Origin of the sequence: Tychonema sp. LEGE 07196, from assembly GCF_963890365.1 — a bacterium.
Lineage (GTDB): Bacteria > Cyanobacteriota > Cyanobacteriia > Cyanobacteriales > Microcoleaceae > Microcoleus.
Map to the genome: position 1 here is coordinate 1 of NZ_CAWPRX010000200.1, position 40,847 is coordinate 40,847.

General features: G+C 46.1%; 38 protein-coding genes and 2 pseudogenes. 20 read left to right on the forward strand and 20 right to left on the reverse strand.

Features of this window, described 5'->3' with window-relative positions:
• From ntrB to AACV78_RS23995, 4 genes and pseudogenes are all read right to left on the reverse strand, one after another.
• Window positions 1–859: nitrate ABC transporter permease (gene ntrB, locus AACV78_RS23980; protein WP_194074343.1), on the reverse strand; the 859-nt coding region annotated here is incomplete at its 3' end.
• A 141-nt stretch (window positions 860–1,000) separates the two neighbouring features.
• The gene (locus AACV78_RS23985) at window positions 1,001–2,323 is read right to left on the reverse strand and encodes a CmpA/NrtA family ABC transporter substrate-binding protein (protein ID WP_194011693.1); all 1,323 of its coding nucleotides are present in this window, start codon (window positions 2,321–2,323) and stop codon (window positions 1,001–1,003) included.
• Between the two features lie 59 nt (window positions 2,324–2,382).
• Window positions 2,383–2,694, reverse strand: coding sequence for a 2Fe-2S iron-sulfur cluster-binding protein (locus tag AACV78_RS23990; protein ID WP_339383791.1), 312 nt, complete (start codon window positions 2,692–2,694; stop codon window positions 2,383–2,385).
• Between the two features lie 33 nt (window positions 2,695–2,727).
• A pseudogene (locus AACV78_RS23995) lies at window positions 2,728–4,254 on the reverse strand (ferredoxin--nitrite reductase); the annotation flags it as partial.
• A gap of 611 nt (window positions 4,255–4,865) precedes the next feature.
• Between AACV78_RS23995 and AACV78_RS24000 the strand changes: the two are divergent.
• From AACV78_RS24000 to AACV78_RS24010, 3 genes are all read left to right on the forward strand, one after another.
• Window positions 4,866–5,081 (forward strand): hypothetical protein, encoded by a 216-nt coding sequence (locus AACV78_RS24000; protein WP_194011692.1) that lies wholly within the window; start codon window positions 4,866–4,868, stop codon window positions 5,079–5,081.
• A gap of 14 nt (window positions 5,082–5,095) precedes the next feature.
• On the forward strand, window positions 5,096–5,245 hold the full coding sequence (locus AACV78_RS24005; protein WP_194011691.1) for a hypothetical protein: 150 nt from the start codon (window positions 5,096–5,098) through the stop codon (window positions 5,243–5,245).
• A gap of 445 nt (window positions 5,246–5,690) precedes the next feature.
• Window positions 5,691–6,128, forward strand: a complete 438-nt coding sequence (locus AACV78_RS24010) for a secondary thiamine-phosphate synthase enzyme YjbQ (protein ID WP_194011690.1) — start codon at window positions 5,691–5,693, stop codon at window positions 6,126–6,128.
• Between the two features lie 399 nt (window positions 6,129–6,527).
• On the opposite strand, the gene AACV78_RS24015 is transcribed toward AACV78_RS24010, so the two are convergent.
• Window positions 6,528–6,656, reverse strand: coding sequence for a hypothetical protein (locus tag AACV78_RS24015; RefSeq protein ID WP_255513011.1), 129 nt, complete (start codon window positions 6,654–6,656; stop codon window positions 6,528–6,530).
• A 15-nt stretch (window positions 6,657–6,671) separates the two neighbouring features.
• Here AACV78_RS24015 and AACV78_RS24020 point away from each other — a divergent pair, with 15 nt between their 5' ends.
• Window positions 6,672–7,574, forward strand: a complete 903-nt coding sequence (locus AACV78_RS24020; protein ID WP_194011689.1) for a PEP-CTERM sorting domain-containing protein — start codon at window positions 6,672–6,674, stop codon at window positions 7,572–7,574.
• A gap of 94 nt (window positions 7,575–7,668) precedes the next feature.
• On the opposite strand, the gene AACV78_RS24025 is transcribed toward AACV78_RS24020, so the two are convergent.
• Window positions 7,669–10,323 carry a C39 family peptidase gene (locus tag AACV78_RS24025; protein ID WP_194011688.1) on the reverse strand — a complete coding sequence of 885 codons (2,655 nt, stop codon included), beginning with the start codon at window positions 10,321–10,323 and terminating at the stop codon, window positions 7,669–7,671.
• Window positions 10,324–10,618: 295 nt separating this feature from the next.
• The gene (locus AACV78_RS24030) at window positions 10,619–11,059 is read right to left on the reverse strand and encodes a peroxiredoxin (RefSeq protein ID WP_194011687.1); all 441 of its coding nucleotides are present in this window, start codon (window positions 11,057–11,059) and stop codon (window positions 10,619–10,621) included.
• 298 nt (window positions 11,060–11,357) lie between these two features.
• Here AACV78_RS24030 and AACV78_RS24035 point away from each other — a divergent pair, with 298 nt between their 5' ends.
• From AACV78_RS24035 to AACV78_RS24045, 3 genes are all read left to right on the forward strand, one after another.
• Complete coding sequence (locus tag AACV78_RS24035; RefSeq protein ID WP_194011686.1) at window positions 11,358–11,675, forward strand: DUF433 domain-containing protein; 318 nt, start codon at window positions 11,358–11,360, stop codon at window positions 11,673–11,675.
• A complete protein-coding gene (locus tag AACV78_RS24040) occupies window positions 11,668–12,000 on the forward strand; it encodes a DUF5615 family PIN-like protein (protein ID WP_194011685.1) in 333 nt (110 codons plus the stop codon). Before AACV78_RS24035 ends, AACV78_RS24040 begins: the two co-directional genes overlap by 8 nt.
• Window positions 12,001–12,081: 81 nt before the next feature.
• Window positions 12,082–12,492, forward strand: a complete 411-nt coding sequence (locus AACV78_RS24045; RefSeq protein WP_194011684.1) for an Npun_F0494 family protein — start codon at window positions 12,082–12,084, stop codon at window positions 12,490–12,492.
• Here AACV78_RS24045 and AACV78_RS24050 read toward each other — a convergent pair.
• Window positions 12,464–12,598 (reverse strand): hypothetical protein, encoded by a 135-nt coding sequence (locus tag AACV78_RS24050; protein WP_255513010.1) that lies wholly within the window; start codon window positions 12,596–12,598, stop codon window positions 12,464–12,466. The two genes, AACV78_RS24045 and AACV78_RS24050, sit on opposite strands and share 29 nt — an antisense overlap.
• 17 nt (window positions 12,599–12,615) lie before the next feature.
• Between AACV78_RS24050 and AACV78_RS24055 the strand changes: the two genes are divergently transcribed.
• The 3 genes from AACV78_RS24055 to AACV78_RS24065 all read left to right on the forward strand — a co-directional run bounded on the left by AACV78_RS24055 (window position 12,616) and on the right by AACV78_RS24065 (window position 18,143).
• Window positions 12,616–12,792 carry a hypothetical protein gene (locus AACV78_RS24055; protein WP_194011683.1) on the forward strand — a complete coding sequence of 59 codons (177 nt, stop codon included), beginning with the start codon at window positions 12,616–12,618 and terminating at the stop codon, window positions 12,790–12,792.
• Between the two features lie 70 nt (window positions 12,793–12,862).
• Window positions 12,863–16,435 carry an isoleucine--tRNA ligase gene (ileS, locus tag AACV78_RS24060; RefSeq protein WP_194011682.1) on the forward strand — a complete coding sequence of 1,191 codons (3,573 nt, stop codon included), beginning with the start codon at window positions 12,863–12,865 and terminating at the stop codon, window positions 16,433–16,435.
• A gap of 646 nt (window positions 16,436–17,081) precedes the next feature.
• Complete coding sequence (locus AACV78_RS24065; RefSeq protein WP_194011681.1) at window positions 17,082–18,143, forward strand: NAD-dependent epimerase; 1,062 nt, start codon at window positions 17,082–17,084, stop codon at window positions 18,141–18,143.
• A gap of 142 nt (window positions 18,144–18,285) precedes the next feature.
• Here the strand turns inward: AACV78_RS24065 and AACV78_RS24070 are convergent, their stop codons facing one another.
• Both AACV78_RS24070 and AACV78_RS24075 read right to left on the reverse strand, forming a co-directional pair.
• Entirely contained in the window at window positions 18,286–18,582 is a 297-nt protein-coding gene (locus tag AACV78_RS24070; protein ID WP_194011680.1) for a hypothetical protein, read from the reverse strand.
• Window positions 18,583–18,605: 23 nt separating this feature from the next.
• Window positions 18,606–19,115: a dihydrofolate reductase family protein gene (locus AACV78_RS24075; RefSeq protein ID WP_194011679.1), complete on the reverse strand. Its 510-nt coding sequence runs from the start codon at window positions 19,113–19,115 to the stop codon at window positions 18,606–18,608.
• A gap of 626 nt (window positions 19,116–19,741) precedes the next feature.
• Between AACV78_RS24075 and AACV78_RS24080 the strand changes: the two genes are divergently transcribed.
• A complete protein-coding gene (locus AACV78_RS24080) occupies window positions 19,742–20,623 on the forward strand; it encodes an aspartoacylase (RefSeq protein WP_194011678.1) in 882 nt (293 codons plus the stop codon).
• Between the two features lie 241 nt (window positions 20,624–20,864).
• Entirely contained in the window at window positions 20,865–20,987 is a 123-nt protein-coding gene (locus tag AACV78_RS24085; RefSeq protein WP_255513031.1) for a hypothetical protein, read from the forward strand.
• Between the two features lie 2 nt (window positions 20,988–20,989).
• On the opposite strand, the gene AACV78_RS24090 is transcribed toward AACV78_RS24085, so the two are convergent.
• Entirely contained in the window at window positions 20,990–21,691 is a 702-nt protein-coding gene (locus AACV78_RS24090; protein WP_194012287.1) for a phosphatase PAP2 family protein, read from the reverse strand.
• Between the two features lie 256 nt (window positions 21,692–21,947).
• Here AACV78_RS24090 and AACV78_RS24095 point away from each other — a divergent pair, with 256 nt between their 5' ends.
• Entirely contained in the window at window positions 21,948–23,027 is a 1,080-nt protein-coding gene (locus AACV78_RS24095; protein ID WP_194012288.1) for a M23 family metallopeptidase, read from the forward strand.
• A 270-nt stretch (window positions 23,028–23,297) separates the two neighbouring features.
• On the opposite strand, the gene AACV78_RS24100 is transcribed toward AACV78_RS24095, so the two are convergent.
• On the reverse strand, window positions 23,298–23,531 hold the full coding sequence (locus AACV78_RS24100; protein ID WP_194012289.1) for a hypothetical protein: 234 nt from the start codon (window positions 23,529–23,531) through the stop codon (window positions 23,298–23,300).
• A gap of 193 nt (window positions 23,532–23,724) precedes the next feature.
• On the opposite strand from AACV78_RS24100, the gene AACV78_RS24105 reads away from it, so the two are divergent.
• Entirely contained in the window at window positions 23,725–25,932 is a 2,208-nt protein-coding gene (locus AACV78_RS24105) for an NAD(P)/FAD-dependent oxidoreductase (protein ID WP_194012290.1), read from the forward strand.
• Window positions 25,933–26,478: 546 nt separating this feature from the next.
• On the opposite strand, the gene AACV78_RS24110 is transcribed toward AACV78_RS24105, so the two are convergent.
• The 3 genes from AACV78_RS24110 to AACV78_RS24120 form a co-directional block, all read right to left on the reverse strand.
• On the reverse strand, window positions 26,479–27,807 hold the full coding sequence (locus AACV78_RS24110; protein WP_194012291.1) for a hypothetical protein: 1,329 nt from the start codon (window positions 27,805–27,807) through the stop codon (window positions 26,479–26,481).
• 330 nt (window positions 27,808–28,137) lie between these two features.
• A complete protein-coding gene (locus AACV78_RS24115) occupies window positions 28,138–28,800 on the reverse strand; it encodes a (2Fe-2S) ferredoxin domain-containing protein (protein WP_194012292.1) in 663 nt (220 codons plus the stop codon).
• Window positions 28,801–28,941: 141 nt separating this feature from the next.
• Window positions 28,942–29,187 carry an Asr1405/Asl0597 family protein gene (locus AACV78_RS24120; RefSeq protein WP_194012293.1) on the reverse strand — a complete coding sequence of 82 codons (246 nt, stop codon included), beginning with the start codon at window positions 29,185–29,187 and terminating at the stop codon, window positions 28,942–28,944.
• A 246-nt stretch (window positions 29,188–29,433) separates the two neighbouring features.
• Here AACV78_RS24120 and AACV78_RS24125 point away from each other — a divergent pair, with 246 nt between their 5' ends.
• Entirely contained in the window at window positions 29,434–29,976 is a 543-nt protein-coding gene (locus AACV78_RS24125) for a DNA starvation/stress protection protein DpsA (protein WP_194012294.1), read from the forward strand.
• A 119-nt stretch (window positions 29,977–30,095) separates the two neighbouring features.
• Here AACV78_RS24125 and chlP read toward each other — a convergent pair whose 3' ends face one another.
• The gene (gene chlP, locus AACV78_RS24130; protein ID WP_194012295.1) at window positions 30,096–31,316 is read right to left on the reverse strand and encodes a geranylgeranyl reductase; all 1,221 of its coding nucleotides are present in this window, start codon (window positions 31,314–31,316) and stop codon (window positions 30,096–30,098) included.
• Between the two features lie 225 nt (window positions 31,317–31,541).
• Between chlP and yidD the strand changes: the two genes are divergently transcribed.
• From yidD to AACV78_RS24145, 3 genes are all read left to right on the forward strand, one after another.
• Window positions 31,542–32,027: a membrane protein insertion efficiency factor YidD gene (gene yidD, locus AACV78_RS24135; protein ID WP_194012296.1), complete on the forward strand. Its 486-nt coding sequence runs from the start codon at window positions 31,542–31,544 to the stop codon at window positions 32,025–32,027.
• Window positions 32,028–32,180: 153 nt separating this feature from the next.
• Complete coding sequence (locus tag AACV78_RS24140; protein ID WP_194012297.1) at window positions 32,181–32,570, forward strand: hypothetical protein; 390 nt, start codon at window positions 32,181–32,183, stop codon at window positions 32,568–32,570.
• 7 nt (window positions 32,571–32,577) lie between these two features.
• Window positions 32,578–33,000: a DUF6575 domain-containing protein gene (locus AACV78_RS24145; protein WP_194012298.1), complete on the forward strand. Its 423-nt coding sequence runs from the start codon at window positions 32,578–32,580 to the stop codon at window positions 32,998–33,000.
• 292 nt (window positions 33,001–33,292) lie between these two features.
• Here AACV78_RS24145 and AACV78_RS24150 read toward each other — a convergent pair whose 3' ends face one another.
• Window positions 33,293–35,035, reverse strand: coding sequence for a tetratricopeptide repeat protein (locus tag AACV78_RS24150; RefSeq protein ID WP_194012299.1), 1,743 nt, complete (start codon window positions 35,033–35,035; stop codon window positions 33,293–33,295).
• Between the two features lie 838 nt (window positions 35,036–35,873).
• Here AACV78_RS24150 and AACV78_RS24155 point away from each other — a divergent pair.
• Window positions 35,874–36,949 (forward strand): annotated as a pseudogene (locus AACV78_RS24155) (ISKra4 family transposase).
• A 40-nt stretch (window positions 36,950–36,989) separates the two neighbouring features.
• Here the strand turns inward: AACV78_RS24155 and AACV78_RS24160 are convergent.
• From AACV78_RS24160 to AACV78_RS24170, 3 genes are all read right to left on the reverse strand, one after another.
• The gene (locus AACV78_RS24160; protein WP_194009869.1) at window positions 36,990–37,415 is read right to left on the reverse strand and encodes a universal stress protein; all 426 of its coding nucleotides are present in this window, start codon (window positions 37,413–37,415) and stop codon (window positions 36,990–36,992) included.
• 211 nt (window positions 37,416–37,626) lie between these two features.
• Window positions 37,627–38,940, reverse strand: a complete 1,314-nt coding sequence (gene hisD / locus AACV78_RS24165; protein WP_194009847.1) for a histidinol dehydrogenase — start codon at window positions 38,938–38,940, stop codon at window positions 37,627–37,629.
• 532 nt (window positions 38,941–39,472) lie between these two features.
• Window positions 39,473–39,745 carry a hypothetical protein gene (locus AACV78_RS24170; protein ID WP_194009848.1) on the reverse strand — a complete coding sequence of 91 codons (273 nt, stop codon included), beginning with the start codon at window positions 39,743–39,745 and terminating at the stop codon, window positions 39,473–39,475.
• Between the two features lie 602 nt (window positions 39,746–40,347).
• Here AACV78_RS24170 and rpsT point away from each other — a divergent pair.
• The gene (rpsT, locus tag AACV78_RS24175) at window positions 40,348–40,644 is read left to right on the forward strand and encodes a 30S ribosomal protein S20 (protein WP_194009849.1); all 297 of its coding nucleotides are present in this window, start codon (window positions 40,348–40,350) and stop codon (window positions 40,642–40,644) included.
• Window positions 40,645–40,847 lie beyond the last annotated feature (203 nt).

Here is a 40,847-nt window from a genome sequence, read left to right on the forward strand (position 1 = left end):
CTTCGGGAACCACTTTAGAACCGATAAAACCAACTATTCTGTCTAATAGCAAGCCGACAATTCCTACATAAAGCACTGCTAGAATCACGGAGCTTAGTCTAGAACTGTTGTAAGCGTCCCAGATGAAGAAACCGATGCCAACACCGCCGACTAACATTTCCGCCGCTACGATCGCCAGCCAAGACAAACCGATGCCAATTCTCAAGCCTGTGAAAATGTAAGGAACTGAAGATGGAATCAGGATTTTCCAGAAGTATTTTCTGTTGGGGAGGCGCAAGACGCGGGCGACGTTTCTGTAGTCTTGGGGTATTTGTTGAACGCCTACTGTGGTATTGATGATAATCGGCCAAATTGCTGTAGCCAAGATTACAAAAAGTGCTGCTACTTCGTTGGTTTTTAGCCCCATACCTTCAAAGGGATTGAACTGTTGAAATACTGCCAGGGCGATCGGCAACCAAGCTAGAGGCGGGATAGTTCTAAATACTTGAAACAGCGGGTCTAAAGCATCGTACATTAAAGGATTTGTGCCGATCAATATCCCTAAACTTATGCCGAGAATTGCTGATAAAGTAAAGCCGATCGCCACTCGCTGCAAACTCGCTAAAATTTGCCAAAATAAACCTTTGTCGATACCGCCGTTGTCGAAGAAGGGATCGATAATCAAAGTCCAAGTTTCTTGGACAACTTTAACCGGGCCCGGCAAGGAGGAACCATCACCGTGGCAAAGGATTTGCCAGATTGTGAGCAAAACTGCGATCGCAACTAAAGGTCGAAGGATTTTCCGGCGATTTTTTTGCACCAAATCCACTACGAAATTTACCGGATTTTTACTTTTAGAAACAGAGAGATTTGTTGCCATATTTTTGAGTGCAGTATTGTGAATAATTGATTATTTGTAGATACTTTGAAGTATTCCCCGTGTCTGGGTGGGTTGAGTCAATAGAACCAACTCCACTCAATTTTAAAATCGGTCAACAGTCAACAGTCAACAGTCAACTAATTATGCTTTCTTGATTGCCAGACTCTTCAGATATTCTTCAGGTTTTTCGGGGTCAAACTTGATGCCGTCAAAGAAGGTTTCGACACCGCGAGAAGTCGTAGCCGGAATTTGGGCGGCAGGAACACCAATTGCTGTGGCGGCGGCTTTCCAAATATCCTCGCGGTTAACTTTATCGACGGTTCCTTTGATATCGGTATTAGCCGGCATATAACCCCAGCGAATATTTTCAGTGATGAACCAAGCATCGTGGCTCTTGTAGGGATACGAAGCATTATCAGCCCAGAATTTCATCGCCACTGGACTAGCAGCTTCAACGCGACCTGTACCGTAGTCAATTTGACCTTTAGAGCGAGCGACAATATCGGCTGCAGGAACTTTTAACCATCTATCTTTACCGATGATTTGACACATCTCTTCTTTGTTTTCTGGCTTTTCGCACCACTGCTGGGATTCGAGAACAGCCATTGTCAGTGCTTTAGCAGCTTTGGGATTTTTGGCTACCCAATCTGCTCTTAAAGTTAAAGCTTTTTCTGGGTGATCTTTCCAAAGTTCTCCAGTGATTAAGGCGCTGTATCCTACTTTTTGAGCAATTAGCTGAGCGTTCCAAGGTTCGCCTACACAAAAGGCTTCCATGCTGCCGGATTTCATGTTAGCTACCATCTGGGGCGGCGGTACGGGAATCACGGAAACATCTGTATCTGGATTGATACCGCCTGCTGCTAGCCAATACCGTATCCACAAATCGTGGGTGCCTCCGGGAAATGTCATAGCAATCGGAACTTTCTGATTGGCGAGGGCTGCTTTAAAAGGTTTGCTATCGGTACCGATTTTTAAATCTAGGTATTTTTTGCCGAGGGAAATACCTTGACCGTTAGTATTTAACCGCGCCAGAATGTTCATCGGCACTGGCTGATTGCCTTTGGTAATTGTGCCTAATGTCATCTGGTGAGCCATCGGGGATAGGAGGTGCGCGCCGTCAATGCCGCCTTTGTCGGAACCGAGTTCTAGGTTATCGCGCGTCACCGGCCAAGATGCTTGTTTGGTGATTTTTACGTCTTTCATGCCGTATTTGGTAAAGTAGCCTTTTTCTAGGGCAATAATTATGGGTGCGGCATCGGTGAGGGCGATGAATCCCAAAGTGGCTCCGGTAACTTCGGGGGCGTCGGCGGGGTTGATGTTGACTGCTGGGGCGGCGTTGGGAGTTGCGCCGCTGGGAGTTGCGCTAGATGTGGTGGAACCGGAACTGCAACCGTGGGCTAGCAGGGTGCCGGCGGCTGTGACTCCGGCGGTGATGATGAATTTTCTGCGGGAAAGGTTGCTCATTTGTCTTGAATTCTTGTTGTACTTTGAGATCGTTGGAATGTGAGATGGCAGATGTGAGATCAGGCGTCGATCGACACTTTGCCGATCGCCCGCGCGCTGCAAGCTAAAATGAACCCTGGTTCTAAATCGGCAGCCGCGTCGGGTTGGCTGTCGTAAACTGTCTTCCCTTCTAGAAGTTTCTGCTTGCAAGTGCCGCAGGTTCCCGAACGACAACTGCTGTCGAGTTCGACTCCTGCCCGTTCGGCAACGTCGAGAATAAATTCATCTTCGGTGCAAGCAACTGTTTTGCCCGATCGGGCGAAAATAACAGTAGATGTCTGAGGTTTAGTCGCCGCGAGTGTCGTTTCGTCTCTCTCAACCGTCAGTTGCAGTTGTCGGTTGAGGGAAGCTACATCTCCTTGATGGGGAACAGCACCGAAGTTATCGACTAAAAGTTGATGCAGCACCGGTTTAAGGTCTTCGCAAGGGATGCTTTTTTGGACGCAAGTACCCAAATGAGCGTCTTTGCCAACCGTCCCTCCCATGTAAATATCTACACCTTCAAGGGTTTTGCCGTTCTTGCGAACCTTTGTCCCCATCAAACCGATGTCTGCTACTTGGGGTTGGCCGCAGGAATTGGGGCAACCAGTCCAGTGAATTCTGACCGGTTTGGGAATGGAGAGTTCGGTTTCGAGTTCCCCAATCATGGCGACGGCGCGCGCTTTGGTTTCAATGAGGGCGAAGTTGCAAAACTTGGAGCCGGTGCAGGAAAGTAAGGCTCGCGTCAGGGGTGCCGGGTCGATCGAAAAACGCTGTAACAGCGGTTCTTTCAGCAGCGACTCAATCCGCGATTCGGGAACGTTGGGCACAATCACGTTTTCTTCGACAGTCAGCCTGAGCTCGCCACTGCCGTAGACTTCGGCGATTCTGGCTAAATCGAACAAATCCGATGCAGTTAGCCGTCCGACGGGAACGTGCAGCCCTACATACTTGAGTCCTGCTTGTTTTTGGTCGTAGATGCCGATGTGGTCGCGTTTGTCCCAGATGATTTCATCTTTGAGGGCGGCCCGAAGCAATGTGCGGCCTAATTCTTGTTCCACGGCGGCGCGGAATTGTTCGATGCCGAGTTCGTCAATCAGCCACATCAAGCGCGATTTTTGGCGGTTTGCTCTCGGGCCTCGATCGCGAAATACAGTTAAAATTGCTTTGCACAAATCTACAACGTCGCTGGGACTTGCCCAAGCGTTGAGGGGAATTGCAGCTTCGCAGCGTTTGGCGGAGAAGAATCCGCCGACTAAAACATTAAACCCGATGTTGCCGTCCAAGTAAGCGGGTACGAAGGCGATGTCGTTGATTTCGGCGTGGACTGAGTTGTCGCGGCAGCCTGCGATCGCAATATTAAACTTTCTCGGCAAATTGGAAAACGCGGGGTTGCCTTCGCCGCTGTTGGTAATCATGTCTTGAACTTGGTTCGCCAGTTCCCGCGTATCTATCAGTTCGTCGGCATCCAAGCCTGCGACTGGAGAACCGGTGATGTTGCGAACGTTGTCCATACCGGACTGAACGCTGGTCATCCCCGCTGCTTTGAGGCGGCTGAAGATGTCGGGCACATCTTCTATGCGAATTCCGCGCAGTTGCAGGTTTTGTCTGGTGGTGATGTCGGCGCTGCCGTCGTCGCCGTAGCGCTGTACAATTTCTGCGATGGTTCTAGTTTGATTGCTGGTAATGATGCCGTTGGGCAACCGCATCCGCATCATGAATTTCCCAGGAGTTACTGGCCGAAAGAAGATGCCGAACCATTTGAGGCGGTAGTCGCGATCGATTTCGTCCATTGCTTCCCAGCCGATTTGGGCGAAGCGTTCGAGTTCGGCTTTGACTGCTAAGCCATCTTTTTCGGATTTGAGTTTTTCAAATTTGTTCTGGCTGGTTTTTGGTTCTACTGTTTGGGTCATTGGTTTACCCTCGCGGCTGGCTTGTTCGGGAAAAGTATTGACTTGGAGCATAAAGTGTGTTTCCTGCTAACCTTAGTGACTGTATGAATTTAAAACTGTATATTTAGTTACTCGATAGAATTTCTTTTAAGCATGGTTGGTCTTTTGTATACTTGAGCTTTTTTGGACGCTGCCTCGAATGCCGCCAACCTATTTATGGTTGTTATGGTTGCTACCGATTGTTCGATCGCTGGGTTTCGATGCGCCTTTGTTACGAACAAATGTAAAACCCACCACCGTAAAGATTCGTAGCTATTTTTACAAAATATTGAGTTTTATGAAGATTTTGCATACTGACAATGCGTTTTATACATGAGTAGTCGGTAAAGACACCCACAGAGCCTAAAAATCTTTGTAAATCTTTAGATTTGGGGGGGGAGAGAGGGAAATTGGCAAATAATAAAATAATGTTGTGACGCCGATCGCATACTTAAAACGCCGCTAGTCACACAATTAGATGCGTCGCGATCGCACAATTAGCATTTAAAAATCACATTCTCTACTCTGTCAGCGTCACTGTTGATTTTGGGAGCATGATAGATGATATAACTATCGAATTCAGAGAAGGTCTTATGCTTTTTATTCAACTTATCCCCGGCGCTATTTCTGAAATACTGGCCTCTGTTACCGATACAGGCTGTTTGACATTGGCCGATCGCTACGGTTTGATGGCTGCTGTTTTGGATGACTCTCTCGACGAGCAAGATATATATTCGCTCAACCGACTGCTACGCTACGTGCTTAAGGGAAGAGTCAAGATAGTTAATGAATTGTCGGCGATCGGTTAACAGCATTCAGAAATTTGATTGATGCAGCGCTTCAAGTGCAGAAACTACCGCCAGAGTCTCCAGGAACCCGCGATGCTCGCTACGGATATGTTGCAGGCAGTTTCTTGGCTTTTCTCAAAACGATCGCTCCTCGCCGTCAGTCGATTTTAGATTTTAGATTTTAGATTTTTAGATTTACTTGCATTATTAGTAGGGTGCGTCGAGGATCGATGAATCCCTAATATCATCTCCGGTAGATTGCCATAACACAAAAAAGGTTCGTGCGTGCAGTTAATCGAGCGGGCGCGATATAAGATCGTTTCCGGCTGCATCGTCAGGTGATAAATCAGAGAGCAATTCATGAATGATTTTTACAAGTCACCACGGATATCGGTGTAATTTTCCGTTGTTCGATTCACAGTCAACAGTCAACAGTTAACAGTCAACAGTCAACAGTCAACAGTCAGTAGGGGCGGTGGAGGGTGCGTGCGGGCCCTCTTAACTTGAGGAAACAATTTTTTGTAAATGGTATAATTTTGGGCGATCGGTCTTTGAGGAATTTGAAGACTCAAGTCCTCACTACCAACCTAATTATAATTATTGAACTGGGCTAGAGATAATAGGCAACCTATGAAAATCATCAATCAAACAATCGAAATACTCACAGAATCAGGCATTAATATTTATAATATCACTCCTCAAATTGTCCAGATTCTTGATAGCAGTTCCGTAAAAAATGGACAAGTCATAGTATTTTCGAGACACACCACTACAGCTTTAGCAATTAATGAAGATGAAGAAAGATTGCTAGCAGATATTAAAGCATACTTGCAAAAATTAGCGCCTCCCGGTGACAAATACCTGCACAACGACCTGCATTTAAGAATAGTTCCAGCCGACGAACCGATCAACGCTCACTCTCACCTGATGGCCATGACGCTCAGTACCAGCGAAGTAATTCCAGTTGCAGAAGGTAAATTAGCACTGGGGACTTGGCAATCTGTTTTGTTTTTTGACTTAGACGGGCCGCGAAACAGAAGTGTAAGTATTCAAATTATGGGCGAATAAGTTGTGGTGTATTTAAATGGCATCTAGCGGTTTTCAAGTGAATGAAATATTGACAAATTAATCCCTCAATCCATCAATTTTATTGACTAACTCTGCGTGGGTGATGCGTTTGGGTAGCAATGTGCGGGTAGTGGCGGGAGTTTGCTGTTTAATTACGGGTATTAGCTGTTTTTTTTGAATGCAGTTGATATTAGGCGATAGCCCACAAAATCGGGAGTAGATCAGTTTTGGAAAAAGCATTTTTTTTATTAAGCGTGCGAGCGTCCCCGATCGCGTATTGTACTCGCGAGCAGGGACGCTCGAACTATAAATGCAAAACCGATCTGCTCTCACAAAATCTTTACCAAAACTTTAATAAAATTTGCCGGAATCTATGATTTACTAAAAATTAAAGAGTCCCTACGAGGCGGTAGCATCTCCGGCTTTGTAAAAATATTTTTTTGTTCGAGTGCGATCGAGAAAATCTCCCACGCATTCAAGCAAAACACAGATGCTACCGAGCGATCGACTGGATTTTTTATCACTCATTCCCCGGAGAATTTTATGAATTCTACTAATAAAAACAGTATTTACAGCACTTGCTCAGTGGCTGTTTTCTGTGCAATTATCGCGATACAGCCACAAAAAGCTACAGCAGCAACGCTATCTAACGGTTGGAATTATGCGATCGACTCCTTCAGCGACGGCGTGACAGGGCCGCAAATCGGCGGCGGCGAATTTGAATTTTACGGTATCGCTGTCAAAGAAACATCAGATACAGCTTTCATCGCCATTAACTCCAATCTAAGTTTAGCGGGATATGCAGACAGCGCCGCTCAAAGAGGCAACATTAACTACGGCGATTTATTCTTCAATTTTTCCGGTCAAAACTTCAACACAGCTAATGCAAATAACAGCTTGTTTGCAGTTCGCTTTGCCGAAGGAAATGACTCAGGCGTGGCAACAACAGGCGTTTACAGCAATGTTACTGCTAAAAATGTCACTAAAACCAACTCCGGCTTTAGCAATTTAAATCAATTCAACACCGTAGTTGCATCTCAAGGCGGTACCCCATCAATGGGCGATTTAGCTGCTACAGACCCCTATTTTGAACAAACAGGAAACTGGACAGTTCTCAACTCAATTGCTACAGGTACAAAAGTAGGAGAAATCAATTCTTTAACTCCCGCCACTTTGACCGCACTCGGTCTTAATTTCGGTCAATTTAATGCCGTAGGTTCTCAAACAATCGGATTCAGTTTCAACAAATCCTCAATGCCTTCGGGAAGCTATATTGCTAATTTTTTGGCCGAGTGCGCTAATGATGCGATCGCCATTAAAAGCTCCTTTGAAGCAAGCTCTCCTGAAGCCGTACCCGAACCATCTACTTGGTTCGCTACTTTACTAGGATTGAGCTTTTTAGGTATGGGTGCGGCGAAACGCAAAATTAAGGGCAATATTGCCTAAGTTATGGGTGCGCTGCGGCGCACCTTACGCATCACTAGCGCGACTTCCAAATAGATGTAGGGTGCGCGGCGGCACACCTTACAAACGGCTGTAATTATCGAGAGATAAAATGCGCCCAAACATTCCCATCAGGCCCCGCAACTTGATTGACGTAACTGTAGGGATACATCAACTTTCTTCCCTCAGTATTGCTGTAGCCCGTGAGTGCATCTCCCCAAGGATCTTGTACGATATAACCCTGGGAATTGTAGCCAATTAAAGTGATAATGTGACCGGCCGCCGTAAAATCTCCCGCTAAAACTACCGGCCGCCGATTCAACAATTGGGATCGCACATCCGCCCATGTACGAGTCGTACTAAAACTCGTCTGGAACCCGTAAGCCTGAATCAGCGCCGTCAGCACGTTGTGATCCGTTTGAGAACCCTGGCCGGCATAGTCGAAACACCACTGCAACAACTCATCCTCCAACTGTCCGCCCCACTTAGAGCGAACGCCGTAGTAATAAAATACCATTGCGATCGCAGTTACATTGCAAGTAGACCAGTCAAAGCGCGGATTGTCCCGCTGCGAAAAATACGGCACGTTCAATTCCACATTGTTCGGAACTGGATCGAAAATTTTATCTCCCCGTTTGAACTGAACAAAGCTCGGAAAAACATAACCTGTATTGCCAAAATTCGGCAGTTCTTCAGTTAGGGAAACTTTTAGGTGATTTTCTTCCAAACCGTAGCTTTCCACGCCGTAAACTCTACCTAAAGGTAGTGTAGTTCTTTCAGTAGCAGTTAGTTTGTTAGCCTCTAACGGGCGTTTTTTCAATACCGTTGGTTGCAGCATTGTCATTGTCAAAGCATCGGGGTCAAAGGGAACTTCTTTGCCGTTTTTCTTGATTTTAACGGACTGCCAATAAATAAATCCGACATTCCCGAAACCGGGAATAGATTCGGCGAGAGTTACTCGGAAATGACCCAAAACGCACGCATAACCAGTGATGGTGTAGGTGCTACCTAAAATTAAAGCTGCAACTCCATTGGCAGGCAGTTTTGATGAATCTACTGGTTGGCTTTTAATCACAGTTGTTTGAGTTACCAACAGTTCAGCGCCTCCGCTGTTGTTGGGTACGTCGGCGAGGTCAAACTTCAAGGTTTTTGTACCTTTGGCCAACTGAACGTCTGGTTCGTAAAAATAGCCAAAACTGCCGATCGGCGAAATTGCCGAATCCAGCACCACCTTGAGATGCCCGTCAACAAATCCGTACTTGCTCAACGTGAAAATCTGACCTGCTTTGACAAGAACTTTTTGCTGATTTTCTAGTCGCGAAGAATCAACCGGAGCTACTTTAAAGAAAGTAGCAGAAACTATCTTTAAGGTCAAACCTTTTCCGACAGTCAGCGGATCGGAACTAACTGTAATGTAAATTACTTGGCTGGCGGTAACATTGCGTTTGCTGTCAGTTGCGCGCAACCTCAGCCAACGAGCTCCTGCTACGCTAAATCCTTTAGGCATATTCACTTGCCAAGTGCCGGCTTGTTGGTTTAGCGTAACGGTTAGCGGAAATTTATCTTCAGCTATTACATCAACTTTTACCGCTTCCTGCTTGTCAAAAGTACCCTGCAGGACGATCGCCTGATTTACCAAAACTTCTGTTGGCCCTTGATAAGTTAAATTAGGGGCAGGATTGAAAGATTTACCACCGCGACTGAATTGCACGAAATCGGGAAAAATAAAACCCGTATTGCCAAAGGAAGGCAAATTTTCAGTCAGCGAGACTTTGACATCACCTTGTTCTATAGAGAATCCTGCAACTCCGTAAATCATGCCCGCCGCCAAATTAATTTTTTCTGGCGATTGCAGGCTTGCTGGATTGACCGGCCGCTTTTTAAGCACAGCAGTTTTGATAACAGTCATCGTCACAGCATTTCTATCACACTGAATTCCTATCCCGTTTTGCAAAATTTGGACGTGTTGCGAGTACAAAAAACCTGACTGGACAAAGTTGGGGATCTGGTTATTTAGGGTGACACGAAAATGATTGTCTACGCAAGCGTAGCCGAGAATATTGAAAGTTTCTCCCTGGTAAAATCGGACTTTCTGATTTTCTGCTAAAGTAGCAGAATCTGCGGGATTGCGCTTTAACCAGGTTTTTTTGTTTACCCACAGCAACATCATTCCAAGCGGCGGGGTGGGTAATTGGGCGCGATCGAATATCATGATTTTTGCGCCGCTTGTGATGACTGCGTGCTTTTCGTAAAAAAAGCCGGAATTCCCCACCGGATAAATTGGATTATTTAATTTAACATTCAGGTGTCCGTCTTCTAACTCGTAGTCGGTAATTTGATAAGTTGTTCCGGCTGGTACGTCCGCTTTTTGCAGTTCGTTGAGACTGGTACTAGGCAATGTTCCGGCTTTGAATCTGGTAAATTGGAGAATAATTAACGTAAAAGAGCGATCGGGCGTGTTAGAAGCAGGATTAACTTTGATGCTAATTGTTTGTTCGCCGATAACTTTGCCAGTCTTATCAGTTGCCTTCACCTGCACCGTGCGAGATCCAGGGCGATCGAATCCTTTCTCTAAACTGATGTTCCAAATGCCTGTAGATAAATTCATCTCAGCATTTAGGGGATTTGAGCCTTCTGCTGCTGAAATCGCCACCACTTGATTTTTGTCAAAACTGCCAACTAAGACAGCGGCTCGATTCGCCTCAACTTCTTGGGGGCCTAAGTAACTGAAAATACTGTTGTTGTTTGTCATTCTCTATCTGCCTACCTACTTAATTATTCAGCTACAGCAAGGATAACTTCTGATTTTATCAAACACAATGTCAATCGCTGACAAAACCGCCCCTCGACTGAATCTAGGGGCGGTGAAAGCCTTTTAAAGCATGAATTTTGAATGGTTGACAGGATTTGCACGCAAAATCTAACTGTAGGCTGTGCACCGCGCACCTGACGACAATCTAGGCTGCTCGATCGCATTTGTCGTGCAAGTTGTGGGGGAACAAATATAGTTAGAGTAGGTTGTTAACCCCCGTACCCGTGACCCCTCACTAAACTATGGTGACAAGAATATCTTGAGCGTGAGAGTCAACTTTCAGATTGTCTCCTTCATAAACCTGAATAATTTTGCCGGTGCCGTCGATGACGAAGGTGACGCGCTTGGCATAATCGCCTTTTTCGACATCGTAAGCTTTGGTAATTGCGCCATCAACATCTGCTAATAGTTGAAAAGGCAAACCGTACTTTTCTGTGAATTTTTGGTGCGATTCTTCGTTGTCGCGGCTGACACCGAGAACTACTATATCTTTGCCCTTGTATTCTTCATGGGCTGCTTTGAAGCTTTGGGCTTGTCTGGTGCAGCCGGGGGTGTCATCTTTGGGGTAGAAATACAAGATTACGGTTTTACCGTTGAAGTCGGAGAGGGAGACTGTTTTGCCGTTTGTGTCTTTGGCGCTGAATTGAGGAGCCGCGCACCCTACTGGTAATGTCATAGTTGTGTTTCTGTTGGGATTTATAAATGTATTTTAATTCATTTTGGGCGGGCTAGGAGCCCACCCCACAATAAAATGCACTTTTTGTGGAACAGGCCGGAAAGCCTGTTCATAATATTTAATTAAACTTCAGCCGCTTGTTTTTCCGATTCTAGCCTATGCTCCCTGGTTGGTTGTTTAAACATTTGGAGTAGTGGTCTTTGCCACTCAGAAAAGCGATCGCCTAAAATGGCTTTTACAGCCAAACTCGTCTAGCCTGTTCTAAAATGTAAGACACATCCTATATTAATTCCCTACCATGTCGATCGCCGTCATTAAAGAACATATCGAAATTACTCCCGGAATCTGTGGGGGAAAACCCCGTATCGCCGGACATCGCATCCGAGTTCAGGATATAGTTGTTTGGCACGAACAAATGGGAATGTCACCAGACGAAATTCTGTATCACTATCCGAGTATTACTTTATCTGATATCTATGCAGCTTTAGCCTATTATCACGATCGTCGAGATGAAATTCGCTCTGCAATCGAAGCAGATGCAGAATTTGCTCGCCAGTTGAAAGCTCAAACTCCATCGCTATTGCAACAAAAATTAAAAAATCGTCAACATGGCTAAGATAAAATTTCATCTTGACGAAAATATAACTCTTGCCATAGGAAATGGATTGCGAAGACGTGGAATTGATGTCACCACAACTCCAGAACAAGGAACGATCGGGCAATCCGACGAACAACAATTAGCATTTTCCCTGTCTCAAGAGCGAGTGATTTTTACCCAAGATACGGATTTTTTAAGACTGCATCATGCAGGTTTGTCTCACGCACGTATTGTTTACTGTCTGCAAACCAGTAAATCGATTGGGGAAATTTTGCAAGGATTAGTATTAATTTGGGAGGTAGTGAATGCTGAAGAAATGAACAATCATTTGGAGTATTTGTAGAAATAGGCGATCCGGATAAATCCACTTTGACTCTAAATCTGTAACAATTAAAAATATAGTACCTCTTCAAAATTTCTCCCAATGACTTTTATCCCATCCGAAGCGTTTAAATCTATTAGTTATCCCAGCCGCACTGTCAAAAGAGCAGATCGCGCGATCCGGTGCAGCCCTTTTCAATTACACTTCTTCCAGACCATCCGCGATAACAGCGTTTTCCTAAGCGCGATCGCCTCAAATTCCGGTGTCGAAAGCGGCTACACCCGATCGCCCGTATCCGAACTTGCAGCCGAAAACTCCCTGCTGTGGCTGATTCAAGTCGGCGTACTGCGGCGGGAAGTAGACGGACAAGGGATTACCGACAGTTTTCGCCTCACGCCCCTAGGCCGCCAACTCGTGGAAAAATGGGAACAGGAAACAGATAAAGTGCCGGATGCTTCATTGTGCGATCGTATGGGAAATGCCGTTAGCCGCGGGTGGGGACTGTTTGTATGAACTTTTCTCGCTGGCTGCGGCCTGACACAGAGTCCAACAGTCCGACCACGATCGCACCGTAGCATTTTTTGAAGAACTGGGCGCGATCGTCCCCTGGCTGAGTCATTCGCGCCACCTCGATTTATGAATGATTTTTTACCGCAGAGGCCGCAGAGGGCGCAGAGAGAAGAGAGGGTTCTCTACGGATTTGGTTCGATCGAATGTGCGGTCGATCGCCTATACTGGAATATCTGGTTGTCAGCCATTCAAGGACGAGAGACGACTAAAGTTATCACTACAAACTTCATTATGATTATTTAACCGGACTTGATATCATCTCTCAAATAACCGCTAACTACTAACAACTAACTACATAAAACGTTTCTCCAAAATGGAAGCTAAATCTTACAAAGACACGGTAAATCTGCCCAAAACCAAGTTTGATATGCGGGCTAACGCCGCCCGTCGCGAACCGGAACTGCAACAATTTTGGGCAGATCGAGAAATCTACGATCGCCTTTCGGAAAATAACCCAGGCGATTTGTTCGTCCTCCACGACGGCCCGCCCTACGCTAACGGACAACTTCACATCGGCCACGCCCTCAACAAAATCCTTAAAGATTTTATCAACCGCTACCAAATGCTGCGCGGCAAAAAAGTTCGCTACGTGCCCGGTTGGGATTGTCACGGATTGCCGATCGAACTTAAAGTCTTGCAGAACATGAAATCGGACGAAAGGCTCAATCTTACCCCGATCGAACTCCGCACCAAAGCCGCCGCCTTCGCCGAAAAAACAATGGAACAGCAGCGCGATTCCTTCCAGCGCTACGGCATTTGGGGCGACTGGAAACACCCCTACTTAACCATGAAACCCGAATACGAAGCCGCCCAAATCGGCGTTTTCGGTCAAATGGTGCTCAAAGGCTACATCTATCGCGGCTTTAAACCGGTTCATTGGAGTCCGAGCTCGAAAACAGCCCTCGCCGAAGCAGAATTGGAATATCCCGAAGGCCACGTCTCGCGCAGCATCTACGTCGGCTTTCATGTCAGAAACTTGTCAAAATCTTTGCAAACGAAGCTCAAGCGCTATATGCCGAGCCTCTGGGCCGCGATTTGGACGACTACCCCTTGGACAATTCCGGCAAACTTGGCGATCGCAGTCAATCCCGAACTGATGTATGCAGTGGTGGAACCGCCGGCAAATTCCCACATCGCACAACAATTTATGTTAGTCGCTGTCGATGCGGTCGATCGACTTTCGGCAACTTTCAACACAAAATTAAAAATACTTGCTACTTTCCCCGGTAAAGAATTAGAAGGCTGCATCTACAAACATCCGCTGTTCGATCGCGAAAGCCCGATCGTTGCCGGCGGCGACTACATTACCGCTGACTCAGGAACCGGATTGGTGCACACCGCACCAGGCCACGGACAAGAAGACTTTATCGTCGGAAAACGCTGCGGTTTACCAATTTTAACTCCCGTAGATGAAAACGGAAATTTCACCGCCGAAGCCGGAGAGTTTGCAGGTTTAAATGTCCTCGGAAACGGCAATAGCGCGGTGATTGAGGCATTGGAAAAGGCAAATTGTTTGATTAAAGAGGAAGCTTATCCTCACTCCTATCCTTACGATTGGCGCACGAAAAAGCCGACGATTTTTCGGGCTACAGAACAGTGGTTTGCGTCGGTGGAAGGGTTCCGAGATGAAGCATTAAAAGCCATTTCTAATGTGAATTGGATTCCCGCCCAAGGTGAAAATAGAATCACTGCAATGGTCGGCGATCGAGCGGATTGGTGCATCTCTCGCCAGCGGACTTGGGGCGTTCCCATTCCGGTATTCTACGACGAAGAAACCAACGAACCGCTGTTAAATGAAGAAACGATCGCCCGCGTCCAAGCCATCTTTGCCGAGAAGGGTTCGGATGCTTGGTGGGAATTGCCGATCGCCGAATTGCTGCCAGAATCTTACCGCAACAATGGCCGCACTTACCGCAAGGGAACTGACACGATGGATGTGTGGTTTGACTCGGGTTCTTCTTGGGCTGCAGTTGTCAAAGGGCGATCGGAATTAAACTATCCTGCTGATATTTATTTGGAAGGTTCAGACCAACACCGCGGCTGGTTTCAATCCAGCTTGCTAACCAGTGTAGCAACCAACGGCATCGCTCCTTACAAAACAGTTTTGACTCACGGTTTTGTGCTGGATGAAAAAGGCCGCAAGATGAGCAAATCTGAAGGCAATGTCGTCGATCCGGCCGTCGTAATTAAGGAATACGGGGCAGATGTTTTGCGGTTGTGGGTGTCTTCGGTAGACTATTCTGCAGACGTGCCGTTGGGCAAAAACATCCTCAAACAGCAATCGGATGTTTACCGGAAAATTCGCAATACAGCTAAGTTTTTGCTGGGAAATTTGCACGACTTCGATCCGGCAAAAGATGCTGTAGCTTACGAGGATTTGCCGGAACTCGATCGCTATATGCTGCACAGAATGGGCGAAGTTTTTGCGGAAGTTCAAGATGCTTTTGAAAACTTCCAATTTTCCCGATTCTTCCAAACAGTGCAGAATTTCTGCACGGTGGATTTGTCTAATTTCTATCTGGATATTGCCAAGGATCGACTTTATATCAGCGCGACAGATGCCCAGCGCCGCCGCAGTTGTCAGACGGTAATTGCGATCGCTGTGGAGAATTTGGCAAGGGCGATCGCACCTGTGTTGTGTCACATGGCTGAGGATATTTGGCAGTACCTTCCCTATCCAACTCCCTACAAGTCAGTATTTGAAGCTGGTTGGGTGCAACTTGACGCTTCGTGGCACAATCCAGAATTGGCTGCGCGCTGGCAATATTTGCGACAAGTACGCGGCGAAGTTAACAAGGTTTTGGAAAAAGCCAGGACTGAAAAGGCGATCGGTTCTTCTTTGGAAGCTAAGGTTTTATTGTACGTTCCCAATGTCGAAAAAAGACAGCAACTGCAAGCTTTGAATCCTAGCAGCGAAGAATTGGTGGATTATGTGCGATCGCAAAATGCAGCGATCGAACTAGCCGCAGAGGAGAAAGCAAAAGCAGTACAAGATCGACAGGAAGCAAAAGCTGCAAGTGTTGCAAAAACCTTGACAATAAAGACTGTTAGTGTTGAGCAACAAACAGTCGCTAAGCGCGATGCAGGTTCTGAGATTGTAGAGTATTCTACCCCAGAAGAATCGGCTTTAGATTTGCAGCAAGTGTTAGATCGCAGCGCCCAGTTTATTGCTGATTTGCCTGAATACGCGGGCAACTTTATCACAGAATACCAAAAAATTCTGGTAACGCTCGGCTTGTTAGCTTCTGTATTGGTAACGGGTAGAGTAACCCTGGCAGTTTTGGATACGATGAATCAAATTCCTCTCTTGGAAGTCTTCTTTAAAGTCATCGGTATCTTATTTACAATCTGGTTTGCTTTCCGTCACTTGCTGTTTGCAGAAAACCGTCAAGAAATTGGACAAACAATTGATTCCCTGACAGCCGATGTGCTGGGACAAACAACTGCGCTTGTGCTTGTAGAAACACAGGCGATCGTACTAGCGCCCGCAGTAGAGACAGCGCTTGTACCAACACAGCCGCAAACATCCGCAGCCCAACAAAGTTTTGCAGAAATACCTGCAATCCCGAAAGCAGAATTAAGTGTGGCACCCAAAGCAGAAACTCCTGCTGAAGTAGCTGTACACCATCATTCTGCAAGTGGTAGCAACGGTGTAGACGAATTGCGCTATTTGTTCATCACATCAGAAGTTGAACTGATCGAATCGAATGCAATCCTGCAAGAATTGCCGTACAGCTACCAGTCTCCAGAGTTGGCGATTGGTGTAGTCAAAGCAGACGGCCAAAAGTGCGATCGCTGCTGGAACTACTCAACCCACGTCGGAGAGTCGATCGAACATCCGGCAATTTGCGAACGCTGCGTCTCTGCAGTAGACGGCAAATTTTAACGCAGGATGTGTAATAAATAGTTTGTCACTGCCAGTGAAACGAAGCAATCGCTTAATTTCCGCCATTGCTTCGCTTCATCTCTCTCTTATCTTCTCTTCCTCTGCGTGCTCTGCGTTCTAGTAAGGTTAAATCATTCCAATTATTCAAATTAAAAAAGCAATGGTTTACGCAGAATGTTTTTAGGCTGAGGTGTAAATCCCCATCTCATACCAATTTCAAAAAATAATGCAACAGTATTCTTGTCCCCCCCCGAACTCGCGGGGGGGCTAGGGGGGGTCAAAGAGTATTGCATGATTTTAGAGAAATGGTATCAAAAACGTCACGCGACCTATGTCAACTGTTTAAGGTATGTGTATGGTGCGGATAAGTGAGATTTCCCAGCTTTCTGGACAGATTGTCGGTGATATCGTTTCCGGTTGAATCGGAATGATTTAACCTTACTAGAACACAGAGAACACAGAGAGAAATGAATACAGGACGATGAAGAGAGGAATTGATATGAATCCGCACCCTACGGGGATTTTCTAGCTTTCCCAGCAGATGTTGAATAGTGACATACTTGCGATATGTTGTATGGTAAGTCGCACGAGTCATTTCCCTCTCAGTACGCTTTGTGACCGATTTTCCTACTTACCGAATGTTTTTATGAAAATTTTAGTAACTGGTGCAGCAGGTTTTATCGGCTATCATTTAGCCCAAAGATTATTATCCCAAGGGCAACAAGTTTACGGCATTGATAACTTAAATGACTATTACGATGTCAACCTCAAAAAAGCGCGTTTAGCTCAACTCCAGACGCATTCGCAATTTACTTTTGAATATTTAGATTTGAGCGATCGCCCTAGCATATCCCAACTTTTCCAAGACCAAAAATTTGACCGCGTCGTTCACCTCGCCGGTCAACCGGGCGTTCGCTACTCGCTGGAAAATCCTCACGCCTACGCAGACAGCAACCTGACAGGATTTATCAACATTTTAGAAGGCTGTCGCCACAGCAAAATTGAGCATTTAGTTTTTGCTTCTTCCAGTTCTGTTTATGGTGCTAATACTAAAGTTCCCTTTGCAGTTACCGATAACGTCGATCATCCGATTTCCCTTTACGCCGCCACCAAAAAAGCTAACGAACTGATGGCTCATTCCTACAGCCATTTGTACGGTTTGCCGATTACGGGATTGCGCTTTTTTACAGTATACGGCCCTTGGGGAAGACCGGATATGGCTTATTTTAAATTCGTCAAGGCGATCGCCGAAAACAAACCCATCGACGTTTACAACTTCGGCAAAATGCAGCGCGATTTCACTTACATTGACGATGTAATTGAAGGAGTTGTGCGAGTTATGGCAAAACCGCCTCAATCGATCGCCCAAAATTCTGCCACCACCGCTCCCTACAAGATTTATAATATTGGCAATCATTCCCCTGTGGAATTGTTGACTTTTATCGAAGTTATTGAAAAAGCAACGGGGAAAACAGCCGTTAAGAATTTTTTGCCAATGCAGCCCGGTGACGTACTTTCTACCTATGCAGATGTAAGCGATTTGATGCAGGATGTAGGATTTAAGCCCAGTACGCCGATCGCCCAAGGCATCCATAAGTTTGTAGAATGGTATCGAGACTATTACGGCGCTGCGGGCGAGAACTCTTACAGTCAAGAGGCTGCAGAGATAGAACATCTTCCCAATGGCGATCGTCTGGCCAAAGTTTAAGCGCCAAAAATATTCACTAATGTGCTTAAAAACGCATTAGTTTTACCGATATTGGTTCGTAGTGCAGACTGAATTTCGCACGACGAACCAATATTATAGATACTCCCGATTAGAGGAAAACGAGATCGATCGATGAGCAAAACTATTTTCGGTCAAAAAAACTGCAGACAATTTCACCAGGGTTGTTTTGTCCAAATGCCAAAACAGTGCCATCTTTCTTAACCGTAGTGCGATCGCGACAATTGTAAACTTCCAGAGGCTGTTTAACTCGATCCACACTCAGAATTACCCTGTACTCCCAATAATTTTTTGCACTGCGTTTGATATCGACAATGCAAATCTCGCGCCCTTGATAATTTCGGCAAACAGATGCCTCAGCCGGCAGCGCCATCCAGAAAACAGATATTAATAGCAGCCAGCAGCAAAAATATTTTATCATCAGCTTAACAACAAAGCGCGCCCTCAAGCCGCCACATCATAGGATAGCTGAACCATACCAGAACTGTAAGTCTGACATCCAGTTAGCTGCAAAGCTGTAGTATTGGGATTAGCAAATAAAGGAATTCCTTCGCCCAAAATCAGCGGGTGCACTGAGAGAATCAGCTCGTTGACAAGATTTTTGTTCAGGAAATCGCGAATCAGCAAAGAGCCTCCCACCAACCAAATATTTTTGCCCTCTATCAAGCGCAAATCATTGACAAAACTCTCTAATTGTGCTACTACTTCCACATCAGAAGTTGCTGTGAAATCTAGATTTTTAGTAAAAACATAACTTTTTTTTTCTTGGTAGGGATACTCGCCAAAAGTTAGAACTTGTTCGTAGGTTTTGCGACCCATGAGGACTGTATCGATGCTATCTAAGAATTTAGTATAGCCGTAATTTTGGTCTGTATACAGCCAGTCAATCTCGCCATTCGATCGCGCGATATAACCGTCTAAACTAGATGCAATGAAGAGTACAATTTTACGCATGGCAATACCGGGATTTTGGCTGTAGGGGCGATCGCCCGAATCACCTTAATTTTAGATCGTATCATGTCTACCCATCGAGGCCAAGAAACCGGGTATTCTCCGAGTCTTTGGTTGGGTGACGAGAAATACAGAAAGAAACCCGGTTTCTGAGATTTTCGCAGGGGCCAAGAAACCGAGGTTTACGCATCGATGCCAAGAAACCGGGTTTCTTCGAGTCTTTGGTTGGGTGACGAGAAATACAGAAAGAAACCCGGTTTCTGAGATTTTCGCAGGGGCCAAGAAACCGAGATTTTCGCAGGGGGCAAAGAAACCGGGTTTCTTCGAGTCTTTGGTTGGGTGACGAAAAATGTAGAAAGAAACCCGGTTTCTGAGATTTTCGCAGGGGGCAAAGAAACCGAGATTTTCGCAGGGGGCAAAGAAACCGGGTTTCTTCGAGTCTTTGGTTGGGTGACGAGAAATGTAGAAAGAAACCCGGTTTCTGAGATTTTCGCATCGGGCCAAGAAACCGGGTTTCTACGAATCTTTGGTTGAGTGACGAGAAATATACCAAGAACCCTGGTTTCTGAGGTCTTTGTTACCAAATGATAACAAATCATGGTAGGCTTGGGATAGGGAGTTTTTTGTTTATGAATCCAATAAAACGTGTTGCCATAGTGGGAGGAACCCACGGAAACGAACTCACAGGCATTTACCTGGTGAAGAAGTTCGATCGCGCGCCACAGTCAATTGGGCGATCGACTTTTGAAACAATCGCCCTGCTAGCCAATCCCAAAGCTTCCGAAATCGGCAGACGCTACGTCGATATCGACCTCAACCGCTGCTTTCGACAGCAAGATTTACAAAATCCCCACCTCTCCACCTACGAAGCGCAGCGGGCCAAAGAAATCTACCACATTTTTAGCTCAAAAACCACTCCGCAGCAAAGCTTAATTATCGATTTGCACAGCACCACATCCAACATGGGGCTAACATTTATTCTCGCCAGCCAGCATCCTTTTAACCTGCAACTAGCAGCTTATTTAACCTCTGTCTATCCCCACCTCAAGCTGCTGGTTTCGGCAACTAACAATTATGATAGTCCTTTGCTGCGATCGATTTCCCAATTAGGCGGTACGCTGGAGGTTGGTGCAGTGCCACAAGGCGTATTAGATGCCTCTTTATTTCAGCAAACCGAGCAAGTTGTCGGCACAATTTTAGACTGCGTAGAAAGCTACAATCAAGGCACAATGCCTGCTGCAACAAATCCCCTGACTGTTTATCATACCATCGGGGCGATCGACTATCCCAGAAGCGAAAAGGGAGAGATTCAGGCAATGATTCATCCTCAGCTACAATCCAGAGATTATCAAGCCCTCAATCCCGGCGATCCGATGTTTTTGACCTTTGAGGGCGAGTCGGTCTTCTATGAAGGTAAATCGACGGTATATCCAATTTTTATTAACGAGGCGGCTTACTACGAAAAAGGGATTGCGATGTGTTTTACCCAAAAGCAAATAGTTAGTTGTTAGTTGTTAGTTGTTATTGGTTATTGGTTATTGGTTATTGGTTGTTGGTTGTTGGTTATTTGTTATTGATTATTGTTATTTGTTGTTTTTTAGGTGTTGGTTGTTAGTTGTTATAGCAATTATAAATCATTTGTAAATTTCTTACTCCCTCCCCTTAGTAAGGGGAGGGTTGGGGTGGGGTAAAAAGATTTACGACTCCTGCAAGGATTGCTATAGTTGTTAGGTGTTAATTGTTAGATGTTACTTGTTATTTATTAGTGGGGGCGGTGTCCCCGTACCCGCCCTCTTAGTAGTCAACAGTCAACAGTCAACAGTCAACAGTCAACAGTCAACAGTCAACCGCCAACAGTCAACAGCTATCAACTAAAACTATTCTTGAGGATTTTCAGGCGACAAAAACTTCTCTTCAGCAACAGGACGAGAATCATGAAACTGCTTCCATACTTGTAAACTAAAAATACAAGCAAGCAGCCATATAAAACCAGCAATATAACCAGCAATCACATCGGTTGGCCAGTGAACTCCGAGATAAAGTCGGCTCAAACCAATAGCCGCAATTAATACCACAGTCAAGGTGTAAATCAACCAGCGCTGCTTGGGAAAGCGCGAACCCAAGAGATATCCTAGCAAACCGTAAATAATCATTGAAATCATCGCGTGTCCGCTAGGAAAACTGTAAAACTTAACATCAACCGTGCGCTCCCAAAGTAGAGGTCGATCGCGCGCAAACAGTTGTTTCAAGAGTAGATTTAAACCCAAACCTCCCACGCCTGTAACTGCAATAGTTGTGGCTTCGGAGCGATGTTTGCGTATCCACAATATAATACCCAAACTCACGCTCAGCATTAGCAGCACGTTGGGTTCTCCCAAAAATGTCAAGCCAAGCATGAGGCGATCGCGCAGTGGAGTGTGCAGGCTCCTAAGATATAGTAAGATAGATGTATCGAAAGCGTAGGTTTCCTTTTCCAAAACCTCTTCGGCAATGGTGGCAAACGCCCACATCGCCAAAGCAGCAACCGCAAGGCCGCCAAGCCGAATTATCGAAATCAGCGATCTAATTTTAGAGAGCATTTTTTAACTAATTAAGCAGTAAAAACCGAGAAAACTAAGCTGTTTTGCTTTGGCAATTTAACCTTTCTAGCGGGCAGAAATTCCGCTATACAAAAGTCTCAAAAAACAGGCCAGTATAAATAAAAGACGCGACAGTTTACAATAAATATGGGAAACTCAAACGCCCGATCGATCGTCTAGATGATTGACCCAACTATATTTTCAATGATTGATTGATTTTTGACTTCATTCCTCAAATTTTATCTTCCACCGACGAATGACTATCATATCAAAAAAACACTTTTCTGCAATTTTGTTGACCGTGGGGTTGACAAGTGCGGCTGCCTGTGCTAATAACACCTCAGTCAATGCACCGATCGCCCAAGCCAACACGATCGCCCAGCGCCTCGTTTCTTCAACCGTCGCCCAAAAGCCCAGCAGCGGGCAATTCGGCAAGCTGATCGACTGTACCCTAGGAAAAGACTGTTTTGTATTGCTGTACTTCGATCGCGATCCGAGCCCGGCTGCAGTCGATTTTGGCTGCGGGCGACAAACCTACGACGGGCACGACGGCACAGACTTCGCCATTCCCGATGCCAAAGCAATGGCAAAAGGAGTTCCAGTTATCGCCTCCGCAGCGGGCAAAGTTTTGCGAGTGCGAGATGGCGTGGTCGATCGGCGCTTGCAAAACCCGACAGACAAAGCCAACGTCTCAGGTACAGAATGCGGCAACGGCATAGTAATCGATCACGGCGCAGGCTGGGAAGCCCAATACTGCCACCTCCGCCAAAACAGCGTGGTTGTGAAGCCGGGAATGCAGGTACAAAAAGGCACCGTTTTGGGCATGGTGGGAAACTCTGGGATGGCTTCTTTCCCCCACGTACACGTCACTTTTCGCTATCAAGGCAAAGCTGTAGATCCGTTTGTCGGTGCCGATGCCAAATTAGGCTGCAACACCGCCCGCAATCCAATTTGGGACAAGCCCATCGACTATGTTTCTACAGGTTTAATTCGCGCCGGTTTTGCCAGCAAAGCACCTGACGATAACGCTATCTGGGCCGGACAATTTTCTGAGACTAAACTCCCCATAAATAGCCCTGCTTTAATATTTTGGGTGCAGACTTACGGAGTCCTCAAGGGCGATCGCGAAGAATACAAATTATTTGCACCCAACGGTGAAACCGTCATCAATGACAGCAAGGAAATTCCCGCCCCCAGCCGCACTTGGTTGCGTTATGCCGGCAAAAAAAACAGTACCAATTCTCCTCTAATTCCGGGAGTGTGGCGGGCAGAATATCGGTTGACGCGGGGCGATCGAGTTTTAACAGAAGTTAAGCGAGAAGTTGAATTGCGATAATCTTATTTATTCCTTCGCAACCTATCAATTATAACATTCAAAAACCGGGTTTTTTCCGACAATCATGTATCTCAGCCTCGAATTAAGTAAAAACCCGATTTCTGGGGTATGAACCTGCAGATACTGTTAAAATAATCACCATATTTGGAAATAGTAGAAAAACATCGGACGGCTAATGGAATTTGCGACTACACAAACGAAGTCCGCGCAGGCGGACTGAAGAAGAACGATAATTTTCACCGCCGTGTCTTGTTCGGATTTTGATAACGATCAAGGCAAATTTTCCCAAGCTTGAGCTACAATTTCGCTCAACCAGAGCCTTTGAGCCAAATCGAGCAGGTTGTCGTCGGCGAGCACCTCAGCCTTTAACTCGTCTAAAGACTGAGAACGCGATCGAGCTATTTGAATCACACCCGCGATCGCCGACGCCACCAATTCTTCATTCAGCGGCTGCTGTCGCAAAGCAATCATTTCTTGAGGATTCGTAGGAATGGGATAATTCATAAGAGTTCATATCAAAAAAAGTAAATGCTGACCCGCAGCGGGTCAACTAAGAGCTAGGGCGATCGAGAAACTAAAAATCTTAAAACATTGTAAACTTATTTAAAACTAAATAAGTATTCGGGAGTATAGCCTACTTTGCTCCCTTGTCAACTCCCCCATCTTTATTAATTTATTCAGAATTGAACTCCCAATCATGCAAGAAATTCTTTATCTAGAAGTCCCCACACCCGATACAGCAGCAGTCTGCACCTGGCTGCAGCACGAATTCGACCCCGGAATCGGAGAAAAAATTATTACTCCTGACGGTTTTCGCCTGCTTTCCAACACAACAGCAGCGGAGTCGGTAAAATCTGGAACTCAAAATGCTAATCCAAAACCGACCCTCGCTGATACCAATTCAGAAAACCACAATTGGCGAACAGAACTTTCCACCTTTGTCTGGTCAGTACAGCGCACAACTTATTTAAAAGTCTTTCGTGTAGAAGACGCGCCGCCTGGAGAAAAACAGTTCCTGGAATCTCTAAATCTGGCTGTCAGAAACAAGTTTCCCGATCGCTACCCAGAACCCCCCACCGTAGACCTCTCCAAACAGTCAATTTTTGACGCTCTTGCCCCCCATTACCCTCTCACCGTCAAATACTTCCAAAAAATGCCCAAAGGCGAATACGACCTGCAGCGCGTTTACTGGTGGGAGCAGCGCTGGCGCGAAAACACTCGCAATCCTCAAAAGCCAAAACAAGTAGTGTTTTTGAAGGAAGAAGGAAGAGGGGAGAAGGAAGAAGGAAGAGGGAAGAAGGAAGAAGGAAGAGGGGAGAAGGAAGAAGGAAGAGGGAAGAATGAAGAAGGAAGAGGGGAGAAGGGAGAAGGCACTGTTTCGGTGTCGGATGCTGGCGATACTGTTTACGACTTAATTTATATCGGCGGAGCATTAGGAGTGATTCACGCCGCAGTCATGGCGAGATTGGGCTACCGAGTGCTGCTGCTGGAACGAATGCCTTTTGGGAAGATGAATCGCGAGTGGAATATTTCGCGGGACGAAATGCAAAGCTTAGTTGATTTAGGTTTATTTACTCCAGCCGAAATCGAAACTTTGATTGCGCGAGAATACAAAGATGGCTACTGCAAGTTTTTTGATGCTAACAATCCGCCCGTTGCTAAAGCGGCAGTTCTGCACACGCCGAAGGTGCTGAATATAGCTTTGGACAGCGACAAACTGGTGTATTTGGCGGGAGTTAAACTCACAGAAGCGGGCGGGGAAATCTGGGACGAAACTGAGTTTATCAGAGCCGATATTGAAGCGGAAAAAGTTATAGTTCAAAGCTGCCACTTGCCGACAAAAACCGATCGCACTGTCAGCGGAAGGCTACTGGTGGATGCAATGGGTTCAGCTTCTCCCATCGCTTGGCAATTGAACGAAGGACGGGCTTTTGACAGCGTTTGTCCGACGGTGGGAGGAGTCATCGACGGAGGAATGGAGCCGGGAGTTTGGGATTCCGATTACGGCGACGTTCTCTGGAGTCACGGTGATATTTCTCGCGGGCGCCAACTGATTTGGGAGTTATTTCCCGGCGCTGGAGGAGAACTCACAGTTTATCTCTTTCACTATCACCAAGTAAATGCCGAGAATCCCGGTTCTTTGCTGGAACTGTACGAGGATTTTTTCGCAATTTTGCCGGAGTACCGCCGCTGCGATGTCAATAAATTAATCTGGAAAAAAACTACTTTTGGTTATATTCCAGGCCATTTTAGCACCACCAGCAGCGATCGCGCCGTGGCTGTCGATCGCCTAATTGCGATCGGCGATGCAGCATCTTTGCAATCTCCCTTAGTATTCACCGGTTTCGGCTCTCTCATCCGCAATCTTTTTCGATTAACAGATTTATTGGATACAGCTTTAAAGCACAATTTATTAAGTGCCAAACACTTAAACCAAATTCGTGCCTACCAGAGCAATATATCAGTAACTTGGCTGTTTTCTAAAGGGATGATGGTACCGACGGGGCGCACTTTGCCACCCCAAAGAATTAATTCAATGCTCAATACCTTTTTCGGTCTTTTGGCAGAACAAGAACTCACCGTCGCGGAAACTTTTATTAAAGACAGAGCCGACTGGCTAACTTTCAATCGATTGGCAATTAAAGCAGCCGGAAAAAATCCTTCTCTCCTGTTGTGGATTTTAGATTTTGTCACCTTCCGGGATATTTTGCGCTGGCTGGGGAGTTACTTGAATTTTACTCTGCTGGCTTTGGCAAGTTTCCTATTCGGATGGCTTCCCAGCTTCGCCCGCAGAATACAGCCTTGGTTGGAACCGCGCTATCCGGCTGTTTGGCTGCGGCTGTTGGCTACTAGCTATGCTCTCACCTACGGGATGGGAAAAGGGAAAAGAATAGTTTCGAGTTAAGTTTGTAGTGAGGAATTCCGTACTACGAACTCGCAAAAACGGACGATCGTCCGCACTACAAACTGTTTTGTTGGGGTAATCGATCGCCCGCGATATTATCCCAAGCTGAAACCGTATTTGCTGTATTTTGGGTAATGGGTAAATCTGTGCAATTACCAGTTATATCAAATCCGTTAGCATCGGAATAGTAAATTAACTGTTAACAAGTAACAAGTAATACCATTTCTCTAAAATCATGCAATAGACCTCTTGCAAAAATGCTGAGACCCCTCCCCAACCCTCCCCGAACTCGCGGGGAGGGAGCCTAATTTTTCTTGCTTCCCCCCGAAGCCGCGGGGGGACTGAGGGGGGTGAGTTTTTGACTTTTGCAAGAGGTCTAATACTCTCCGACCCCCCCTAGCCCCCCCGAGCTCGCGGGGGGCACAAGAATACTGTTGCATTATTTTTTGAAATTGGTATAACAGTCAACAGTTAACAGTCAACAGTCAACAGTCAACAGTCAACATCATGAGGAGTGCAACCGGAATTGATACCGCATTGAATTAACTATCGAAAACTCGGCAATTCAATTTCAGCTAGCGATCGACGTTTTTTAGCAGCCCGCAGTGGACTAGCAATCAAAGTCAGCCAGTCTGGTTGCGCGATTGCTGTAGGCGTGGCTTCACTCGATCGCCCTTCTTGAATACCAAAGGTTTCCACAGAATTCAAAATTTGAACCGCCCTGGCCAATTCTTCGCTGCCCGATTTGACAGCAGCAGTTTCTGGTTCAGACTCAGTTATCGGCAATTCCGCTTCCTCCACCGCCACCTCCAACTCAGTTACAGTCTCCTGAGTCCGGTAGGTTTCGCTCTCCTGCAATTGAAGGCCGGATACTTGGGCTAACTTGTTGAGTTCCTGATTGGCCGTGGGTTCAGTGTCGATCGCCTCTTCAACAGCCGCTGCATCTGGATGCTCTTCGGGCTCTGACCAAGGTTTGACAGGAGAAGCGTTAAAGGCTGGCGGCAGCGGAACTTGAGAGTTTTTGACCGTCGCCAGCAACGATTCTAATTGCTTGTGCGCCAAATCGTCCCCACTGTCAGGCGGCTCGTAAGTCGGCGGCTTCTGCGGCATCTCCAAACTTCTTTCCAAGGCTGCTTTGAATTGCAAAGTGTGGCGCTGCTGGCGGTGCAAGCGCGATCGTAATTCTCGGCAAACATTTTCTGTGGCTACTAGCTGATGAAACTGTTCGTTGTAGCGCTGCACCGTAGACGCACATTCTCGCTCAACAATCGCTAGCCTGGTTTGGCTGCTTGCTAACTTATTTCTTAAACTCTCCACTAAAATTTCTTGACTCTGGAGGGTTTGATGGGAAACTTCCACTTTGCCAAACAACCGCGTCAATTGTTCTTGAGTGTTTTCGAGTTCAGCAGTCTGCTTTTCTAGCAAGGCTTCGCGATGCTGCCAGTTTTTTTGGGACTCTTCGAGCGCTGTTTCTAGCTGGGCGATGCGCTGCAAAAGGTCGCGGTTGCATTCGTGCAGCGCTTGCATCAGGGTTACTGGGGTCGATCCTTGGGCCTGACGCTGTTCGGCATTACCGAGCAGATTTTTGAGGTTCTCTGAAATCGGCGGTGTTCCCGCTTCGGGAGGCTGTGTCAGAGATTGCAAATTTTTTGTTTCTGCTGTTGTGGGAATGGCATCTACGCTGAGCGCGTTGGGAAAATCTAATGTTTGCCAGTCTTCTTCTGGCTGTTGGGGAACCGCAGGAGTATTTGTGGCAGGGGGGGCGATCGGATCAAAATCCCCAGCAGCGGCCAAATTTGACTGCAATGGTTCGGCATCCGATTGAACAGCAGGGTACGGTTGATGCTGATTAGCTCGAAGATCAGCTTCTGACATAGCTTTTTATCCCAATAGTCACAGGGTCTAAAATACAGTGTATCCTTATAGATTCTCTAAAAGAAAGCCCCCGGCCATTAGTTATTGGTCAATACGGTTCAGTTTATTTGAGATTTTAGATTGTAGATTGGGGATTTGGGGATTTGGGGATTTGGGGATTTACCACTCTCCCAGTCTCCCACTTTTTCATGACGCGCGATCGGCTAAGGAATTTGCTAGTTACCAGACTGGAGCCTGGTAACTAATAGCTGGAAGCTCTGCCTCCTCTGACTTAGCTGTCTGTCGAAAAAAAGGAATATGTCAGGTATTTAAGTTATTAAAATTTCGTTCCTAAGCTTTAGCAACTGCAAAATGTTTGTCAATAATTGCTGGAACCTCTGCTGGTGCAATGCGACTGTAGCGAGTTTTATCTGGCATCACAACTATATTTGGCCCAGCTTTGCACTGTTTGAGACATCCCGTACCCTGAACTGTCACTTCTTCTCCTAAACCCCGCGCATTCAAAGCATTTTCTAAAGCTTTACAGACTGTTGCGGCACCGCGTTTTTGGCAGTCAGATTTTTGACATACTAATATTTTGGTTTGAGTTTTTGCCCGACCTTTTACAGTTCGATCTGCTTCCAGAGGGCTGACTTCGGTTTTGCCGAGCGCGCGATCGTCTGATGTCACAATCTCATCAGGCACACCCGTAAAGCCTTGCTGGTCTGGCAATCTATCTTTGTTTCCCCCAGCCAGCGTCAGACTGCGAGCTTTCAGTTTTATTTTACCATTTTTTAAATTAAGTTCTTGCTCGCCTACAACTTTCACTCTCAATCCCGGTGTCAAAACAGGCGCTAAAAATGACCGCAATTCCTTGCGAAGTTTCACGAGGTATTCTACTTTGCGAGCGGTACTAATTCGCAAATATTTAAGTTTGCAGCCATCTTCAATAACTAGGCTGAGGATTTCTCCCTCTAAGTTGAACTCGGAAACTTGCTTGCCAGATTTATACATTGTTATAACTCCTTGATTGACTGTTCAGTGAAAATTATCGAACTTGACAAAAAACGTCGTTAGTGAATGTATTTATGCGTTAAATCGCATCATTATTATTTTTACTTCTTCCCTCGGACGTCTTCCTTCTTCCTTTGAGCTTTACCCGATTTGCCAGCAGCACTCCAGCAACTTCACCAGTTCGCGCCGCGGAGCGCTCAATTGCCTCAAAACGCTTGCGAGTTGAGCAGCTTGTTTGGCGGTGCTAATTTTGGCCCGCAAAGGCTGGTCCACTCCGCACCAGCAGGGAATTTCTAGTTCTTGCAAGCGTTGGTAAACTTGCCATCTGTCTAGCCAACTGACTTGCACGATGTCACAAACTTCTAATTCTGGATCTGCTGGGTTCATTTTTTTTGCAACAATAATGATTTGCATTAATTTTTGCTCTCGATCGACCCCCTTGTCAGGAAGCATTCAGAACGAGCATCTTTTTACAGGATAGCGCAACTGCAAATTATTCTCAATAGATTTTGAAATTTTTTTTTTACTATACAAAGTCTTCCACTATCGAGGCCGACCCTGCTTGACTGGTAAATTTAGGGTGCTACACTGAATCTATTGGCAACAAAACTGCCTATTGAGAGGAGAACACACATGGCTGAGACTCAGAGTGCATTGAGACCGTTTGGCCACATAGCTGAAAATCCAGTTCTACTGGAACATTCCGTCACAGCACCGATTTGTGAAGGGATGAACGCGCTGCTGGCCAGTTTCCAGGCTTTATACCTGCAATATCAAAAACATCATTTTGTGGTGGAAGGGGCAGAATTCTACTCCTTGCACAAATTCTTTGAAGAAAGCTACGGAGATGCTCAAGATAGCGTCCACGAATTGGGCGAACGGTTGAACGGGTTGGGCGGCATACCGGCGGCTAGTTTTAGCAAATTAGCTGAGTTGTGCTGTTTCGAGCCGGAAGCCGACGGCGTGTATTCGTGCCGTCAAATGCTGGAACATGATTTGACTGCCGAACAAGCTATCATAGGTTTGCTGCGCCGTCAAGCAGGACAAGCAGAAAGTTTGGGCGATCGAGCTACGCGCTACCTCTACGAAAAAATCCTGCTAAAAACAGAAGAGCGGGCTTATCACATTTCCCACTTCCTCGCCCCCGACACTTTGGTGCAGTCGAACTTGAACTAACAATTCTTCTTCTTCCCCTTCCTTCGCGCCCTTTGCGCCTTCGCGGTTCGTTATCTGAACCATAAAAAAGCGAGCAGTTTTGTTACTGCCCGCTTTTTTTATACAAAGTGCTTTAACAGTTAAGGCGCCAAAGCATTGCCGCGCAACAAGCTACCAATGGTTTTGGCGGTAATTTTCATTTGGATGAAAGGATTAGCCGGTACTACTGTCTTATACAAGTAGCTATCGAATGTGAGTCTCTGCACATCGCGATCGGCACACATTTCCACAAAAGCTTCGCGAGTAGCATCGGAACGGTAGAACACGCGCTGCAAAATGTCAAGCACTTTGTAAGTAATTCCGTAGGCCTTATCCCAACGCTTCAGATAAAGCTTGATTTCCTGTTCCGTAGGAATCCGCGTGCCCTGCTGAGAAATCTCCACAATCGTTTCCGCGCACATCCGGCCAGACTTCGCAGCAAAGTAAATACCTTCGCCCGAAGACTTGGTAACGTAACCTGCAGCGTCGCCGACGAGAGCAACTCGGCCGACAACCCGGCGGGGGCGCGGATGTTCCGGGATGGGGTGAGCTTCCACTTTAATAATCTCACCGCCCATCAGTTTTTTGGCAGCGCGGGCGCGGATGCCGGCTTGCAGTTTTTTGATGCTGGCTTGATTGACTTTCATCGTGCCGGTACCGACGGCTACGTGGTCGTATTTGGGGAACACCCAAGCGTAGAAGTCGGTGGAAACGTCGTCGCCGACGTACATTTCGGCTAAACCTTCGTAGTAAGCCATTTTATCTTCTGGGAGGCGGATGCGCTCTTGGAAGGCGATCGCATAATTGTAGTCGCCTGCATCAATCGCCTTGGCTACGCGAGAGTTAGCGCCGTCAGCCCCGATTACCAAATCCACTTTCAGGGTTTTCTGAGTTCCCACAGCGGTGCCGTTGGAGTGGTCGGCGTAGTGGAGAATGTAGGGGTCGGTGTTGTTCCCAGGAATCTCTAAGGTGTGCACTGTGCCGTTAATTAGTTTGGCACCCAAGGAAGCAGCGCGATCGCGCATGAAGCCGTCGAGCACTTCCCGGCGGCACATACCGATGTATTCGTCGGCATTTTCGATATTGATGTCCACCTCTACGTTGGAGGGGGAAATCATTTTCATTTTTCTGACTTGACGGTCAATAATACTTTGTGGCAAGTCAAATTCGCTGACCATGCACAGGGGAATCGCGCCACCGCAGGGTTTTGCGTTGTCTAATTTGCGCTCGAATAAATAAGTTTCGATTCCTGCTTTTACCAATGTTTCGGCGGCGGAAGAACCCGCAGGGCCTGAACCTACTACTGCAACCCTTAGTGTCAAAGCTTTCTCTCCAGTTTTTTTCTATAAGTATTTACTCAGTCAGATGTGATGGTATCACGGAGTTTCTTGGCTGTGGGGTAAGGACGGGAGATTTAAATGAAATGAAACAGAGCTTAACAATTGGATACGAAAATAGGCATCGGGCGAGGGATGGGGCGCGGGGAATTGTTGAGCTGTTGGTTGTAGTTTTTAGCAGGAAGGAAATATCTAACGTATCGGAAACCAATGCAAACGCCTATATTTGATGCAGCCCTCCGACAACTAGCTGTAGCTTCTATTAGCGGATACCAGAAACACATATCACCGAGAAAAGGCTTTTCTTGTGCTCGCCGAGTGCTGTACGGGGGGGAGTCTTGCTCTCAGTATATCAAGGGCGCGATCGCCAAATTGGGCTGCTTTGGGGCGCTCGAAGCGTCGCGCCGCCGGTTTGTGGCTTGCAAGCGGGCAAATCAAATCTTGAAAGCCCGGTTTAGCAGTGAATCTGGCAGTGAAGCCTCCAATTTCGAGGGTAACGATGAACCAAAATCCGATCGACCATCTCAGGCGGAAACTCCTCGCAGAAGCTCTCTGTGTGAAAACTGTATTGAAGGGCTAGACTATATTGAATGGCTCGATTGTGGAATCTCAGAATGTTGTTCTGGGCTCGATTGTAGCGGCGCTGATTGTTCTGGGCTCGATTGTGGCGGCGCGGATTGTGGCAGTTGTTTCTAGTTTTATTCGCCAACCGCTCTCCAAATAGGTAATTTTTTTTTACTATAATGTAGGGGAATTTTCAGAGGGTGCGATCGACAATAGCGATCGAACTTCGTGCAATTACGTTACATTGAAGTTAAGTAAAGCTCCTATATAAAATTTCAAATTGCTATGCTAGGTAATTTTCAACAAAGTCAACTGCGGATTGAGGTTGAAGCTTCGGAAACCGCGATTCGGGACAGTTTGCTGCGTCCTGTGCAGTTGCAGCAGTGGCTGTGGCCTCAGCAGTTTTCTAAGGGTTTGCCGGAAATGATCGATCGCGAATTGACATTCACGAGTTGGATTGGCCCGGTAGCGGTGCAGCACTATGTGGACATTGCTGAGTCAAACTGTCTGCGGCTGTTATTGAGTGAGGGAATTGACGGGTTTCACGAGTGGTATTGGGGCGACGGTTGGGTGCAGTCTCGGTTGGAGGGAGTGTCGCTGCTACCGCTGAATTTGGGCCAAACGGCTAGTTTGTTGCGTTTGCGGGAGTTTTTGGGGAAGGGGAAGGGGAAGTAGGGGAATTATGAGCCTGCTTCCTGAGTCTACTCATTTAGGCAAATTGGAAATTATCGAGGTTTACGAGTATTACGATGTACCGTGCCTATTTGCTTGCCGAAATGCGTCTGAACAGATATTTCTTGCGGTTGGGGCAAGCCAAACAAAAGAAATGGGAAAATGGCTTTATGTTCCCATGTCTGTAGGTCGGTTTAAGCGGGTTCGATCGGGAAGTATCGATCTGCGAGATGCTTTTTTAACCGCTGAAGATGCTTTTGTTTATGAAGTCATTATCCCCTGCGACGATAGTTTGGACAGGGTAATAGCCGTTTGTTGTCAAGAACTAAATGATGAATGGCTGCCTGTGGCTGGTGAGTTGCTTGATTTTGGTAGCGAACCTTTGCCTGCATTGTTGTTGCAAAAGCAAGAAGCCAGAAACCCGGTTTCTTGATTAATTTTTAGCTACCAAACCCAGGATTATTTAGGGCTTGCTGAATAGAACTAGAAGTTATGACTGCCAAAGGTTTCAAGTTTTTTAAACACAAAAAAGTGCTCTCGTTATGACCTGTGTCGGCTCAAAATCCTTGCATTTCGGTGGACAATTGTGGAGTAAATTTGGGAACCCATCTCCGAATCTCCCATTTTTCAAGCTGTTTGGCACCTAGATTCGATTTGTGGACTTTTTCAGCAAGCCCTATTTAGAGAAACCGGAGCGATGAGTTTAAATTTTATTTCAGTTATCGCTACTGTGCCGATAACTTTTTTATTTGGTTGAGAGCATCTTGGTAATCACTTCTGCTTTTTATTTGTTCATTGCAGTTAGCGGCTTTGTCTATTTGTTGAGCGCAATAGTAAGTGGCTCGGTTTGTTTGTTGATTGTAGAAGTAAGCAGCTTTTTTATAATCGGAGATCGCCTCTGCTTTTTTCCCTAGGTCAGACTTGGCATTACCCCGCTTTTTGTATGCCATAGCATAGTCGGGTTCAAGGTCAACCACCTTAGTATAATCCGCGATCGCCTGTTCTTTTTTCCCCATGTCATACTTGGCATTACCCCGACTGTAGTAAGCATCAGCATATGTGGGAGAAATATTTATCGCCTTAGTATAATCGGAGATCGCCTCTGCTTTTTTCCCTAGAGCAGACTTGACATTACCCCGACGGATGTAAACAGGAGTATATTTGGGGAAAATGTCGATCGCCTTATTAAAATCTGCGATCGCCTCTGCTTTTTTTCCTAGGTTATCCTTGGCTATACCCCGATAGAAGTAGATACCAGCTTTGCCGGGGGGATTAAGGTCGATCGCCTTAGTATAATCCGCGATCGCCTCTGCTTTTTTCCCTAGGGTAAACTTGGCATGACCCCGACCGGAGTAGGCATTAGCTTCGTTGGGATTCAACTCGATCACCTTAGTATAATCGGAGATCGCCTCTTCTTCTTTGCCTAGAATAACATTGACAAAAGCCCGCTCGAAGTAGGCATCAGCATATTTGGGATTAAGCTCGATCGCCTTATCAAAATCTGCTATCGTCGCCTCTTCTATTATCAATAGGGCAGACTTGGCTGATCCCCGACTGAAGTAAGCAACAGCATCGTTGGGATTAAGCTCGATCGCCTTAGTATAATAGGCGATCGCCTCTTCTTGTTGCCTTTGCTTGTAGGCATAAGAATTTGTCGGATTAAGCTCGATCGCCTTATTAAAATCGGATATCGCCTCTGCTTTTTTCCCTAGGGTAAACTTGGCTGCACCTCGATTGCTGTAGGCAGAATCATTTTTTGGATTCAGCTCGATCGCCTTAGTATAATCGGATATCGCCTCTACTTTTTTCCCAAGCTCATGCTTGGCTACACCCCGATAGTTGTAGGCAGAATCATTTTTTGGATTCAGGTCGATCGCCTTAGTATAATCCGCGATCGCCTCTACTTTTTTCCCTAGGGCAGACTTGAGACTACCTCGATTAAAGTAGGTAACAGCATTGTTGGGATTAAGCTCGATCGCCTTAGTATAATCCGCGATCGCCTCTTCTTCTTTCCCTAGGCGAGACTTAACACAACCTCGATTATTGTAGGCAGTATCATTTTGGGGATTCAGGTTTATAGCCTTAGTATAATCGGAGAGCGCCTCTGCTTTTTTCCCTTGGAAATACTTGACCATACCCCGATTGTTGTAGGCAGTATCATTTTTGGGATTAAGGTCTATAGCCTTATCAAAATCTGCGATGGCTTCGGTTTTTTTTCCTTGGCAAAACTTGGCATAACCCCGCTTGGAGTAGGCATCGGCATAGTCTGATTTTAATGAGATAGCGTTAGAAAAATCATCTACAGCACCCTTGAAATCTCCTTTATTTGTACTATCAATACCTTGACTGTAATAGCCATTAGCATCATTAATTTGAGTCTTGGTAGCCGTCGAACAAGCCGCCACCCCAAACAGAGTCAAAGCAGCGGCCAGAATTTGCGGAATCAAAGGATGCGGTTTTTTAGTCATAGCCTTGGCAGTGAGTAACTTTTAATAAGAGTGCTTTGTTAACGGTTTCAAAAACTACGCTGAATTGTATCTTACTGTGTGATTTTTATAACAATATTGTGACTTTAAAGTAACTGTAGAACCAACTATTGCCGGACTTTAATGCACATCCTTTTAGATCGTGTCCGGTTGATTGACAGATCGAAGATTAGTTGGTAGTGCGGACTAAAGTCCAGCTTGTTGCGGACTAAAGTCCGCACTACGAACCGTTTTTGTTATTAATCAACCGGATATGATATTATTGGCCAAGGTGGATTTGGAGAGACATATTTAAACTGGCAAGAGACTCAAGCCACAGTCCAATAAACTATTTATCCTGCTGACAGCCTAACTACTGTTTGAAGCGGAGTCTCAAATTTTTACAACAATTAACATTTTGAATAGACAAAAAGTTATATAGAGCCCATTTGAGATCTATTCTGCGTAAATCTCAGAAACCGGGTTTCTCTCAGTATTTCTCGTCACCCAACCAAAGACTCGTAGAAACCCGGTTTCTCGCCATAAGCGTAAATCTCAAAAACCGGGTTTCTCTCGGTATTTCTCGTCACTCAACCAAAAAACTCAAAGATGTCAAATTGGTTATATAAAGTGCGTCAACTCGCGTTATATTTTCTGCAGGTTCAATAACTCTTAGCTGACGCACCCTACAAGTTTTAGCTACTGTGAAACAAGCATCCCGCCTGTAAATCCCTGCGGGGGAGCATCCCACTTTGGCAATCAGTATAAATACTCAGACAATTGTCTGGCTAAGTTGATGGCATAATAGAAAGCAAATAAATTACCATAATCCAAGGAAAGCATGACCCCAGAAGAACAGCAGAAGATCAAAATAAATCTCCAAGAAATAGCAGAGATCCTTTATAAAAATACCCCAGTAGACAATCTACAAAGCTTTGAATCCGTAGAACTGAGTGTGAGGGAACATTTAATTGAAACAGTAGCACCAGAAAGGGGCGGTTTTTTTTTAACTCGGCGGGTGGAAAAGGTTCGGGGAGAAAAAGAACCATAAAAAGTTGTGTAGGAGAAATCACTTTATCGAGTAAGCAAGCTCAAAGGTTGGGAGTGAAGAAGGGAAGTCGCCTGAGTCCTAATCTGGAGAAATGTTGTTTATTATTAGTGGGAAACGAGTCCTTTGCTAATGCCGAGAGAGACCTCAAAATGTTGACAGGAGTTTATGTACCCCACAGTACACAACATCGGCTGTTAGAGCGTTACAAATTGCCTGAGCCTGAGACTACCGAGAAAGTAGAAGCATGTTCGTATAGACGGAGGAAACGTCAGACTAAGAACTCCTTTAGGAGAAGAAAGTGTCGGTCGGAATTATAAGGCAGTTAAGGTACATGGTCAAGTAGGAGCAGCCTTCTTTCAAAAGAATGCAGATTTAGTAGCGTGGGTAAATAGCCAACTCAAGAGTGAAGCAATAACTTGTTTGGGAGATGGTCATGATGGAGTGTGGAATCTGTTTAATCAAATTGGGACTATTGAGCTCTCGAAGAGAGGTACTAGATTGGTATCAGGGGAATAGAAAATCTACATAGAGTAGGAGGTTCGCTCAAACGACTGAGGAGAGCGCAGAACCAACTGTGGCAAGGGTCAACAGTAGAAGCCATAGCCGAATTTGTTGGTGTTGCGAGTAAAGGGAGTGAAAGGTTCCAGAAATATCTGCGAAAACATCAGTCAAGAATCCCAGATTACCAGAATTATCAACAGCAGGGTATTGACATTGGTTCGGGAGCTGTAGAGTCTTTAATTAAACAGATTGGAGCAAGAATTAAGATTGTAGGTGCACAGTGGAACGAAAAAAATGTGCCTCAAATTTTAAGACTGAGATGTGCGTATTTAAATAATGACATCAAGCTAGGTGTTTCTGCTTAGTCAAAAAGTGGGATGCTCCCTCCCTGCGGTTCAATTCCCCCTACCTCGATCGCACAACCAACACCGAACAAGGAGCCTCAGCCACAACCTCAGCACTCACCGAACCTGCCAAAATTCGCTTGACACCAGTCAAACCCCGACAGCCGATCGCAATTAAATCCGCTTTATAAATATTCGCCAAACGCAAAATCTCCTCGGCCGGTTCCCCCGAAACAATCTCCAACTCGCTCTGACAAGGCAACTTTTGCTGATAAGATTGCAGTAACTTCTCCACTTCTCGGTAAGCAATCTCATTTCCCTGAGAGTGAGGTCGATCGACCGCCGCCTCAAAATCCGAAATACCAGAAGTCACCACATGAACTAAAATCACCTTAGTCGTCGGTTTTAGCTTAAATAGCTCCACAGCTTGCAAAACCTGTACTGCAAACTCCGAATTGTCGATCGCCACCAAAATAGTATTCAATATAATGCACCTTATAAATCTCAGATATTAGACTTTAAACTTCGCGTTAATTATCGGCTACTTTCCACAACTTCGCGCTACCGGGCCACATCATCATCAACACAGAAACCCGGTTTCTTAACATAATTGCGTCATTTAAGCAAGATATTGGAAGAAACCGGGTTTCTTAAGCCCGAATTGCGTAAATCCCGATCGCCAACCTCAACTCTACCATCTAAAATTCACTCTTTCCCTCATTTTCAGTCCGCAACCGCACCGAATCAGCATGAGAAGGTAAACCCTCAGCTTTGGCCAACACATCAATCGCCTTACTAACCTTCTTCAGCGCCGTCGGCGAATATTCAATCAAACTCGAATGCTTCATAAAAGTTTCCACCCCCAGCGGCGAAGCATAGCGCGCCGCCCCAGAAGTCGGCAAAGTATGATTGGGTCCCGCCAAATAATCACCCACAGCTTCCGGTGTAGATAAACCCAAGAAAATCGCCCCAGCGTGCCGAATTTGGTCTAGCAAATCCCAGGGCTCTGCCACTTGCAATTCCAAGTGTTCCGGCGCAAACTCGTTAGACAGTTCCGCCGCCGCTTTGAGAGAATCAACCACTACCACTAAACCGTAATTAACGATCGCCTTTTCCGTCAAAGTCCGGCGCGGGTGATTTGTCAACTGTCTCTCTACCTCAGCCACCACCTTCCTCGCCAGCACCGAATCCGCCGTCAGCAAAATCGCCGACGCCATCGAATCGTGTTCGGCTTGCGCCAACATATCTGCAGCTACGTGTACCGGATTCGCCGAACTATCAGCAATAATCAGCACCTCCGACGGCCCCGCCAGAGAATCGATCCCCACAGTTCCGTAAACCAATTTTTTCGCTAGCGTCACGTAAATATTCCCCGGCCCAGTAATTAAATCCACCTTGGGAATACTTTCGGTACCGTAGGCCAAAGCCGCGATCGCCTGCGCCCCGCCCACCCGATAAATTTCATCAACTCCCGCTTCTTGAGCCGCTACGAGCACCGCAGGATTCATTTTCTTCTCCTGTCCGGGGGGAGTACACATCACCACTTTCGGAACCTTGGCGACCTTTGCAGGTACCGCATTCATGATTACCGAGCTAGGATAGGACGCTTGACCGCCAGGAATATAAATTCCCGCGCGATCGACCGGTGTGTAGCGCTTGCCCAAAACAATTTCGTCATCACCAAACTGCACCCAAGACTTGGGTACGCGCTGTCGGTGAAACGCCTCTACCTGTTTGCAAGCTGTGCGGATCGCATTTAATAATTCTTTCGACACCTGTTGGTAAGCAGCATCCAATTCGGCGCCGCTCACCCGCAAATCTTCCACATTTAGAGTCATGCGATCGAATTCAGCAGTGTAGTGCAGCAGGGCCAAATCGCCTCTACGCCTTACAGCTTGCAGCACCTCCCGCACGGTGGCTTCTTTATGAACAATAAGTTCGTCATGGGTGCGATCGCAGATTCGTCGCAGTTCAGCTTGCGCCTCAACCCACTGAGTAATAATTCGCAGCATGGAGATTAGGAATGCCGTCAATAATTCAGTGACGCTCCCACACCAACCCGAAGGGCATAGTGTGGGCTTCAGAGTCCGGTTAAGGATATCTAGAACTTCATTCAAGGTACTCCAATTGTTTCCCTCTACTGCGTTTTATAGTGAGGAACACGTCCCGCCCCACTTGTCACATGAAAAGTTTTTTACCTAGACCCAGATTGTTATTCTTGGATCCAAGATATGAATATTCTACCAGAATTATTACAATTAGTGCTGGTTTTTCATTTTAACACCAACCCGAAACGGTTATGGTTTCGGGATTCCCGCCTGTCTGGCCAACATTTGCTTGACAATTTGGGATTTTTGTGAATATATCCTATAAAAGTATGCCACCACCAGTCCACAAGCTTAAACTGCCAGACTCGCGGCATTTTCACAGGCTTCAGTGCAGCGCTTAAATCTCTGTCGGGATTTTGCAACACCGAGGACAAGCCACAACCTTCCTGGGAAATTGCTCGCCAGAGAACCGGGTGCAGATGGAGAGGGGGAGAATCTAGAGGGACAGAGGGACACAGAGGGGGGGGGAGAGGGGGATTTGTTCCCTCTTCCTTCTTCCCCCCTTCCTTCTTCCCTCTTCCGACGGACTTACATCCGTTACATCCCGTACATTGCTCGTTGCCGAACTTCCTTCTTCCGACGGACTTACATCCGTTACATCCCGTACATTGCTCGTTGCCGAACTTCCTTCTTCCTTCTTCCTTCTTCCTTCTTCCTTCTTCCTTCTTCCTTCTTCCTTCTTCCTTCGATTCGATGAGCGATCCAGCAAGAAGCCCAAATAACCCGTATTCTTTGTTATAGCTTAACTTGGATTTTTCCGGGAATGGGATTTTAAGCAGGATAGATGCTATATTAGTTTTTCCAACACCCGATAGTTTTTTTTATAGAAAAACGCCAAATTATTGTATAATTGAAAATTGCGTGTCAGAAACCGTGACTTTAACTCGTGACGGTCGATCGCCCGCAACTAGCCTGTGTAACACCTGTATCATACCTTTGGGTATCGTCAGGGATAAAAAATTGGCAGTTAAATGAGTCAATAAAAAATTATTGCGTCGCCCGAAAGTACCCACAGACTCAGCTCGATCTGAGCTAGCGGTAGTGGCTGTCCGACCCGCCCAAAAACGGAAGCCCCCGACACTCGCCTGGTCGTGAGTCGTGGAGAACTCAAAATTTTAGACTTTGGTTCGAGATCTCAGGTTCACCTGCGGACTAAATCTAAAATTTTCAACCTCAAATCAACAGACTCAGCTTTTAAAAATCAAGCTTTTTGTGGCTCGCTCCCGAAAAGCTTGTCGCAAAATTCCCGTGTCTGGAGACTTTCTCCAGACGGGGATGTATCAATGAATACCTACTTCCAGCAACTGAACTATGGCAAATATTAAGTCCGCAATCAAACGAGTCAAAATCGCCGAGCGCAACCGCTTGTACAACAAGTCTTACAAGTCAGCCGTCAAAACTTTGATGAAGAAGTATTTTGTAGCCGTCGAAAAGTACGCCGCAACTCCTTCTCCTGAATTAATGCAAGAAGTTCAGCAGCGGATGTCTGAGGCCTACAGCAAAATTGACAAAGCTGTCAAAAAAGGCGTACTCCACCGCAACAACGGCGCTCGCAAAAAGTCCCGCTTGGCAAGAACCCTAAAGCCTCACGAAACACAAGCATCCTAAGAGAGAAGTCCGAGGGAAGAAGTCCGAGGGAAGAAGTCCGAGGGAAGAGGGAAGAAGGAAGAAGGAAGAAGGAAGAAGGAAGAAGGAAGAGGGAAGAGGGAAGAAGGAAGAAGGAAGAAAGAGAATTTTTCCCACTTCCTCCCCATCTCCTACTCTCCCACTCTCCCACTCTCCCACTCTCCCCATCTCCCACTCTCCCACTC

Excerpts from the sequence above, each read along its gene's own strand:
- AACV78_RS24105 (WP_194012290.1), top strand. The coding sequence starts at position 23,725 with ATGCAAGAAATTCTTTATCTAGAAGTCCCCACACCCGATACAGCAGCA.
- AACV78_RS24050 (WP_255513010.1), bottom strand. The coding sequence starts at position 12,598 with ATGACTCAGCCAGGGGACGATCGCGCCCAGTTCTTCAAAAAATGCTAC.
- AACV78_RS24040 (WP_194011685.1), top strand. The coding sequence starts at position 11,668 with ATGGCTAAGATAAAATTTCATCTTGACGAAAATATAACTCTTGCCATA.
- AACV78_RS24150 (WP_194012299.1), bottom strand. The coding sequence starts at position 35,035 with ATGACTAAAAAACCGCATCCTTTGATTCCGCAAATTCTGGCCGCTGCT.
- AACV78_RS24000 (WP_194011692.1), top strand. The coding sequence starts at position 4,866 with ATGCTTTTTATTCAACTTATCCCCGGCGCTATTTCTGAAATACTGGCC.
- ileS (WP_194011682.1), top strand. The coding sequence starts at position 12,863 with ATGGAAGCTAAATCTTACAAAGACACGGTAAATCTGCCCAAAACCAAG.
- AACV78_RS24080 (WP_194011678.1), top strand. The coding sequence starts at position 19,742 with ATGAATCCAATAAAACGTGTTGCCATAGTGGGAGGAACCCACGGAAAC.
- AACV78_RS24055 (WP_194011683.1), top strand. The coding sequence starts at position 12,616 with ATGAATGATTTTTTACCGCAGAGGCCGCAGAGGGCGCAGAGAGAAGAG.
- AACV78_RS24090 (WP_194012287.1), bottom strand. The coding sequence starts at position 21,691 with ATGCTCTCTAAAATTAGATCGCTGATTTCGATAATTCGGCTTGGCGGC.
- AACV78_RS24015 (WP_255513011.1), bottom strand. The coding sequence starts at position 6,656 with ATGAGTGATAAAAAATCCAGTCGATCGCTCGGTAGCATCTGTGTTTTG.
- AACV78_RS24140 (WP_194012297.1), top strand. The coding sequence starts at position 32,181 with ATGCTAGGTAATTTTCAACAAAGTCAACTGCGGATTGAGGTTGAAGCT.
- AACV78_RS24035 (WP_194011686.1), top strand. The coding sequence starts at position 11,358 with ATGTCGATCGCCGTCATTAAAGAACATATCGAAATTACTCCCGGAATC.
- AACV78_RS24030 (WP_194011687.1), bottom strand. The coding sequence starts at position 11,059 with ATGACATTACCAGTAGGGTGCGCGGCTCCTCAATTCAGCGCCAAAGAC.
- rpsT (WP_194009849.1), top strand. The coding sequence starts at position 40,348 with ATGGCAAATATTAAGTCCGCAATCAAACGAGTCAAAATCGCCGAGCGC.
- AACV78_RS24010 (WP_194011690.1), top strand. The coding sequence starts at position 5,691 with ATGAAAATCATCAATCAAACAATCGAAATACTCACAGAATCAGGCATT.
- AACV78_RS24095 (WP_194012288.1), top strand. The coding sequence starts at position 21,948 with ATGACTATCATATCAAAAAAACACTTTTCTGCAATTTTGTTGACCGTG.
- AACV78_RS23985 (WP_194011693.1), bottom strand. The coding sequence starts at position 2,323 with ATGAGCAACCTTTCCCGCAGAAAATTCATCATCACCGCCGGAGTCACA.
- AACV78_RS24145 (WP_194012298.1), top strand. The coding sequence starts at position 32,578 with ATGAGCCTGCTTCCTGAGTCTACTCATTTAGGCAAATTGGAAATTATC.
- AACV78_RS24020 (WP_194011689.1), top strand. The coding sequence starts at position 6,672 with ATGAATTCTACTAATAAAAACAGTATTTACAGCACTTGCTCAGTGGCT.
- AACV78_RS24025 (WP_194011688.1), bottom strand. The coding sequence starts at position 10,323 with ATGACAAACAACAACAGTATTTTCAGTTACTTAGGCCCCCAAGAAGTT.
- AACV78_RS24110 (WP_194012291.1), bottom strand. The coding sequence starts at position 27,807 with ATGTCAGAAGCTGATCTTCGAGCTAATCAGCATCAACCGTACCCTGCT.
- yidD (WP_194012296.1), top strand. The coding sequence starts at position 31,542 with ATGCAAACGCCTATATTTGATGCAGCCCTCCGACAACTAGCTGTAGCT.
- AACV78_RS24115 (WP_194012292.1), bottom strand. The coding sequence starts at position 28,800 with ATGTATAAATCTGGCAAGCAAGTTTCCGAGTTCAACTTAGAGGGAGAA.
- AACV78_RS24125 (WP_194012294.1), top strand. The coding sequence starts at position 29,434 with ATGGCTGAGACTCAGAGTGCATTGAGACCGTTTGGCCACATAGCTGAA.
- AACV78_RS24065 (WP_194011681.1), top strand. The coding sequence starts at position 17,082 with ATGAAAATTTTAGTAACTGGTGCAGCAGGTTTTATCGGCTATCATTTA.
- AACV78_RS24120 (WP_194012293.1), bottom strand. The coding sequence starts at position 29,187 with ATGAACCCAGCAGATCCAGAATTAGAAGTTTGTGACATCGTGCAAGTC.
- AACV78_RS24075 (WP_194011679.1), bottom strand. The coding sequence starts at position 19,115 with ATGCGTAAAATTGTACTCTTCATTGCATCTAGTTTAGACGGTTATATC.
- hisD (WP_194009847.1), bottom strand. The coding sequence starts at position 38,940 with ATGCTGCGAATTATTACTCAGTGGGTTGAGGCGCAAGCTGAACTGCGA.
- AACV78_RS24045 (WP_194011684.1), top strand. The coding sequence starts at position 12,082 with ATGACTTTTATCCCATCCGAAGCGTTTAAATCTATTAGTTATCCCAGC.
- AACV78_RS24070 (WP_194011680.1), bottom strand. The coding sequence starts at position 18,582 with ATGATAAAATATTTTTGCTGCTGGCTGCTATTAATATCTGTTTTCTGG.
- AACV78_RS24100 (WP_194012289.1), bottom strand. The coding sequence starts at position 23,531 with ATGAATTATCCCATTCCTACGAATCCTCAAGAAATGATTGCTTTGCGA.